This window comes from Yersinia nurmii, assembly GCF_001112925.1.
GTDB classification, from domain to species: Bacteria; Pseudomonadota; Gammaproteobacteria; order Enterobacterales; family Enterobacteriaceae; genus Yersinia; species Yersinia nurmii.
The window spans coordinates 61,169-118,839 of record NZ_CPYD01000011.1; the positions used below are offsets into that span (position 1 = coordinate 61,169).

Below are 57,671 nucleotides of genomic sequence, written 5' to 3' on the forward strand. Positions count from 1 at the left end.
CCCGCTTTTATTGCTGCTGATAATAGCGTTCTCTACTGAAAAACTGATATTGGTTTTATGACCAGAATGTAGATTAGTGACTCATGCGTCAGAACTGATATTTTACGCCTAAAACGACGGCGGTATCGCTATATCCCTGTCCACCAATCTGCTGGCCAACATTTCCCCACAGGCCAAGCCTTTCACTTATGTGACCTTCAACGCCCAGTTTCAGCTCGCCAATATTGGTTGTTCCACTTTGTTGTACTGTCATGCTATCCAATGTCGTACCGAAGGTTTTGGTATTGTGGAGCCAGGTGGCTTCGATAAACGGTTGGAAAATCCGGTTGTTACCTCTATCCAGATCGCTGTAGCCGTTCATAAAGGCTTTTACTCCGAGACGGGTTTGTATGTTCCCCTGACCGACACCGGAAATATTGCTGCCGTTTTCCTCTTTGTGTTCATCGGCTTTGACGCCCATCCAGGTCATTTGTGCTTTGGGCTGAATAAAGTACGCGGCATTTTTAGTCATGTTTTCCGCGAGTTTAAAGGTATAGCCGCTTTCCACGGATGCGGTCAGACCTTTGGATTTGTACCTTTCAGTTGCCAGTTCCTGCCCGCTTATGCTGTTGTTAAACCAGCTATACTGGACCCAGCTGTCTATATACAAACCGCTTTTTTCTTCGTTGTTGGCATACCAGGTGCTGTATAAACCGGTGCTATAGCCGTCGATGGAGGAACGGGCGCTATAACCGGAGAGCCGAGATTCGGTTTTACTTTTGCTGTTACCGTAACCCGCCATCATTCCCAATCGGAAATGCCCCCAGACATTGTCACTCCATTGGGCAATATCGCCGCCCAGTTGCACAACATAGCGATTAATCAGGCTGCTCAGTTGCCCCTGCGATTCGCGGGTGCGTTGGTGTCCGCCTTCATTACGCAGCCACATGCTGGTGACTCTTCGTTCTCCCGTATGTACGTCTGTGTAGTGTGTTTCGCCCAAACGATCATTCAGACTCGTTATAAACAGATTATTCGCTGCGGACAGATTGGCGCTGTAGGCTCCGGCTTCCGGACGTAAGGTCATTACATTCGTATCCACATCAGAATCTGCACCAGGCAAGGCGGTAATGCTGTTTATTTCAGGCTTGGTGGTAGGTAATGGGCCAACATTATTTATTGACGGCTCAATGACGAGCGGAGTATTACCGCTATTTATTTCAGGGACATTGGTTTCAGGTACGACAACGTGTGGGGTGCCCGAGTTGTTTGTTTCTGGCACTACGTCTGTTAGGACATCGGTATCGATGGGAATGGGGGCCAGCGGGGTATCAAGGCCACTCTCTTCAGATGCGAGGCCGCTGATTGCCATTGTGCTGATTGCCATTGTATTGTCATCAGTCAGATTGCTACTGAGATACCAATTCGACTGGTTATCATCCGAACCTCTGTGTAGGTCATATTCATAACTGCCCGCCACGATCCGGCTGTTTTTAACAAATACACCGTCAGACCGACCTGCTACAGTAATTAATTCAATGCCATTAAGCGTTTTTGCTCCGCTGCCGCCCAGATTATTCACCAACACTCGAGTTTTGCCATGGGTATTACCGCCGATAATCAATTTATTGGCCGCGGAGCTGTCGTCGCTCAGTCTGGCATTCATACGAAGTAAGCTGTCGTCGCCGATGTAATCTCCGGTGATAGTTAACTGATTATTGATACTGTTGCCGAAGTTCACTGTGCCGACATTATAAAGTAGTCGAATGGTTTGGTTGGCACCGCCTAGATGTAAAGTGCCCATTTGCTCAATGACGTGAGCAGAGTCGGGACTAAATCGGTTTTCGCGGTCTGCGCGGATAATGTTGTTATTGGCATCTTGTACGAAACCGCCGGCTATCAGCGTTCCGCGTTGAACTCTGGTCAATCCTTGGTAGGAATTTGCGGTGGTTAAGCTCAGGTTATTTCCTGGACTATTTAGCGTTAGACCGCCTCTTCCTCCTACACTGAAATCCAGAGTGCTAAGTTGGTCGAGTTCAAACAGTAATTCGCCGTTATTTTGTAATGCATCCTGCGAATTTGAGGGGGCGAACGTTATTTGTCCTTGTTCTTTGATTTGTGTCCGACCCGTTAAAACTCCTCCTGAAGCGATATGCAAATAACCTCGGCCAAGAATCCCTGCGTTATTCGCCACACCGCCAGCGAGTACCTTTAGTTCGCCACCGGCAGGTGTAATTATGGTGTTGTTGGCGATACCACCGTTTTCGATACTTTGCGTGCCGCCCTGTATCAGGGTGTTATTGGAGACGCCATCTTTTTGTATCCATTGTCGGCCACCGGATTGCACGCTATTGAAATACGTTATTCCGCCCCCAGAAACCCGTTGCGTATTACCGCTAAGAATGTCTTCGCCTATTACGCTTTGCGTAACCAACGGGGTAAAGGGTGCGTATGCCGGAACCGGTTTATCTATGGGTGCCTGAGGTGCACTTGGGGTAAAAACAACAACCGGAGGAGGAGGCGGCGGCGGTAAATCAGGTTCGGGCAGAGAACGAGGAAGATAGGTATGACGGCTGTTTAAATACCAATTTCTCTGGTTATCACCCGCGCCTCTTTGTAGCTGATAATCATAAGAACCGGCCACGATACGGCCACGTTGAGAAAAAATGCCTGCGGATTTTCCTGCAACCTTAATCAATTCGATACCGTTAAGAGTTTTCGCACCGCTGCCGCCCAGATTGTTCACCTGTACGTACGTATGGCCTGAAGTATTACCTTCTACGATAAGCTTATCGGCAGGGGAGTTATCGTCTCCCAACGTCGCGTTCATCTGCAGTAGACCAAAGTGACTACCGTAGTCACCGGTGACAATTAATGTCGTACCACTTTTATCTGAATTGCCGAAATTGACAGTCCCGTTATTATTAAGGGCGATAAGCTTTTGATCAAAAGCGCCTAAGTCCAGAGTCGCCTTAGGATAGGTTGCAAACGGAGAGTTTGGGCTAAGTACATGTTTTTCTGCGGCCTTAACGGTCCCTTGCTCGATTCTTGTTTCCGAGTGGTAATGGCTCGGTTTGGTTAGGGTTAATGTTTTGCCGGGACTATTTTGTACCACAGCGCCGAGGCTGCTCCCGCCTAGTCCGAAGTCTAGAGTGTAATCATCGCGTTGAAATATCAGTTGCCCGTCACTCCGTAAAACATCCTCTGGGCTTTCGGCGTTAAAGTTTAACTTTCCCTGCTCAAGGATGAGCGTCTTACCCGTAAGCTGGCCACCGGCGTTTACGTTCAGGCTGCCACTGCCTTTTACCGTACTGTGAGCGGCTGTACCGCCTTTTGCTACATGCAAATTCCCGCTTTCAATGGTCGTACCGTAGGCTAACCCTTCATTTTGGATAGACTGAGTCCCATTTTGCGCGATCACCGTATGTGTGGCATTTCCTGCAGCATGGATTGTTTGTGCGCCGCCGTTTATTTTGGTGTTTTTAGCCAGACCTTGGAGTTGAATTTCTTGTTCTCCACCGGGATTGATTGTGGTGAAGTTGGCGGTGCCATTGGCATACAGGCGCTGGAGCCCATCCTTATTTATAGTGGTGCTATATGTAGTACCGTTTTTGCGAACAATTTGTACACCCCGTTGATTTATTGTTGCGTCTCGACTTTCACCGCCATTTTCCACTGTTTGCCGATTGCCTGAATGAATAACCTCTCCTGTTCTAACAACGTTAGCACCGCTTACCATGTCTGTGTATTCGGCCTGAACGGAAGTGCTGCCAGAAACGCCGCAGGTAAGAATAATAAACGCCGATATTTTAGCTAAAGGGTAGTGGGTTATTGCTGCTGTCTCATTGCATGAGAAAACCTGAGTTTTAATATGTTTTTTTTCCATAGAATTAAATGATCCATTAAATAGATTAACTGTGTCATGTCAGGGAAATAGAACTCACCCAGTAACAGTGAATTCTACTGATTAATGTTTCGTCAAGAAGTCTAGTTAAACTGAGGTAATAGTCTCTTTATTATTCTCAGCACTAATTGATCATTGTTTTAGTATTTCCAGTATGATTTCAATAGATGTATTCAGTCATTGGTTATTACTGCTTGCTGGAATGTATCCTATTTATATATACACACCTCGTGAAGAAACGTTTATGCCCACGGGAGTGCCAGCCCTTAGCTTGTGGCGCAGGTGTGCTGCCGATGTGACCGGCTTACGCTCACTCTGCTGCGCTTTATTGGAACTGTTTTAGTTGATATCAAAAACACTATCTGTGTGATGGCTTGTATTAAATTACATGAATAACATCCTGTTATTATAATTAATGATATCCTATCAAAATTATCACGCGATTATTTTTTTGTCTAGAGGTGATCTTTGTTTGTGGCGTTGTGGTTGGTGACTTTTTAATTATTTTTTCTTTGTGGTTATTATTTCTTTTGCTCTGATTTATGTGTTCTGAGTCAATATTTTCTTTGTTGTTTCATCTGTGTGTTACCTTTATTTTAAATCGAAATCTAATAGCTTGAATTAAATGTTTTCAATAACGGATGTAAGATTGGAGTAAACAAATTAAAATTCTTTATGGATACTTAGTGTAATAGAGATAATCTATTGAGTAATCGGAACAAGTCATAGCAAACCACAAAAAGTGGGTAAAGCTTGGTTTAAATTGATTAAAGCGATGAGCGTTTGATATTGAATAAATCAATGCAAAACTGCCTCTTTCAAAGAGGCAGTTGACGGTGATCCGAGGGATGGTATCGGGGAGGGAGGCGTTGTACTCAGGACTCGGCAGCGATAGGCAGCGGCCAGCCGCCTAAGCGTTTCCAGCGGTTAACCAATTCGCAGAAGAGCTCTGCGGTCTGTTCTGTGTCATACAGTGCGGAATGAGCCTGTGAGCTGTCAAAGGGGATTCCCGCTGTCAGACAGGCTTTAGCCAACACCGTTTGCCCTAATACTAAACCGCTGAGGGCGGCGGTATCAAAGGTGGCAAAAGGGTGGAAAGGGTTACGTTTCAGTTTGGCACGCTCGGCGGCTTCCATCACAAAACTATGATCAAAATTGGCATTATGAGCCACAATGATAGCGCGATTACAGCCATGATCTTTCAGCCCTTTGCGCACGGCTTTAAAAATGGCGTGTAATGCATCATATTCCCGAACGGCGCCGCGCAGCGGATTGGTTGGGTCGATGCCGTTAAACGCCAGCGCTTCAGGCTGCAGATTAGCGCCTTCAAAAGGTTCAACGTGGAAATGCAGGGTTTCATCCCGCTTTAGCCAACCGTCCTGATCCATTTGCAGGGTTACTGCAGCAATCTCTAACAATGCGTCTGTTTTGGCATTAAATCCGGCGGTTTCTACGTCGATCACTACTGGGTAATACCCACGAAAACGGCCACTGAGGGCGTTAACATCACTTTTTTCTGCCATTAGTTTCTTATCTTCATTCGAATATTGCGCGCATTATGTCAAACTTTTCCGCGCGATGCAGGAGGAATCATCAGGAGAGGGGGGGCGAAGACTGAGCGCGATAAAAACCTGCGATTAAATTAGGAAAGTTAAGGTGTAAGCTACGAGTATGAGCGTGTGAACGGGGGCTATCACCAAATTTACCGCCAGCGTCCCTCAGTTTCCTGTATTCGCGGCTATTGCACTTCAACGGCCCGAAATTGCTTTCGGGCATTTTTAGCGCGGGACAGTTCGATTAATTGCCTAAACCCTGACCGGCACTTTTATTTTCGATCAGCTCGATTTTATAGCCATCGGGATCCTCAACGAAAGCAATAACGGTGTTGCCGCCTTTTACCGGGCCTGCTTCGCGGGTCACTTTGCCTCCGGCCTGACGGATTTGCTCACAGGTGGCCGCTACATCGTCTACGCCCAGTGCTAGATGACCGAATGCGGTGCCCATTTCGTAGCTGTCTACGCCCCAGTTATAGGTCAGTTCAATGACTGAGCCTTCGCTTTCATCGCTGTAGCCAACGAAAGCCAACGAGTATTTATATTCAGTATTTTCACTGGTACGCAGTAAGCGCATCCCTAATACCTTGGTGTAGAAATCGATGGAACGTTGCAAATCACCGACGCGGATCATGGTATGAAGTAAGCGCATAGAAATACCTCTTTTTATCAATTAATTAATAATATAAGTCATCGTAAATCAAACTTATTCACCAATGATATAGCAATATCTTCCTGCTCACTACCTTGGTGGCTCAGCCGGTATCTCTTTTTGTAATAGGGTATCATCCGTATTTTAGCGTTCAGGCTATGTTGGCGTCTCGCAGGCGTGCGTTGACCGAGTTATGATGCCTGAAGGGGGCTAGGGTGAGGGAATACTCAGCATTTATAAGGATGACATCCGTGACCACTCCGTTAATACGCTTAATCATCGAAGCCTGCGATAAGGCGATTTCTCACCGAGATTTCAACGCGCAGATACAGCACGATGTGAAAGATCGGCGCGAGTGGTAAACCCGGCATGATGGCCAGAGCAATGGACAATATTCGTCGCGCTTTTTATTCCTATTTCCGTTTAATTTCGGGATCGGCGGGTGGTTGATTAGGGCGAAATACAGGTTATTGAAGGTGGCGGGATGCATTGGTGATTACGGACGTTGGCTATGTACTCTCGACAATCTTTATGGCAATGACCCCGCACTGCTTGACGTAGGTCGCGCTGTGTAAATTATCGGGCTCTACAGGCTTCGCAACCCGACGCGGATAAGGTATAGTCCGCCCTTTTCGGAAGAACTATGCTGACCAACTCATCCATTCGTCTTAACAAATACATTAGCGAGAGCGGCATCTGTTCTCGTCGCGACGCCGATCGTTACGTCGAACAGGGAAATGTTTTTATTAACGGCAAGAGAGCCACAGTTGGCGATCAGGTTTATGTCGGGGATGTGGTGAAAGTTAACGGTCAGCTGATTGAGCCGCGCAATGAAGATGATTTGGTACTGATCGCGCTCAACAAACCGGTTGGCATTATCTGTACTACGGAAGACGGCGAACACGACAATATCGTTGATTTTGTGAATCACAGCAAACGCGTTTTCCCTATCGGGCGGTTGGATAAAGATTCCCAAGGGCTGATTTTCCTGACGAATCACGGCGATTTGGTCAATAAAATCCTGCGGGCGGGGAACGATCACGAAAAAGAATATGTAGTGACCGTTAACAAACCGGTGACTGACGAATTTATTCTCGGTTTGGCTGCCGGCGTGCCGATGCTGGGAACGGTGACCAAAAAATGCAAAGTAAAAAAAGAAGCGCCTTTTGTGTTTCGTATTACGTTGGTGCAGGGGCTTAACCGCCAAATTCGCCGTATGTGTAAGCATTTTGGCTATGAAGTTACCAAACTTGAGCGTACTCGCATCATGAACGTCAATCTGAAAGGGTTGCCGCAGGGCGAGTGGCGAGATTTGACCGACGATGAGTTGATTGAATTATTCAAGCTGATTGAAAATTCTTCCTCCGACGAGAAACCGGCGAAAAAAGCGCAGGCCAAGCCAACTGTCGCGAAAAAACCGAGCGTTAACCGCCCGAAAAGTGTCGAAAAATCCACGGATAATACCGCTTCCCGCAAGCGTTTTTCCCAGCCTGGCCGCAAGAAGAAAGGGCGCTAAGCGCCTCATCAGGCTGCCAGTTTTCCCTTTTCCTATAATATTCCCGGCTGCTTATTCCACGCGTCGGGAAAGTCATAGGCATACCGTCAACGTGATTAAATCGACTTGGGAAGAGACGACAAAGATTAAAGTCGCTATTACCAATGCACCATTTACCCGCCTTACCCGGTGAAAACAGAGCGTCAGGCCGCATTTGACGCCGCCGCTCCACGGGTTCCTGTTGTCCAGGTTGTTTCGCACTGTCTAAGGTGCCGCTAACCGCTGCAGTTTTCTCGCACATCCATTTTGGAACTTGCCCGATAAGTGAGAATATATCGGTTTTTTTACGATCGGAATGTTGAGGCCGAGCGAGTTGAGGCCATTTGCTGAATATTGAGGAGCAGCGATCGCGGCGTATATCAATGCGCGTGCTGCTCAAGAGGCAATCGTAATTGACGGTTAAACACAGCAATGCCGGTAAGAGAAACGCTCACCGGCATTAAGATGTTTAGCTAAATCGCGGTATTACAGGGTCTGGTAATCGGTATAACCTTTAGCGCCGCCGCCATAGAAGGTGTCGCCGTCTGGCGTATTCAACGGCGCTTGCTGCTGCAAACGTTGCACCAGATCCGGGTTGGCAATATAACTGCGGCCAAAGGCAACGGCGTCAATAAAACCTTTCTCGATCAACGCTTCAGCTTTTTCAGCGGTGTAAGCGCCAGCGCCGACAATAACGCCATTGAAACGAGCGCGCACAGCGTCGCGGAAGGCCTCAGAATAAGGCTTACCCCCCGCCCAGTCTGGCTCGGAAATGTGCAGATAGGCGATTTTGCGTTTGTTCAGTTCATCGATCAGATACAGCGCCGCTTCTTCCTGATCTTCCCCGTTATCCAGACCATTGAACGGGCCGAGCGGCGAGATACGGATACCAATATGTTCCGCGCCCCATTCAGCGGCGGTTGCGTCTACCACTTCTAGCGTTAGGCGAGTGCGATTTTCAATGCTGCCGCCGTAGGCATCGGTACGTTGGTTGGAGGCCGGAGACATGAATTGATGCAACAAATAACCGTGAGCTGCGTGGATTTCGATGAAATCAAAGCCAGCCTCGCGAGCATTGGCAGTGGTTTTACGGAAATCATCCACAATACCTGGAATTTCTTCTAATGCTAGTGCACGTGGGGTTGAGCAAGGTACGCGCACCCAGGCACCGTTTTCATCCCGCACCGTGGTACGAGAATCCGCAGCGATAGCAGAAGGGGCGACCGGTGCCTGTTGATTCGGTTGCAGGCTGCTGTGTGAAATGCGGCCTACGTGCCACAGTTGTACCGCGATATGACCCTTTTTATCATGCACCGCCTGAGTAATCTCTTTCCACGCTTCCATTTGTTCCTGAGTATGCAGGCCCGGTGCGCCAGCATAACCTTTGGCCTGGAAAGATACCTGCGTTGCTTCGGTAATAATCAGACCAGCGCTGGCACGCTGAGCGTAGTATTCAGCCATTAACGGCGTAGGAATATCCCCCGGTTCCATGCTGCGTAAACGGGTTAGCGGTGCCATAAACACGCGGTTTGGCAGCGTCACAGCGCCAACTTTTAGCGGAGAGAACAATTTAGCTGTCTTCATGATAATTCCTGTGGTAATAGACCAGTCGTCTAGTGTTTATGTAAGCCACTCACCCCGCAGGCGAGATGAGTGGTTGTTAAATCAGGCAGTCGGCTGTAATAGCCATTCGATACTTTCTAACGCACAGGTCAGCGGGGTGACGGAGCGTTTCACTTTGGCACGCAGCGAAGCGCCTAGCCATAGGGCGTAGAGCGTTTCTGCCGTGGCAGAAGCGGATAAAACGACTCTCAGAGATTTCTCCTCAATGCCTTTTTCAATCGCGTCCTGTAAGCGACCGATGACCCGAGCGGTGCCGGTATCTAACGCGTGGCGCATAGGCTCGGATAAATCACTCACTTCAGCAGAAAGTTTGACCGCCAGACAGGCGTTGTGGCACTCACTGTTGCAAAAATTGCCAATCCCCTGTGCAAAATAGCTCAGAAGGTGCTGGCGCTGATCCCCCTGCGGATTGGAAAACAGATTATGCATTTGAGTATCGTAGCGATCAAAATAGCGTTGCAGCATGGCTTCGCCGAAAGCTTCTTTCGACTTAAAGTAATGATAGAACGAACCTTTAGGTACGCCTGCGGTAGTCAGCAGCAGGCTGAGTCCCATCCCGTTAAAGCCCAGACGTAAGCTCAGGTGCTCGCCGGTGGCTAACAGGTGTTCGCGGGTATCAGTTTGAGAAGGCAATATCTTGTTCATGGTTGTTAGCGTAATAGACTGATTGGTCTAGGTCAAGATAAAAAGTTTCACCGGGAGAGCTGTTCGAGGCTATTAATCGCGAGGTTTTCAAACATCGCCTTATTATTCATAGGATTGATGAAAGGTCTCTGCTCCGCGATTCAGATAAAACCGCTGATGGCGAACATCAGCGGTCATCACTTTAAGCGTTAACCTCTTTCCATCAGGCCGGTGAGCGGCAGGATTGCAGTATATCCAATGACGGCTGATATGCTTTGGTCTGAATATTCATCATCCCTAAAATTGTATGGAACAGATTATCCTGAGAAACCGCAGCTTGCTGTGCCATTTTGTTTAAACAGTTGCGATTGACGGCGAAATTCTTTTCATAATCCGTGGACATCCACAGCAGCATAGGCACGTGCGTTTGCTGGCTTGGGGCAAACAAGTAGGGCGTTCCGTGCAGATACATACCGTTTTCACCCAAAGATTCCCCGTGGTCGGACAGATAAACCATTGCTGTATTAAATGTATCACTGTGTTGCTGCAAAATTTTGATCGTTTTATCCAGCGTCGCGTCGGTATAAAGCAAGGAATTATCATAGGTATTCACCAGCTCTTGTGGACTGCAATCCTGAATCTGATTGCTATCGCAGGTTGGCGTGAATTTGCGAAATTCCGGTGTGGTACGGCGATAATAGGCCGGGCCGTGGCTCCCCATTTGATGTAACACAATCACAGTATCGCCTTTTAACCCATCGATATAATTGTCTAGATTATGCAACAGCGCGTTATCCAGACAAACATCACCTTCGCAGTACTGCGTCAGATTTAACTGAGTCACGTCCTGATGAGGAACGCGATCGCAGGCACCTTTACAGCCGCCGTCATTTTCCCTCCACAGCACATTAACTCCGGCGAGCGCCACAATATCCAGTAAACCTTCCTGATGGCTGGCGAGGGTCGCGTCGTATTCTTTACGCGGCATATTAGAAAACATACAGGGGACGGATACGGCGGTTTCGGTACCGCAGGACGCGGTGTTTTTAAAATAGATCACCTGATCCTGCTTCAGCCGTGGATTGGTTTCCCGTTCGTAACCGCCGAGGGAGAAGTTCTCTGCCCGGGCAGTTTCGCCGACTACCAGTATCATCAGCGTTTTTTTCTGTTGCGCTAAAATCTGCGGGCCTTTATGTGCGTCCTCACCGATACGAATGAGCGGCAGGTTACTGGTGAAATATTTGTGTTTGGCATACTCAATCACTCCGCTAACGTAGTTGGACGGCGTCAGCATTTTAACGATGCTTTTGTTATTGCGAATCAGCGAAGCGTAGTCCTTATAGAATAACGCGGCGATCAGCAGAATAATCATCATGGATAACAGAATATTGGCCGCCCGCAGCCCCAGCATATACCACCAAGGCTTGGTGACCTGAATCTGGATAAAACAAATGACGACGGCAGGTAATATACCCAGCCCCAGCAACCACCAGCCCATGCGCGGCGTGAGCAGGGCGGTTGCCTCTTGCGTATTGGTTTCAAAGGCGTTTTGCATCATATTGCCGTCGATCACCACGCCATAGCTAAACATAAAATAGTTAGCAGCCGCGCTACCCAGCAGCAGTGTGATAATGATTGGCTTACGCAGATATGGCACGAACAGCAGGCTGAAAATAATATTCAACGCGCAGAATACCACCAGCGGAATCGTGGCGGCGAACAGGTAACTATCCACGCTGCTGAAGGCGATCAGCGACCAGGCTTTGTGTATAAAAAGAGCATTGAGAAACAGCGTGAAAAATAGCGCGCAGCTTAAGATAAAGGTGATTGCGTTACACTGTAACTTGAATCGTCCATTCATTGCTAATCAGAACCAATTATTCATTAATGAATGGCACGATACAGTAGCAAACTTAAGATAACCTTAGCGTTTAGAAACAAAACGTGACAAAGCGGTAAGAAGAAAAGCCCCGTGCACAACACACCTATGAGGGTAGATTTGACGGCCATGCGCGAGGCTGATGTAGAACCGGTTCGTCGTTAGTACGCTGCGGTGAACTGCGCTTTAATAAACTGCGGATTTTCGATTTCGTCCAGAATAGCCACCGCTAAATCTTCCACGGAGATGCTGGCTGGCGCCGCGCCGTTCATCAGTAAAGAAGTGGTACCCAAACGGAACTGGCCGGTGCGTTTTCCCGGTTCCAGCAAGGCAGCCGGTGACAGGTAGGTCCAATCCAGTGTGTTTTCAGCGCGTAACTTGTTACGTAACGCACGGGCGCCCAAGGCTCCTTGTTTGTAGGCTTCTGGGAATGCTGGCGTGTCGACCAACTCCACGCCAGGAGCGACTTCTAGGCTGCCCGCGCCGCCGACCACCAACAGGCGTTTCACGCCGGCTTTTTGCTGTGCATCCAGAATTTTCTGGCTTCCCGCAGTGAATTTTTCAAACTGATTTTCTTCGGCCCAACCAGGGTTATAAGCGCTGATAACCGCATCCTGACCGCTTAATTGTTGAGCTAACCATTCAGTATCAGCAATGTCACCTAACGCGATGGTCAGGTTATCAGCTTTAGGTAAATCTTTAGGCTGACGGGCAATTGCCGTAACCTGATGACCGCGAGCCAGAGCTTCGTCGATGACTTTACGGCCTACAAAACCAGTTGCACCAATAATGGCCAGTTTCATTGTTTAATTCCTTAGTTGGGTTGACGGGGCTAACTCTAATACTTAACAAAGTTGCTGATAAGTGCCATATTTGTGCTTTCTTTTTTAAGTAAAACTTCATAATCATGGATAAACTCAACCGAATGGCGATTTTTGCCACCGTAGTGGCCGAAGGTTCGCTAACCGCAGCAGGGCGACGGTTGGGCATGACCGCATCCGCTATTAGTCAGCATATGCGCTCTTTAGAGAAAGCGCTCGGCGTCCCCTTGTTGCATCGTTCAACCCGCAGGTTGACGTTAACGGAAGCCGGGCAAGTTTTTTATCCCGGTTGTGAAGCCATGTTGCTGCAGGCGAAAGAGGCCGAGCAGCGGTTGGCGGAGTTACGAGATACGCTGGTGGGTGAAATTCGCATTGCCACCACTGTCGGTATCGGCGGTCGCCCGCTGGCGGAAGCGCTGTCTCCCTTGCTTAACGCTCATCCCAAATTAACCCTGCGGATTCTGGCCAATGACGAAGTGGTGGATTTGATCGAACAGCGGGTTGATATCGCTCTGCGAGTCAATCGACAGCTGGCGGACGCCAATATGATCGCCCATCCGTTGGCGGAATGGCCGATGGTGATTTGCGCTGCGCCGCGCTATCTCAGTCAGCACGGCGTGCCGGAAACGCCACAGGATTTATTGGCGCATCGATGGATGTCCTCGGTGAATAATCCCTCGGCTATTCATCTGGATTTGCACCACACATCGGGAGAAACGATGGTTTTGCGTCTGAATCACGGTCAGGTTATCAGCGGTAGCATGCCGGTTATCCGGGATTTTACTCGCGAAGGGATGGGGCTTTCCGTGCTGCCTTTGTATGAAATTGGTGATGAGCTGCAACGCGGAGAATTAATCACACTGCTGCCGGAGTGGCAATCAACGCCGCTGCGGTTACACGCGTTGACGCTGGAAAGGGTGATGCCGGAAAAAAATCGTCAGGTGATACGTTATCTGCGGGATTATTTTCAGCGACATCGCGAATCTGTACTTGCCAGCCGCCGTTAAGCCGTCTTCAATGAAAGGGTAATCCAAGGAGGTTGTGTGGCTCAGCAGCTTGAGTTTTTTGATATTCCCAGCCCTTGCCGCGGTATCTGTCAGGCAGATGACCGTGGTTTTTGCCGTGGCTGTTTCCGCAGCAGGGAAGAACGCTTTGGCTGGATGCAAATGACCGATATGCAAAAACACGATGTTCTGCGCCTGTGTCGTCAGCGTCTGTTGCGCCAGCTACGCGCCAACAAAAAACCGGAAGAGCCGCTACCGGAACAACCATCATTATTTTAAATTTCATCCTTTGATACCGATTAACCACCATTTCCTTGCGTCAGGATGATGATCCTTTCTGTCGCTTGTGTATGCTGAAGGTCATTCAATATATATAGGTGGTCAAAATGCATACACGTAGCCAATTATCTCCGCAAGGCCCTGAGTTTTCCCGCATGATTTGTGGTTACTGGCGTTTGATCGAATGGAACATGACGCCCGCCCAGCTACAGGGATTTATTCAGCAGCATCTGGATATGGGGATTACCACTGTGGATCACGCGGATATCTACGGTGGCTACCAGTGCGAGCAGGCTTTTGGACAAGCGATGCGTTTACAGCCATCACTGCGAGATAAGATGGAAATCGTCAGCAAATGTGGCATCGCGACGACGGCTAAGCCAGAGCACGCCTTGGGTCATTACAATACCGATGGCGATCATATTATCCGCAGCGCCGAGCAGTCACTGTCTCATTTACACACTGATTATTTGGATCTGCTGCTGATTCACCGTCCAGACCCATTGATGGAGGCTGACGAAGTTGCCGAGGCTTTCACTCAGTTGCACAAAAGCGGCAAAGTGAAGCATTTTGGCGTATCTAACTTCACACCGGCTCAGTTCAGTCTGCTGCAATCTCGTTTGCCTTTCTCGCTGGTGACCAATCAGGTGGAAATATCACCGTTGCATCAGCCTACTATTCTGGACGGCACGCTGGATATGTGTCAGCAACTGCGTATTAAACCGATGGCTTGGTCATGTTTAGGTGGTGGGCGCTTGTTTAACGATGGTGAGTTCCAGCCACTACGTGACGAATTACAGGCCGTGGCGGAAGAAATCGGTGCGGATAATATCGAGCAAGTGGTCTATGCCTGGGTGATGCGTTTGCCCTCTGCGCCGCTGCCGATTATTGGTTCCGGTAAGATTGAGCGCGTTACCGCCGCATGGAAATCGGTATCCCTGACGCTCAGCCGTCAGCAGTGGTTCCGCATTCGCCGTGCTGCTTTGGGTTATGACGTTCCTTGATGATTTATCTTCCCGGACTCATCCTTAGGCAGGGGAAGAAATAGCCGGCGGGGTGAAGGCGAGTTGCAGCTGAGTCAGCGAGCAGTACAGACGCCAAACCAGCCCCGCCAGTTCTTGCCCCGACGGGTCAGGATGATGAGCCAGAGTCTCGCTGATGCGCAGTAGCTCGTGCAGCGTTGCCGCTAACGACTCTGGCTGAACGCCTTTTTCCGTCACGCTGCCTTTCAGGCAATGAATACACAAATCCCGCACCGCAGACAGCGGCGGTGCGGGGGGTTGCCAGTCCCGCAACTGCCATACCACATGACTGCAATTCAGATACACCATACCCCAACGTAACAGCCAGATTCGCGCTTCTTGATCTTGACTCAGATTTAATTGGCTGATGCGATGATAAATCAACGATTCAAACTGCGGCTGACTTTGTTGCGGGTAAGGGCTGATCTGGTCGATAAAGTCTCGCCGCAGGGCGCGGATAATTCGCTGGCCTTTTCGTTTATCCGAGCTGGGGCGTAAAATTTGGAAAGCCACGCCCGCCAGCATCACCCCCACCAACTTGCCGAGGTTGTCATTAAGGAAGCCCTGATAGTCGTAGCTGGGTGGATTGGTCACACTGAGGAATGAACCCATAAAAACGATAAGCTGCCCCCACAGCGCCGCGTAGGGCGGATTTTGCTGCTTAAACATCTGCATAGTAATCAGGATCGGTAAGAGTACGGTGGCAAACTGCCAAAAGTCATCGATTTGAATCATGACGCCGAATTTTAAAATAAAGCAGCCGATGGATAACAACACGATGGCTTTCAGCAACGTCATAATGCTGTCCGTCGGGGAGGGGCTGGCGGAATACAGTACGCAACTGACAGCGGCCAAAGCCAGCGCGGAACTGCCTGCACTCCATTGGGTGTTTATCCAAAATGCGCAGCCAATAACGATACAGATAAAAGTACGTAATCCGTTGTAAGCCGCTTCGTAGGTATCGGTGTGGCGTGCCAGCGTGGCGACCTTGGGTGGCGGCAATTGAGCTCGGTCACTGTGTTGTTCCAGTTGGCGTAACCAACGGCCAGATTCCAGATACAACCAACAAAAATGACGTAAACGCAGCCAGAACGCGCGGTGGCGGTAATCCTTGTTATCTCGCGGGATAATCTGTTGCAAAATCTTGGCGGCTCGATATTTATCGCAATCCGGCTGCTGAAGCTCGGTAATCAGCGTTTGCAAAACCTTTTTCAGATTACCTGGTGGACTGGGCCAGTTGAGCAACATACGCCGCAGACTGGCGATGACGCTGGTGGTGCGTAATTGATTATGCAGCATAAAATTGAGCACATTGTTTTGTCGCCGGAAGCGGTAGTGGCTCCAGAAAGCCTGAATACGCAACAGATTGAGCGTCAGAATCTGCCCGATGACGCCCTCGTGTGAGGTACGAATCTGTGGATCATCTTCGGTCTGCCACAACAGCGCAGCGTGTTCCAATAGGCGGGAGTGCATACGTCGCAGCGAGGTCAGCAGCGTTTCGCCGTCTGAGGTGCTGGGCAGCAGCATCATCATCAGTCCACCGCACAAAATACCGGTAATCACTTCGCAGACTCGTGCTTGGGCGATATCGAAGATTTGTTGAGTATCCGTAGTGTTGACCGTTGAAAAAGCGATGATTGCTGCGGTATAACCGGCCAGAGCAAAAGCGTAGGAAACGTTATTTTGATAATGGTTGGATACGAAAGTACACCAGCCGATCCAAGCGGCAATGGCGAAGGTAAACAACCAGGGATCATTCAGGCAGTGACCGGCAATGATAACTGAGGCAGCGGCACCCATTAGGCTGCCAATCACCCGGCCAAGACTTTTGCTGATCACACCGCCGACGGTGGGGAAACTCACAACCGCCGCGGAAGTCATCGCCCAATATGGCTCATCCAGATTGAGAGTAAAAGCAATCCACAGTGACAAACACATCGCCAGCGAATTACGCAGGGCATAGCGCCACTGCGCCCCGCTGGCCTTCCCCCAAGGCGTGCGCCTCCACTGCCGCAGTAGCCAGTGCATTTGTATCAGCCAGCCAGAGAAATGGTGCAGGTGGTGCCGGCAACTAAGGTTACATCCGACGGAACATCGATCAGTTTGATACGAACCGGTACGCGCTGCGCCAGACGGACCCAAGGGACATTCGGCTTAACATTGACGAGTAAATCGCTATTTGTATCGACGCTTTGATCGTAAATGGCGCGACCGATACTTTCCACTACACCCTGAAGCGGTCTATTTCCATTATATAAAACAATATTTGCCCGGTTGCCTTCTTTGATATGTCGTAATTTGGTTTCTTCGAAATAACCTATTACGTAAAAGGAATGAATATCAACCAAAGCGACTAATGGAGTACCCGCGGTAGCATAATTTCCGATGCGCGTTTGTAAATTGGTTATATATCCATCAGTCGGTGTATAAATACGGGTTTTACTCAGGTTCCATTTAGCCTGTTCCAGATTAGCCAGCGCGCCCTGATATGCCGCTTTCATTGCCTGAGCTGTTAAATTGGCAATATCCAAGTCTTCGCTTGATATGAGGTTTTTAGGCAAATGTTGACGTCGGGCCAATTCATGATTGGCCTTATCCATATCTGACTGCGCTTTATCCAATACGGCCTGCGCGTTATCCAGCGCCAGTTGGAACGGCATCGGGTCTAGCTCGAATAACAGGCTGCCGGATTTTACTAATTGGTTGTCGTGTATCGCAATTTGAATAAGTCTGCCGGACACTTCTGGTGTGATGTTGACTAATTCTGCGCGGACTTTTCCATCTCGCGTCCAAGGGGACTGCATATAATAATTCCACATCCACCAACCAGCGAACATAGCGATAGCAAAAACGATCACGCTGGAAAAATATTTTATCGATTGATATTTCATCTCAATTTACCAACTGGCTAAAATCCACAAAGAAATGCTGACGGCAATGACAAAAATAGACAAATCCATTAACATTGGATGCCAGATCTCGCCAGAGTAGATCCAATTCCGTAGTAAATGATGGATCAATAGCCAAAATATCAAACCTAGCATAACCGCCTTGAAGAGAGGCGGGAAATAGATCGAGGCACCCAGTACCCAGTCCGTTAAGGGTGATGCTGTTGGCACAGAAGTTACTTGCATTGGGTTAATCCTTAGGGGTTAAATTTAAAGAAATCTTCACCTTTTCTAAAGGATTTCTCGTATTTATTGCTATTAACACTGCATCGGCGGTATATATACATTTGTATTTTTAATGTTAATTACCCAAAATAGACTGGACTCTGGGAGTTATGCTAGCACGCTAATTAAAAGGAGGGGCAATTGGAATCGACATTAGGATCTGATTTAGCACGATTAGTTCGCGTTTGGCGCGCTTTAATCGATCATCGATTAAAACCGTTGGAACTGACCCAGACACATTGGGTTACGCTCCATAACATTAGTCGTTTACCACCGGAGCAATCGCAGATTCAACTGGCAAAAGCGATTGGTATCGAGCAGCCATCGTTGGTTCGGACTTTGGACCAACTGGAGGATAAGGGATTAATCACACGGCATACTTGTGCTAACGACCGCCGCGCCAAGCGGATTAAATTAACGGAAGAGTCGTGTCCGATTATCAAAGAAGTCGACGACGTCATTAAAGCAACCCGAAAGGAAATCTTGGGGGGTATCTCAGAGGAGGAGGTTATTTTGTTATCAGGTTTGATAGTGAAACTTGAACAAAATATTATTCAATTACAAAGTAAGTAAAAATAATAAAGTTCTAATAATCTATTCACAGCAAAAGAAAACAACCGGGGATCAATGCGATCCCCGGTTTTTTATGTCCGCGCCAAAATTAACGTGGGCTAACGGTCACGGTGCTACCGCTGCTTGCCAGCATCACACGCTGGCCAACGCTGAAGCGAGTTGGGCCTTGTTTCTGAACCACCAGAATAGTGGTGCCGTCGTCTTTACGGACTTCCAGCTGAACGCCATCGGTACGGTTCATCGCGCCCTGTACGCCCTGACCAGCAACACCACCAGCTACAGCACCCGCTGCGGTTGCCAGACTACGACCGGTACCACCGCCAACGGTGTTACCCAGGAAACCACCCAGCACTGCACCACCAATAGCGCCAATTACGTTGTCGCCGTCACCGCCTTGAATGGTTACCGGACGAACAGAAACCAATGTACCGTAAGTCACGGTTTGCACTTGCTTGGCCTGTGACGCGCTGAATACATCACCAGACAGCGTGCTGTTGTTCGCACAACCGGTCAGAGTAACCGCTGCGATAGCAATGACGAGTAAAGGCTTAATCATAAAAACTCCTAGTTTAAAGTGCATAACCGATATCCGGTTCACTATGTCCTGTCTACCCATACACGAAACCAATTAATTTCGGGTATAGATAAATTATGGCTGACCCCAACAGTTATTGCATCACATTGTAGTTATCGCACCACACTGTATCGAAGCACATTGTTGGTTAGTTGGTTGGTAGCCTAACGTGCATTCCCTTAATCAATATTAAACGGTGGTTTAAATTTCTAAAAGTAGGAAATGAAAAAGAAAAAAATCCTCCATTTTCTGTGAGCTGTCTGGCAAAACCAGCCTTGCATTATATAGGGGAAGACCGCGCGGGATACACTCTAAAAACTACATCTTTTCATGGTGTTAATTTTATTATTCTGGTTTAGTAACCTCATGGGGTGTTTGTTGTTTTTTTTGTCATTGTACTCCCGCAGCGGGAGATAAGGTCATTGCTATGAAATCAGGCCGCTTTATTGGGGTGATGTCGGGTACCAGCCTGGATGGAATCGATGTGGTTCTGGCTGCGATCAATGAGCGAATGGTGGCGCAGCAGGCCACTTATAGCCACCCGATACCGCTTCAGTTGAAAAAAGATATTCTGGCGATGTGTCAGGGTCAGGAAACCACTTTATCGGCGGTGGGCAGGCTGGATGCGCAGTTGGGCACGCTGTTTGCCGAAGCGGTGCTGGCGCTGATGAAAAAAACCGGCGTGTCGTCGCAGGATATCACTGCAATTGGTTGTCACGGACAAACTGTTTGGCATGAACCGGTGGGAGAGCCGGGTTTTACTATGCAGTTAGGGGATAATAATCGCATTGCGGCGATGACGCAGATTACTACCGTCGGGGATTTTCGGCGACGGGATATGGCCTATGGCGGCCAGGGGGCACCGCTGGTACCCGCTTTCCACCACGCATTGCTGGCGCATAATGCCGAGCGGAGAATGGTGCTGAATATTGGCGGTATCGCTAATTTATCCATGCTGATCCCTGACTCTCCAGTCAGAGGTTTCGATACCGGCCCCGGAAATATGTTGATGGACGCTTGGATTTGGCGTCATCGCTCGCTGCCTTACGACCGTGATGCCGAATGGGCGTTGAGCGGTAAAGTCAATCAGCCGCTATTGCAGCAAATGTTGTCCGATCCTTACTTTGCCAAACCTGCGCCGAAAAGTACTGGGCGGGAGTATTTCAACGCCGCCTGGCTGGAGCAGCAGCTGCAGATGATGCCGCGAATTGCTCCTGAAGACGTGCAGGCGACGCTGGCAGAGCTGACGGCGGTGACCATTGCTGAACAGGTTCAACTGGCGGGAGGGTGTGAACGTTTGCTGGTGTGTGGCGGCGGTGCGCGGAATCCGCTGTTGATGGCGCGAATGTCGGCGATGTTGCCGGGAACTGAAGTCTCTACCACCGACAGCTTTGGCGTCAGCGGCGACGATATGGAAGCCTTGGCTTTTGCCTGGTTAGCATTTCGTACGCTTTCAGGTTTGCCGGGCAATTTGCCGTCGGTTACTGGAGCCCGCTGTGAAACCGTTTTGGGCGCGATTTACCCAGTTATACAGCCAGGGCGATAAGGCGAGGCTTTTAGGATATTAGGTGATTCAATATATTCTGTAATTCAATATATTCGGTAAGTCCAGCCTACGGGTGGTAGGCTGCGGGAAACGCTTATGAAAGGAGATAAGGCGATGAAATCCGTTTTAACGGCGCTTGCCGTACTGACTTTGGCAGGATGTAGCCAGTTTTTACAAAAAAGTGAAACTTTGCACTATCAATGCGGTGGTACCCAGTTGACGGTAGCCCTGGATAATAAGCAGGATAAAGTTAGTTTTGTGATGGATGGCAAGCAGCTGAATCTGCCGCAGGTGGTTGCCGCTTCTGGCACCCGATACAGCGACGGTTATTATACGTTCTGGTCGAAAGGTGACAGCGCCTTTATCGAGCGGGGCGATAAAATCGTGATTAATGATTGCGTGCTAGTGCCCTCGAAGTGATTAACCCGTAGATACAGCTGCGACGTCAGGGCGATTGAGATCCTGGCGTCACAAAGGCACAATAATAATCCACTGAGTTTCAGCGCGTTACAGAGTGTATATGACTGAAAATAATGAGTTTGATGTTGCAGACCTACGACGTGAATATACCCGTGGCGGTCTGCGCCGCAAGGACCTGACTGCTAACCCGCTGGATTTATTTGAGCGCTGGCTGAAACAAGCCTGTGAAGCGCGTCTCGCAGACCCGACGGCGATGTGCGTGGCGACCGTTGATGCCAATGGTCAACCTTTTCAACGGATTGTATTACTGAAGCATTTCGATGATGAAGGCATGGTGTTTTACACTAACCTTGGCAGCCGTAAGGCTCAGCAATTGGCTGAAAACCCCCATATAAGCCTGTTATTCCCTTGGCATACGCTGGATCGTCAGGTGATTTTCCTCGGTAAAGCCGAACGTTTGTCGACCTTCGAAGTCCTTAAATATTTCAATAGCCGTCCTAAAGATAGCCAGATAGGTGCTTGGGTTTCTCAGCAATCCTCGCGAATTTCCGCGCGTGGCGTGTTGGAAAGCAAATTTCTGGAGCTGAAACAAAAATTCCAGCAGGGAGAGGTACCGGTGCCTAGTTTCTGGGGCGGATTCCGCGTTCGTTTCGACTCGGTTGAGTTCTGGCAGGGAGGCGAACATCGCCTACATGACCGTTTTCTCTACCAACGAGACGCCGATACGTGGAAAATTGACCGTTTAGCCCCCTGATAACGATGAAATATTGAGGTTAAACCTAGCGCTCGCGGGGCGAGCGCTTTATTCTATACCCTTCCTTGAACGCATCCCGTTGGGGTGCCATCTGGCACGCAGGCATTACGCCGATAAACGACAACATTTCCCGATGGCAAGTGTTCCCGTTAAACGTTAACCAGATAAATATATTGCATAAGACAATGGAGTCGTTAATGACTAGCAGCAACCTGATTAAACAATTGCAAGAGCGGGGCCTCGTTGCCCAGGTTACGGATGAAGACGCGTTAGCAGAGAGACTGGCGCAAGGGCCAATTTCACTGTATTGCGGTTTCGATCCTACCGCAGACAGCTTGCATTTGGGTCATTTGGTTCCGTTGTTGTGCCTGAAGCGTTTTCAGTTACAGGGTCACCGCCCGGTAGCGTTGGTGGGCGGGGCGACCGGCCTGATCGGCGATCCTAGTTTCAAAGCCACTGAACGTAAGCTGAACACCGCGGATACCGTTAATGAATGGGTAGAGAAAATCCGTCATCAGGTTTCTCCGTTCTTGGATTTCAACTGCGGGGAGAACAGTGCTATTACCGCCAACAATTACGATTGGTTCGGTGGCATGAATGTGCTGACTTTCCTGCGTGATATCGGAAAACACTTCTCTGTTAACCAAATGATTAACAAAGAAGCGGTAAAACAACGTTTAAATCGCGATGATAGTGGCATTTCCTTCACTGAATTCTCTTACAATCTGTTGCAAGGCTATGATTTCGCCTGCCTGAATAAAGAGCATAATGTGGTACTGCAAATCGGCGGTTCCGATCAGTGGGGCAATATCACCTCCGGTATCGATTTAACGCGTCGTCTGCATCAGCAGCAAGTGTACGGCCTGACCGTGCCATTGATTACCAAAGCCGACGGCACCAAATTCGGTAAAACCGAAGGCGGCGCGGTATGGTTAGACCCGAAAAAAACCAGCCCGTACAAGTTCTACCAGTTCTGGATTAACACCGCGGATGCAGATGTGTATCGCTTCCTGAAATTCTTCACCTTTATGAGTCTGGAAGAGATTAATGCGCTGGAAGAAGAAGATAAAAACAGCGGAAAAGCGCCGCGCGCTCAGTATGTACTGGCTGAAGAAGTGACCGGCATGGTTCACGGTGCTGAAGGTCTGGCTGCGGCAAAACGTATTACTGCCAGTCTGTTCTCCGGCAACCTGAACGACATGACCGAGGCCGACTTTGCCCAACTGGCGCAGGACGGGATGCCGGCGATTGAGTTAACCCGCGATGCCGATCTGCAACAGGCGCTGGTGAATGCGGAATTGGCTCCTTCTCGCGGTCAGGCACGTACCCTGATTGGTTCCAACGCTGTGACCATTAACGGCGAGAAACAGGCGAACCCGGAATACACGTTTAGCGATGCGGATCGTCTGTTTGGCCGCTTTACCTTACTGCGCCGGGGCAAAAAGCATTACTGTCTGGTGAGCTGGATCTAAATCGGTGTGAGAACAAGGGGCCTGGTGTCCCTTGTTTTTTATGGTCAACGATTAACTGCGGGCAAACACGCAGTGATGATGGTGTTACTGAAAGGGCCGAGCAGCCCCTAACTTTAGGCCGTACCGATGAAAAATATACTTTCCATTCAATCCCACGTTGTTTTTGGTCATGCAGGCAATAGCGCTGCAGAATTTCCTATGCGCCGTATGGGCGTTAATGTCTGGCCGCTAAATACCGTTCAATTCTCCAATCACACTCAGTATGGTCATTGGACCGGCTGCGTGATGCCAGCCAGCCATTTGACTGAAATTGTGCAAGGCATTGCCGATGTTGACCGTTTGAAAGACTGTGATGCGGTGCTGAGCGGCTATATTGGCTCACCGGAGCAGGGCGGTCATATTTTGGCTACGGTTAAACGTGTGAAGGAAGCCAACCCGCAGGCGTGGTATTTCTGCGATCCGGTGATGGGCCATCCGGAAAAAGGCTGCATCGTCGCACCGGGCGTGGCGGAATTCTTCTGTAAACAGGCATTGCCGGCCAGCGATATTATCGCGCCTAACTTGCTTGAGTTAGAAGAGTTGAGCGGAACGCGAGTGGAAAACGTCGAGCAAGCCGTGACTGCGGCTCGCGGCCTGTGTGCTAAAGGGCCAAAAGTGGTGCTGGTTAAGCATCTTAGCCGCGCGGGTTATGACCTGAATAGTTTTGAAATGTTACTGGTCACGGCGGAAGATGCCTGGCATATCAGTCGTCCGTTGGTGGATTTTGGCAGCCGTCAGCCGGTGGGCGTCGGTGATCTAACCAGCGGTCTACTGTTGGTTAATCTGCTGAAAGGCGAAGCGTTAGATAAAGCGCTGGAGCACGTTACCGCCGCAGTTTATGAAGTGATGCTGACGACCCAGCAAATGGGCGAGTACGAATTACAAATCGTGGCTGCACAGGATCTTATCGTCAATCCGGTTCATCAGTTTACGGCAGTAAAACTCTAATCATTTTCCCCCGGCTAAAAGCGCAAGTCTGCCATTGCCGGGGGATATCATTCATTCTTTACGTTGCTTACTTCAGACCTTCCGCAACCAGAGCGCCGTCTACCGCTGGGCGTGCCGCAACCCGCGCGATATAGGCCGTCAGATTTTTATACTGCGGCAGATCGAACTGCATGGCTTTTGCCCAACCCAGAATAGTGAACAAGTAGGCATCGGCTACGCTGAATTTATCACCCAGCAGGAAATGATGCTTCGCCAGCACGCTATCTACATAAGCAAATTGTTTGTCTAAGCGCTCACGGGCGATGGTTTTGTACTCGTCCGGCGTTTTCGGGTTGAACAGTGGGCTGAATCCTTTGTGCAATTCGGTGGCAATATAGTTTAACCATTCAATAGCATGATAGCGAGCAAGGGTGCCTGCGGGGGCGATCAGGTTGCGCGATGGCACCTGGTCGGCCAGATACTGCACAATGGCTACGCCTTCGGTTAATAGGCTGCCATCATCCAACACCAGCGCCGGAACCTGTCCTTTGGGGTTGATGGTTAAGAAGTCTTTGCCGCTTTCAGTTTTCTTGGTTGCCAAATCAACGCGTTCAACGCTGAAATCTAGCCCAGTCTCACGCAGGACGATATGTGGTGAGAGGGAACAAGCGCCAGGTTTATAAAACAGTTTCATCAACAAACTCCTTAATAGTGCACGGGGCGGACTAACGGAATACAGCATTAGCCATACTAGGACAGTCGTGAGGGAAAATCAGCTATTGAATTAACATATTTAACGGTAGGAATCATAACAATCCGATAGTGGCGGAGGATGAGCTCCGCTACCAGAAATTGGGTGCCCAGTCAGGCAAAAACCTGACGGGGGAAAAACTCAACGTGGTGGACGGCTGCTGATGGAAGAGGACCAGCTAAAGGTGGTGGTGCTCGGTGCGGTTTTTTTGGTTTTTTTCTCAGGACGGTTGGCTTTGGCGACCAGTGCTCGGGCTTGCATGATTTTTTCGATGGCTTCGTCTTTCACTTTGTTTTGTTCTGAATTGGTGAGTGCGCGTCCCATGTTGATCCTGGCTCTATCAAGTTGGGTTTTCACGTCGCGTTGTTCGCTTGCGGTCATTTCTTTTACAGTCAGCTTTTTCATTTTCGTCGCCTTATTTTTATTTTTCCCAATTAGTGTACAACCTTATTTGTCGGGGCGATGTAAGAGATTGCGATCTCACCGATATTAATATGATTCAAAGGCTGTTAATGACCCAAAAGCAGAGAATTTGCTATCCAGTGTTAGAAAATCAGAGATAAAAAGATTTATTGTTGTCAGCTATTGCTGGGAACGACCCGGTAATGAATTAGATCGCGGCGGGGAAATTTCAGGGCAATTAAGCGGTAATCCATTCAGCCCCTGTTGGTCATGGGTAAAACTAATCTGGTTAGCCCCCTCACTTCGCACGATTTTCAGAACATAAATACTGTCAAAATCAGTATTTTCCCATTCGGGTATTTGTGCCAACTCGCCGTTATACTCGGTCATTAATGCCTTAGTGATAGCCATGATTTCATGATGTGCCCAGGAAATAAGCACCTTGGCGCTTGAATATTTTGATTTTTGTAATTGGTTGATAAGCCAGCCAGTTTCTGACTGACCGACACGGATATTTATCGGCATATTGAAGTAAATAGCCGTTGGTTCAATGGTCGCCAACGGGCGGAGATAATAAAAGAAGTAGCCGAAATCCGCTTTTTTTCGCGTTGGGTCTGGGGCGAATATAAAGTCAGGTTTGCCATACTTATTTTTTATCACTTTAGGTAATGCCAAGGAACGATTCAAACCCTGACAATTAATCTGCCCCAAACCGGCCTCAGGTTTCTCTGCATGACGAACGAAAATCAGAGTCTGCTCAACAATCCCATCCTGTATAGGAATGGCGCTCATAGCGGGGATGGAATTGCAGATAAGGGGGGTAGAAATAAGCGCAATAACGAATGTTCGATGTATATTCATAAGGTTAAGCTCTCTATTATCAGTCACATGGAAGATAAAATAGAGATACACCCTGCGACGTAGAAGATCTATGGCGCAGGGTGTCGGTATAAGAATTGGTCAGATTAGCCTGACGCCATAACCCCATAACAGAACGGTAAAACCGAGTAATAGCTCCAGAACCAGTACACCGATGGCCAGCGTTGAGCTGGAGAAGATAAAACCTTCACTGCGGTCGATATTCAGGAAGGTTGGAATGCCGATGTACATCAAATAACCGGCGTAGCACAGCCCGACAATCCCAGCGAATAAGCACAGCCAGAGCAACGGATAAACCGCTACAATTCCACTCAGGAACATCGGTGTGGCGGCATAACCGGCGAACAAGGTGCAGCTTTGCCAGCTTGGGCGGCTTTCATAGCGGCGCGCCATCCAGTAAATCACTCGCCCCATTAAAGCCACGGCGGCAAGAATCATCACATAGAAAATCACGGCGGCGTAGAAAGCGGTAAGCGGGGAGATTTTAATCACCTGACCTTCACCAAAATTCCACCCCACTCTGGTGGTGCCAATAAATGCGCAGATTACGGGAATTGCAGCCATCAACAGGACGTGGTGAGTGTAAAAGTGGGGAATACTTTCCGACTCACTTTTGATTTGTTTCATTTCCTGGCTGGGATGCACCAGAAGTCCCCAAACATGATTGACCATGAGATACCTCCTTGCCCGTTACCGACTCTCTCACGGGCTGATTTAACCTCTATGCCATACTTCTTCTGCCAAGGCTGAAAATCATGTCATGTCTGAAACTACTGACGTATTTTGCAGCCGTGATCACAGTATAGTTTATTCTTAGTACAGGTTTGTTTCTGCTGCGGTGCGATAGGCGGATTTTACTTATTTCTTATCGCGCTTCTGATTTTGGCTGCGATATGGGCGACATTTTTAAGCATATTGCGGATATTACGCATAGGATTAATGGTATTGTTTTCCAACTAAACCGGCTGACTCGGCGGGCGTCTATTTTCAAAATACGAGGGTGTATTTTTCTACGGAGGTATTATGGCTGCATCAGAAAAGAAGGGGCGAATTGATAATATTGAATTTATCGTGGGAGATATCACTCGCTCAAAAAATTTCTACGGTAATCTGTTTGGCTGGCACTTCACCGATTATGGCCCAACCTATTGCGAATTCACCGATGGTCGCCTGACCGGCGGTTTCACTACAGATGGGGTCGTGACAGCAGCCGGTGGGCCGTTGGTAATTTTATATACTGATAATCTGGAAGAAACCGAAAGGCGAGTCGTTGAAGCTGGCGGCGTGATGGTTAAACCGATATTTTCCTTCCCCGGTGGTCGTCGCTTTCAATTTCTCGACCCGGATGGTTACCAGTTAGCGGTATGGTCGGCGGAGTGAAAAACGACAAGGTAGAAATAAAGTTTCCCATGGCGGATTGCAAAATATTAAAACCCACCCGATTAGCATTATTGCTAATGTGTGAAGATAACAGGGATGCGCCGACTAAACGCCCATAAGTGGGAAACATAAATAAGCTGAAGATACATAGGGATTATTGGTCGGGAAGAATAATAAGATCAGAATAACGGTGAAAACTTCTGAACTGATGCTACTGTCATCAGCGATGAATCAATAGTGGCGCGAATTCACCGTCGAGCAGTGAAGCTGTTGCCGCCGCATAAAAATAGTGCGGGAGCCTGCTGTATGTTCAGGTGCAATACCTGAGTTAATATAGGTACTAGAATCGGAATAATGAGAAACGGACTAAAGTTGGCAATGCCGGTGGCAAGGTTAAATACCAGCAGCGGTTTATGTAATACCAACGAATGACTATCTGGTTTTGTAGGCTGTGGAACTTCGGCTATACCAAACCTCACGGCACAGGTAGCCATGGCGCAAATCAGTGCCACGCTCCAGAAGGTATAGTGCCAGCCCAGATGATTTGCAGTATAAATAACACTGGGCATCCCCACGATACTGACGCAAGAAAATGTACGAATAACCATAGGAATCACTTGAGCTCGCGCTTCGGTGGCGGTCACATTTACTAGTCACCCGAGCGCCACTCCCAATGTCATCCTATCAAACAATCCGGCTGAAATTCTTAACGCCAGCGAAGCGGCAGCGGCATTACAGAGCATTGGCCTAGCAATACTGGCCGAGTTTACCTGTCGCAACAATATTGCCGCTGGGCGTTTAGTGGCAGTTAAGCTCGAAAATCCCCTGCGCCGCTGAATCTATGAGCCGTATATTTAAACCGCGAGTTTATGTCCGTCAGAATTCGATCTTGACTTGATTTGCTACCGCAGCGTTTGAGTCAGTCATTTTATCCCGTTATCAATTTTCAGGTCATCCCACAGAGTGACTCATTTCGCTGATAGCGTGAGAATATTGTTTTTCCCCAAATCAGACGATGAAGGGCGTAGTTTTATTGAGCCCGGTCTTTATTTGAACTTTATACAAAGAAACGATTTTGAATACTTCAGATATCAGCAATAGCGTTAGGCTAACGGCAAGAATTCTAATGTTGAATTCTTTCAGAACCGGCGTAATCATCGAGAGAGAGGGAATAACTAACAACAGGCGGAAAGGCTCCTGAATAAATGCTGCTTTAATGGCATATTGACTGCGAGTCAGAAACAGAACGGTGGTAATTATCAGCGATATTTTGAAAATGATCGATAGGGTAATCATTGCGTAAATCAGCGGGTACTTATCAAAACCGATTTCTAACAGGTACTGCACTTCAGCTACCAAAGGAATTCTTTCCTGTAGGAAATACTGTACACCAATATATAACACAGCGTAGAGATCCATCACCCCCCAAAAAAGAAATGTCCGGTTTCTTAAATTCATGGTTTATCCGTTGCTTAAATTGTGATTGTACCGCTTATTATGGCGCTCACTTTACCACGTAATTCATTTAATAACATAAGGTTGAAAGGGGGATTGACCGGACTTCCTTCAGCTTTAATCGGTGTTTCCCCCTGTCAGTGACGCTATTTTTATGCATTAACAGACATCCGCAGAGCGCTTAATTCGGAGGAATAAGGACTGTTTCCTCGCAAAATGCCTTGAGTGAGACCCGTAAACCTAGGTCAGCGCTATAGTTTACAGGTGGGTTGGGCGCGTGGGAGTACGGATAGAAATATGCATAAATTTGTTTTATAAACGTGAGATGGGGATATCTTATATCTATGGCACATTAAACTTAAGGATATTGCCGTATGGAATTCAAAGATTACTATGTGGTTATGGGCGTGGAGCCAACGGCCTCGCAGAAAGAGATCAAAACGGCTTATCGCAGGTTAGCGCGTAAATATCACCCGGATGTTAGCACTGAGCCAGATGCGGAAAGTAAGTTTAAGGAAATCGCCGAGGCTTACGAAGTGTTAAAAGATGCGGAACGGCGAGCTGAATATGACGAACTGAGGCTACATCGCAACGATCCTCATTTTGGCCAGCAGGCCGGTTATCATACCGGTGGGCAACAGTGGCAAGGTAGAGCCGGTGGCGGTGATACCCATGATTTTTCTGACTTCTTCGAATCTTTCTTCGGCAATCGCGGCGCCTCTGCTCATTATTCCTCCCATCAATCCTCTCAGAGTATGCGCGGGCAGGACATTGAAATGGAGCTGCCAATCTTCTTGGAGGAAACGCTGTCCGAACAGACGCGCGCCATTCAAATCCCAACGTATGATGCCCTTGGCAGAACCGATTCAACTAAAACGCTGAAGGTGAAAATTCCCGCTGGCGTCGGGGATGGCGAGCGTATTCGTTTGAAAGGGCAAGGCGTTCCGGGATTAGGTGGCGGTGCCAATGGCGATCTCTATCTGGTCATTCGTATCGCTCCGCATCCGTTGTTTGATATTGATGGGCAGAATTTACAAATAGTGTTGCCGCTCGCACCTTGGGAAGCGGCGCTGGGAGCCAGCGTTGAAGTTCCCACTCTCACAGGGAAAATCAATCTGACTATTCCATCCGGTAGTCAGAGCGGTCAACGGTTACGAGTGAAGGGGAAGGGGCTGGCGAGCAAAAAAGGCACTGGCGATTTGTATGCGGTTCTCAAGGTGGTTATGCCGCCAAAACCGGACGAGAAAACGCGGGCACTGTGGCAACAACTGTCTGAACAGGCTGCATTTAATCCTCGGACTGGATGGGAGTAACAGATTATGGCCGAAATACAGATGACTTATACGTTGACTGAATTATGTCAGACCACCGGAATTCTGCGGGACGAATTGATAGAAGTGGTGGCGCTGGGAGTGATTGTTCCGTTGGATCCCGGTGACTCGCTCTGGGTATTTGACGCAGAAGCGTTAATTTATCTCCAGCGCGCCCGTCGATTGCAAAATGAATTAGATCTGGATTGGCACGGTGTGGCGATGACCTTGACGCTACTGGAGCAAGTTGAGCAGCTCAAGAAAGAAAATGCACAATTGCGTCGGCAACTGGATCGTTTCGTCCTGTTATCTTAACCAGCGCTGAATAGGCGGGTTGGTCAAAAAGGCGTACCAGCCTGCCTATTCGGGGAATTAATAAATTTTACTTTTAAAACAATAGATTAAATTGATTTAAGCCCCAATAAGTTGAACGTAACGTCATCAGTCCGCTTATCAACAGGTGGTCATTCGGAAAACTTGCAGCGTGGATATCTCGCCAGTAGGTCGAAAATGAGGATAACGATGACAATCGCGGTAAGTTAATACGAAATGAAATGCGCGCGGTGCTACCCATCCAGTATCCGTCGGTGAGGGATGTCAGGGGCTGGTGGCATTGACCTAAATGATTACTGCAATGGCATACGTCTGACTTTCAGCAATATATGGCACTTTAAATAGTCAGAAGACAATAGCAGAATCAGGTTGAGGGCCAGAGTCTGTGAACCCGTGATAGACAGGATTGTCGCGATGAATGATAGGGATGGGATAGCTAAGAGAAGTCGGAAGGGTTCTTAAATCAAAGCCACGAGAATGATATGTCGGCTTTTTCGCAAGAATAGATATGCCGTAACTCGCGTTGATAGTGATAACCCAATCGATAGCGCAATGCATAACGGATATTCGCATTGCCTCACGCGTCAATATTCTTGATATCACTATCAATGGCGATTCGTCGCTCGGACAAATTAACTGATATAAATCTGACTAGGTAGTCAACGTCTAAGAGTCCCCAAAATATAAACACTTAATTCTTGAAGCTTATCTTAATTATCCTTGCAGGAGCCGATTTTCGACGCCGTCATATCCATGGTTTATCATTCCCACCGTAAGACGTAAAACAGTAGGTGTTCGCCGTTGTCTGATTGCCACCTTACGAGTATCGACTTGATGTGTGCTCAATAGGGTTTTGCATTAAACCTAAAGCAAAAAACGCCTCATAAGGAGGCGTTTTTACTAACGACACTAACGGGTTGCTTATGCAGCAGTGACCGGAGTTACGTCTTTATCTTTCTTTTGCAGGTCTAATGTCATGCGATGCAGTTTTGGCGCGGTCAGCATCATCAGAATGGCGATGATGGCGGTGACAATACCGATTTGCATAAATACATGGCTGTAGATAGCGAGGGAAGCATGAGCATCAGGCACATCGCTTGGCACCGCTGTCAGGGCGGCAACTTTACCGGCGATCAGTGCCGCAGCGGCGGTGGTCAGGAACCATGACCCCATGATGAAACCCATCAGACGTTGCGGAACCAATTGTGCAACCATCGCCAGACCCAGACCTGAAATCATCAGCTCACCGATACTTTGCAGGGCGTAGCTCAGAATCAGCCAGTTAACTGACACAATGCCGTGTTCGTTGGCAAAACTGGCGCCCCAAGGCAGAACCAGGAAGGCCGCGGAGCACAGGATCATACCGAAGGCGAATTTGTGCGGCATCGGTAATTTATCGCCCATTTTGTTATAGATCGCCGCTAGAACAGGGCTGGCAACCATAATCCAGAATGGGTTCAGCGCCTGATATTGTTCAGGTTCAAACGCCAGACCAAAGATTGAATGCTCAACGTTATGAATCGCGAAGAAGTTCAGGGAAGTTGGCATCTGGCTGTACAGCACGAAGAACACCACGGCTTCCAGCATCAGCAAGAAAGCAACGATCATCTTACGACGAGCGGTACCGTGCAGAGAGAAGGTTTCTTTGGCGAAGATAATGATGATACCTAGGGAAACCAGCGCCAGCGCCCAGCGAGCCACGGTTTGGTTGTGCAGCAACCAAGTAGACAGCGTCACCAGCGCAACTACGCCAATCAGCACCATAAGCAGTTTTCTGAAATGCAGTGGCGCGAAGTCTGGTTTAGAACCTTGGTTTTTCACCCACTTACGGCAGAACCAGAAGTTCACCAAGGTGATTAGCATACCGACCACACTCAGAGAGAATGCCACGCTCCAACCGTATTTTGCCGCCAACCACGGAGTGGCCAGCATGGAGAAGAACGAACCGATGTTGACGGACATATAGTACATGGTAAATGCACCGTCCAAACGCGGGTCGTCTTTGTTATAGCAGGTTGAAAGCAGGGAGGACGGGTTGGCTTTAAACAGGCCATTACCTACGGCGATGGTCGCCATGCCGATATACACCCAAGTGATATCGTGTCCAGAATAGGCCACCATGGTGTAACCCACGGCCAGTGTCAGCGCGCCTAAGACGATCACGCGTTTTGCGCCAAGCACTTTATCACCCAGCCAACCGCCGATGGCAACGAAGCCATAGACCAGTGCGCTAAATGATGAGAACAGGGTGATAGAATCGGCTTCGCTCATCCCGAGCATTTTCACCAGATAGACGGCCATGATCCCTTGCAGGCCGTAGTACCCGAAACGTTCCCAAAGTTCGATGGAGAATATGAGGTAAAAAGCTTTCGGCTGTTTGAAAGCATTCATACTGATGTTTTCAGGTTCGTTGCTGTTGTTGTTTGCAGTTGTCACAGGGACCTCTAATTTTTACTACCGGCCATAAAATGACAGGAATTTGCAAATGTGATGCGCGGAACGGCATCCTTTTGCGTTGTTATAAGATGAATGGCGGCGGTTAATGTTCACTATCTTTGTCAATGAGACAAGCGCTTTGTAATACTCTGTTACATATAAGCAGGGTAGAGGAATAAACCCATGTTACAAATGTTATGCAGTATTAACGTTTATGTTTTCGCTGTTTGCCGATTTTTTATTTTGATTAAAAGCTGAGCGGATTTTATTTAGTGATATATTCTGCTATTTGACTCATCAATAGTTCATCACATTGTGCATGGTTAAATGATCCGCTAAATGTTGTGCATATACAGGATTTTCCATAATTATCCAAAACTGAGTGAATTGTTATGCAACGGAATGCGGTTGACCTGATAACGAAATGTGATCTAGTTATCAAATTTAAGTAAAATTTTGTCTTGCAAACTCCCCGTTGCTGACTCACAGCCTGAAACCCATCTTTTTGACAGGGTTAATCGCGATGAACTTCACGAATCGGCTAAAAATTGCAGAAAGTCTTATTTGCCTGCTAAATGGTTTTTCAACTTTGCTTGAGGGCTGCTTGATTGGATTTAGCTAAATGTAGATAAGTGTCGCTGAATGCGGATAGCGCAGTTTAGGTATGCTACGCCGTAAAACCGCCTGAGGCCGCTGAGATAGAGTCGCAAAATGATATACTGGAATAAATAACGCGATATTGAGCGCAGTAATGGATATCAAACAACTGATCTATTTGTGCAATCTGGAACAGGCTCGTCATTTTGGGCGGGCAGCCGAGGCCAGTTTTGTCAGTCAGCCGACTTTGTCGATGCGTCTGAAAAATCTGGAGCGAGAACTGGGCGTTTCGCTGATCAATCGGGGCAATAATTTCGAAGGTTTTACGCCAGAAGGGGAACGCGTGCTGGCTTGGGCGCGGGAGATTGTTTCGGTTTATCAAGGGTTGAAGCTGGAAGTCGAGTCACTTAAACACGGTTTGAACGGGACTCTGCGGATTGGCGTAGTGCCGCAGTGCAGCATTTCACTGTCCGGCTTGCTAAAACGGATCAGCGAGCGCTATCCACAGTTGGACTATCGGGTTTCGGTACTGAGTGCCGATCAGCTATTGGAAGCGTTAACGGGTCACTCAGTGGATGTGGGAATAGGTTTTTTCGAGCTGACCACGCTGAATGAGCTTCATTTTCAGTCTCAGCCTTTGGAAGACAGCGGCGTAGATTTGATTTTTCATCCTCAGCACTTCCCTGATTTGGTGGATGAAATTCCGTTGTCACTGGCTCAGGTCGCGGAATTACCGCTGTGTCTAGCGGAGCCGACTCGTTATTTCCGTCGTTATCTGGATAACAGCTTTCGCGACGCGGGTTTCGCTTTACATGCGCGTTTGGAAACGACCTCAATATTTCAATTATTACAGGGGATTTTCGTCGGTTTAGGCTGCGGATTGTTTCCACGTGGAAGTTTGTTGGAGGACATGTCACCGGCGCTGATGCGGCGGCCGGTGAATATTGTCAGTATGAGTCGCCGTGCGGCGGTGGTTGTTGCCGAGCCAAGTCGCGTGACGCCGCTGGCCCAGCATTTCTTTGACGCAGCCAGAGAGTGGCTGGCACCGATTTAATCGGTTCAGGCCTACTGCAATGTGCCGTGAGGCGACCCCAACGTTTGTACTAATCGATTGGTCCAGCCTGCTAGCGCTACGCTGAATAAGGTATCCAGCAGTTGCAAGGGTGAAAAACCGCGTTCTAGCAGCGGAGCCAGTATCGGCGGACCAAATCTTTCTGGCGCGCGGGTTAATTCCGCCGCCAGTCGAATTACCGAACTTTCCAGTGATTCCGTCGAGCTTTGGCTCAGGTTTTGGCTAATGCCTGACTGCAATTTATTGATGAGAGTAATGTCTGGTTTTATTTGCAAGTAGCGTTGACGATGGTGAACCAGGCAACAGGCGCTGCCGTTGATTCGTGCACTGACCAGCGCCGCCAGTTCCAGTAACGCTGGTTGTGGGTGATTGTCGGGAGCCCGTAACCGCAAAAGAAGATCAGCGTAAACCTGCTGGCTATGAGGATGCTGATTTAACACATCGGTTAAGGTCAAGTTTTGTGCCTGTTCCAGCGATTCCGCCTCACAAAACCGATTCGGCAGCCAGGCCTGCCAGCCCTTCACTTCATCACTAAAATTCGCGCTTTCCGCATCTTCCATTCGAGGGAAACCGGGCAATATCACCGTGGGATAACCCGCTAGGGCAGAAATTGCCGCGACGGCTCGCGCCTGATAGCCGACAAAGCCGACAATTTGCGAGAAGATAATAATATCCAATGATGTCAGCCCAACATCGCTAAGCTGCTGTAATGCGCGGCGGTTTATCAGCGTCGGTTGACTGGCTAACTGGCGGGCGTATTGGGTGAGTAGCGTCAGGCGAATATTGCTTTCTCGCGAAGCGTCATCGCTGGATAACGGCATCAGACGCTCGGCATAGTGATTACACAAACGTTGAACACCGGTAACCTGAGCCACGATCAGGGCGCTGCTTAAACGGTCGTATAGAGACAGAGTCAGATCGGCAGAGAGGGAAATCTGGGCTGGGAACAGCGTTTGATACATGCGGTGCGAAGCCCGCAGCGTTTCATCGCGCTGCTGCAACAAATCCTGTAAGTCCGGATTGACCTGCGCATCCAATCCTAATAAGAAAGGGCTTTTATCAGAAAAAGCATTAGCCAGATTATCACTATTGCTTAAAGCCGAAAAATCATCGTGTCCGTAATGGCCGCCGGCACAAACCCCCTCCCGTAAAGCGTCATCCGTCATGCTACGCTGAGTCTCGTGATACCAGTGGGCATTATCCTGACGTCGAAACTGCACCATGAAGATCTCCTTGTTTTACTGATAAAAACGGCAGCGACAGCTGCAGGGGCTGTAGCCGAATCAATTGAGCAAACACAGAAGAACAACAAATGAACGTTGCCAGATAAGCAGTTGCCGGATATATAGCAGAAGACCGGAATTGGCATCGACATCGGTAAGATATCCTGTGGTTCGATGAGGTAAACGCAGTGGATATCATTGCCGATCGGATTAGCGAGATAAAATAATGTTAAACCATATTCCATAACCAAAAGTAATAACATCTGGATTGATAGAACAAAAATGGCCATAACTTTGCCAAAAAACGATTAAATGATGGAATTAATCGGAGCAAAGAACAAATCGAAGCCAAAAAAAATCCGCTGCAGTGAGGCAGCGGATTCGGATAACCTTGAGCGAATAAATCAGCTACGGATTATTTCAATTCCAGTTCGTTCATCGCAGCGATGCTGAAACCGCCGTCAACGTGCAGGATTTCACCGGAAACGCCAGCCGCCAGATCGGAACACAGGAAAGCGGCGGAGTTACCCACGTCTTCTGTGGTCACGGTGCGACGAATTGGGGTGACAGCTTCGCAGTGAGCCAGCATTTTACGGAAATCTTTGATACCCGATGCCGCCAGAGTACGGATTGGACCAGCAGAGATACCGTTAACGCGAACGCCTTCAGGACCCATAGCGTTAGCCATGTAGCGCACGTTAGCTTCCAGAGAGGCTTTCGCCAGACCCATAACGTTGTAGTTAGGGATCGCACGCTCAGCACCCAGATAAGACAGGGTCAACAGCGCGGAATTCGGGTTCAGCATAGAACGGCAAGCCTTGGCCATCGCCACGAAGCTGTAAGAGCTGATGTCATGAGCAATACCGAAACCTTCACGGGTTACGGCGTTAACATAGTCGCCATCTAACTGGTCTGCCGGAGCAAAACCGATAGAGTGAACGAAACCATCAAACTTAGGCCAGGTTTTTCCCAGTTCAGCAAACATGGCGTCGATGCTGGCATCTTCAGCTACATCACAAGGCAGGATCAGGGTAGAACCCAGCTCTGCCGCAAAGCCTTCAACGCGGGATTTAAGTTTTTCGTTCTGATAGGTGAAAGCCAGTTCAGCGCCTTCACGGTGCATTGCTTGTGCAATACCGTAGGCAATAGACAGTTTGCTGGCTACGCCAGTAATCAGAATGCGTTTGCCGGTTAGAAAACCCATAGCAGTAATCCTTGTGGTCATTGTTGCGTGCTGACGCGAGTGGTGACGAATATTAAAACAATTTGTTGAAACATCGACTTAACCAGCGCGTTTTGCGTTAATAAACCGAGCGATTCTATCACGCCCGGACTGAATATGGTGCTTTTCCACTGCTCCGAGCAGTGGATACGGCTAAAAGCGCCCGCCGTCACGTCGCCAAGCATCGGCGGTGAGCGCCTCGCCAAAGTGGCTGGCAATCAGGCGTTTGGTCAAATCGTGTAGCGGGGCGGCTAGCACTTCGGCGGTGCTGCCACGTTCAACAATTTCGCCTTCGTGCATCACAATCACCTGATCGCTGATGTGCTTCATCATGCCCAGATGCTGCGTCACGTAGATATACGCTATGCCATGTTTGTCCTGCAATTCCAGCATCAGATTGATAATTTGTGAGCGCATGGACATATCCAGCGACGCCAAGGCTTCGTCCGCCACTATCACTTTTGGCTGCAAAATCAGGGCGCGAGCTAGAGCGATACGCTGTTTCTGCCCAGAGGCCAACATATGCGGATAATAGTTAGCGTGATCTGGCAACAAACCAACCTGCCGCAACGTTTGATAAATGCGCTGTTCGCGGGCGTTGGCGTCCAGATCGGTATTCAGTTTAAGCGGTGCGTCCAGCAACTGGCCGATCCGTTGACGGGGATTCAGCGAGGTGCTTGGGTCCTGAAAAATCATGCGAATTCGTTGGCTACGATAAGCGTAATCGCCGTAGCTTAATCGATGGTCGTCGATGAGCAGCTCGCCTTCGGTCGGTTCAATCATGCCGGACAGCATTTTCGCCAGCGTTGATTTACCGGAGCCGTTCTCACCGATGACCGCTAGGGTCTGGCCTTCCCGCAGGGTAAAACTGACGGATTTCACCGCTTCAACGTGTTGACGACGAAACAGGCCGGTGCGATAGCGGAAGGTTTTGCTCAGATTGCGCACTTCAAGCAAGGTTTCGGTCATCACGGTTCCTCCAGATTCAGCGGGAAGTGGCAGGCATAGGCGTGAGTTTTTGCCATCCGCAGGCGCGGGGTTTCAATACAGGTTTTTTGCGCGTAAGGGCAGCGTGGCCCCAAACGGCAGCCGATAGGCAGATGTTCCAGCGACGGAATCGCGCCGGGCAAGGTGTTCAACCGACTTTTATGGGGCAATGAGCGGCCAAAATCTGGCATGGCGCGGATCAGCGCCTGGGTATAAGGATGGTGCGGGGCGGCCAGTAACTCTTCGCATACCGCGCTTTCCACCGTTTGCCCGCAGTAGAGGACATTGACCCGGTTTGCCCATTTACTCATCATTTGCAAATCATGACTGATCAGCAAAATGGTCGTGTTGTTATTCTGATTCAATCGTGCCAGCAATCGGAAAATCTGCGCCTGCGTGGTGGGTTCCATGGCGTTGGTCGGCTCATCGGCAATCAATAAGCGCGGCTGATTGGCCAGCGCAATGGAAATCATCACTTTTTGGCATTCCCCTTCGGTTAGTTCGTAGGGATAACTGCGCATAATGTCTTTGTGATCTTTAATTCCGACGCGGTGCAACAGCTCGATAGCCCGGCGTTTACGCCAATGAAATCGTTGCCACCAGCGGCCTTTATAGGTCCAGCCGGGAATGGCCTGAATGAGTTGCTTACCGATATTTTCCGACGGGTCGAGGCAGGACTGTGGCTCTTGAAATATCATCGAAATATTATGGCCGATCACCTTACGCCGTTGGCGTGGGCTGAGCTGGAGCAAATCGATATCATCGAAGCGGAAGCGGTCGGCGGTGATGCGCCAATTATCTTTGCTCACGCCGCAAATTGCTTTGGCAATTAAGCTTTTTCCCGATCCTGATTCACCGACCAAACCGCGAACTTCGCCTTCGGTCAAGGTCATGCTGACGCGATCGACGGCTTTAACCGGTCCTTCAGCGGTCATAAATTCAATAGTGAGATTGCGGATATCCAGTAACGGCATTATTCCACTCCCTCGATAATCGCCCGACGCATACCGTCGCCTAATAGGTTGACCAATAGCACGCTAACCAAAATCGCCGCGCCCGGTAACATCACGGTCCAGGGTGCCACGTAGACCAAATCCAGCGAATCCCCCAGCATAGCGCCCCATTCCGGTGACGGTAACTGTGCGCCGAGATCCAAAAAGCCCAGCGCGGCAATATCCAGAATTGCCATCGAGAGGGCGCGGGTGAACTCGGTCACTAGCACGGCGGCAATATTGGGGAAAATGGCATACAGCAGAATATAAGGCGTTGAAGCGCCATCCAACCGCGCCGCAATCACGTATTCTTTATCCAGCTCATCATGAACTGCGCTGTAAATCGTTCTAACCATTCTCGGCAGCAATGCTAACCAGACCGCAAACATGGCGTGTTGCAGGCTTGGGCCAACGAAGGCCACCACAATGATCGCCAGCAGCAGAGATGGAATAGAAAGCAGAGTATCTAATATATGATTCAAAATCGCAGAGCGAAAACCGTGAGTGACGCCAGCCAACACGCCTAACACCACGCCGCATAGAGCGGCGGCAACGGTCACCAGCAGCGCTGAACCGTAGGTAGACGCTGCGCCAGTCAATAATCGGCTAAGAATATCGCGGCCGAGATCGTCGGTGCCGAGGAAGAAGGAAACATTCCCGTAGCGAGACCAGGACGGCGGTAGCAATTGATAGCCAAGAAATTGCTGATCCAAAGCATAGGGTGCGAGCATATTGCCAAACAGACACAGCAAAATCAGAGCAATAACCCCATAAAATCCGATCATTGCCAAAGTGTCGGCGTAGAAAATGCGCCAGGTATACAGCAACGGGCTAGGCATTTTCTTTTCGCGGTAGACATTATCGAAGGGCATACCATTCCTTATGCTTTAACGGGCTCATTATCGCCCCCAAAATATCCGACAACACGTTAATCACGATCACCAGCGTCCCCACCACCATTACGCCGGCAGAAATCGCAGCATAATCTTGCTGACGGATGGCGTTAATCAACCAGCGGCCCAGCCCCGGCCAGCTGAATACCACCTCGGTAATCATAGCCAGCGTTAACATGGTAGAGAACTGCAAGCCCAATTTGGGAATAATCGGCGGCAGGGCGTTGTGAAGCACATGACGACGAATGATAGTCAGCCGCGACAGTCCGCGGGTCGCGGCAGCTTTAATATAATTTTGTCCGATGACATCATCAGTACTGATGCGCATTAAACGAATGACTTCCGTGGTTGGCGCCACGGCCAGTGCGGTTATCGGCAGGATCATATGCTGCAAGGCGCTATATATCATTTCCTTGCGATAAGGGGAATGGGATAGCCAGGCATCGACCAGCGCCAGTCCGGTCACGGGTTTTACCTGATATAACAGATCGAAACGTCCGGATACCGGTAGCCAGCCCAGATGCAGAGAGAAAAATAGCATCAGCAGCAGTGCCAGCCAGAATACGGGGATGGAAAAACCGATCAGTGCGAGAGAACTGATGGCGACATCCGGCCACTTCCCTCGCATTACACCGGCAATAATACCCAAAGGAATACCGATGAATAACGCGAGGCTGAATGCTAATACGCAAAGTTCCATCGTGGCGGGGAAAGCTTCCCGCAGCTGTTCACTGATCGGCTGGCCGTTGATGCTGGAAACGCCAAAATCCCATTGCATCAGGCTATGCAAATAAAAACGGTAGGCATCGAACAGGGAGGCGCCGCTCAACGGGCCGTGGGGCGTAAAATAGCTCAGGCTAAAACTTACTAGCGACAGCATAATTAGCGTGATAACTAATAGCAGCAGGCGACGTAAGGTAAAGATAATCATGGTTTTTTACCCTCGTCACTTTCGCGGAACACCCCGGCAAAGGACGCATTACCAAAGGGACTGAGCACCAGACCTTTGATGTCGTAACGATACGCCTGTAGCCGCAAGGAGGAAGCCAGAGGCAGCAGAGGCAACTGTTGCTCAAGAATTCGCTGCGCCTGTTGGTAATAGTCAATGCGTTCCGATATCTGCTGCGATCGCAGGGCTTTTTGCAGTAATTCATCGAAAGCCGGGTCACACCAGTGAGCATAGTTGGTTTGTGAGCGTATTGCTGCGCAGCTTAATAATGGGCGGAAGAAACTGTCTGGGTCATTACTGTCCGTTGACCAACCGGTGAGCGTGAGGTCATGGTTCATTTCCATCAACCGTGCCTCCTGAAAACGTCCCTCAACCGGCACGATATTCACAGTAATACCGACCTGCGCCAAATCCGCCTGAATCAGTTCGGCGGTTTTTAACGGACTAGGATTATAAGACTGTGAAGCCGTGGGTACCCACAGATTCAGCTGTAACGGGTTGATTCCCAACTCTTTCAGTATTTCTCTAGCTTTGCTGGGATTGTATTCAGTCACCTGCGCGTGGTTATCGTAAGCCCAGGAGGCGCGTGGCAGAATCGACGCGGCGGTTTCTGCGGTGCCGTAATAAATCGACTGCATCAGCCGTTGATTATTAATAGACAAGGCGACGGCCTGACGAACGCGCTCATCGTTCAACGGCGGTTTACGGGTATTAAATGCCAGATAGGCGATATTCATGCCCGGTCGCAGTGTTAGGCGTAAACGCGGATCATCTCGCAAAATGGACAACTGACTGGCCGCTGGGTAGGCGAGTACGTCACATTCGCCGGTCAGTAATTTAGACAAGCGACCGGTACCGCCAGCGCCCAGATCGATAATGACCTGCGGCATACGCGGCAAGCCCTTCCAATAATTACTGTTGCGAGAAAGTCGAATATATTGACCAGAGCGATACTCATTGAGCATGAATGGTCCGGTGCCAATGGGTTCGCGGTCAATCTGCTCCTTTTTGCCTTTCGCAGTCAGTACATCGCCGTATTCAGCGGAAAGCACCGGCGCGTAATGGGTGGCCAAATGCCACAGGAAAGAGGCATCTGGCGCTTTGAGGCGGAATTCTACTGTGTAATCATCCAGTTTTTTCACGCTCTGTACGGCGTCGGCAAATTGCAGGCTATCAAAGTAGGGGTAGTCGCCGCCGTTCACGTTGTGATACGGATGATTTTGGTCAAATACCCGTTGGAAGCTAAAGATAACATCGTCGGCATTCATCATGCGCGTCGGCTTAAACCACTCGGTGGTTTGGAAAGGCACATCTTTACGCAAATGGAAACGGTAAGTGGCACCGTTGTCCAGTACTTGCCAGCTATCGGCAAGTTCCGGCACCAAACGATAGGTATAAGGGTCAACGTCTAGCAGGCGATCGTAAAGCTGTGCTGCTAACGTATCTATGGTTAAACCACCGCTGGCCATCTGCGGATTGAAAGTATTCAACACGCCACTGACGCAATAGACGAAACCCCGCTGGCGGATATCCGGCGGCGGTTGAATCGCTTGGGGTGCAGGCTGAGTTTGTGCCAGCGCCGGTGTCGCCAGACAGCCAAGCGACAGCAGCCAAATTAGTAAACCACGCATAAAACGCTTCAACTGTAAGTAAGCAATAGACTTAGTGTACCGTAAACTGGTTATCCCCCCAATCCATTGAGCAAAACAACTCTCTGATCTCAGGGATATTGCTGTAATTATGCGCAAAAGCGCCGAGGGAGAGCAAAAAAACGCAACTCCAATATGTTATATTATAACAATTACATGTTACCTTTATTTGATATTAATAAGGTACTAATAGAGGACGACATGAAAATAGCTGCGAATCAATCCCTAACGGCGTTGCCAGATGTACAATCTTTATCCATCGATGTTAGCAATATGGGGATGGATTGGGTCGGCATGGAAGGCATTGCGTTGCCGTTGGACATCGCTGGGAAGCCACTGTCTGCAAAAGTGAATGCCGGGATTCGTGTCAAAGCCAAAAGTCAGAGCAAGGGAATCCATATGTCCCGCTTATACTTGGCATTAGATGAGTTGACTCAAGGAGAATTAACGCCCCAGCGCATTCACACGACATTGGCCGCATTTTTAGCTTCTCAGCCCGATTTAGCTGCGAGTGCTAGCCTGCATATTGCCAGCGAAATTTTTATCTCGCGACCGGCGATGTTATCCCCACAGAGAGGCTGGAAGGCCTATCCACTGACGATTGACGCCCAGCTCGAACAGCAGCTTCAGCTTCGGCTATCCCTGTCCGTACCTTATTCCTCCACTTGTCCCAGCTCGGCAGCGCTGAGTCTTCAGTCTGCTTGGCAGCAGTTTCAATTGGATTTTGATCAGCAGGAAAATCTGACCCAACAACAGGTGCTGGATTGGCTTGGAACGCAGGGAATGCCAGCAACGCCGCACAGTCAGCGCAGTTGGGCTATAGTGACGGTGTCACTTAAGTCCACTGAAATGAATTTTCCGGTACTGGAATTGATTAACCAAATTGAAAATGCGCTGGGAACGCCGGTACAAACCGTGGTGAAACGTCAGGATGAGCAGGCGTTTGCATTAGCTAATGGACAAAATCTGATGTTTTGTGAGGACGCGGCGCGTCGTTTGTACGTCATGCTGAGCAAGCAATGCCGCTATACGGCATTTTCAGTTAGGGTGGAACATCAGGAAAGCCTGCATGCCCACAATGCCGTCGCCGTTATCAGCCGCGAGGGCACTAAACATACGGCTTAAAAATCCTTCCGGCCATTTATCTCAGGTCCCGGTTAGTGCTTGTCTCGGTCAACGCTTATCGCTACCCAACGGCAATTTTGTGCGGGCGGGTGATTGTCGATGACGATGTCTACGTGGTGCCTTATGCGGTGATGCGTGCTGATGAGATGGGTGAAAATGGCGCCGATTCGGATCGGTACGCTTTCTAACATTCAGGCTAGTTGGTGATTCATTCCAAACGTGGGGTTGCAGTGACCACTGGCAGCGACAGCGCGATCACATATCCTGTCATCGTTCATGGCCATTGTGCTATGGAGCCGGGTGTTTATTGGCTTCAGTAGCGTATCGTTTAATTGCCACATTGATTCTGCCGCTATCACGCGGTGGAGAACAGTGTGACGCTGCCGCAAAACCGCTATATTCCTTCTACCGAGCGGGGTTGATAGCCGCAGTGGCTTCAGGGTTTACCGACAGGACGAACGCGATGCATTGCTGTTTTCCGAAGGGGTTCTCGTAACCAATATCGAGTTGGTACGTGGATATCAGGGCTGCGTAACGAGTTTTAGCGAGGGACATCGATTAGGGTGAGATAATAGTAATTATAACTCCACTAATAATTGTGTAATTCTAGCTTTACGTCGTGCGATAATTGAGCAATTGCTGCTTTCACCTACCTTTCCTATAGTTTTTGGTGCTCACAATACTAGTGATCACTCTCATCGTATCAAGATGAATAATTCTGAACGCATCACTATAGGAATTAATGATGAATCAGCAAGCCGCCCCATCCTGGATGGCGAAATGGTTGGACACGCATTTCGCTCACTCTCCGCTTACACCTCCCGCTCACCCTATGGTTGATGCCGTGATTGATGGTATTGACGGACGCAAGATAGTGATTGGCGAACATGAACTTATTGATTTTGCCTCCTGTAATTATCTGGGGTTGGATCTAAATTCACAGGTTCAGGCGTCAATATTACCTCTGGTGCGTCAATGGGGTACTCATCCTAGCTGGTCGAGAATGCTGGGTACGCCCACGCCTTATCGGGATATAGAGCGCGAGTTAACCGCCTTGACCCAAGCGCCGGATATATTGGCCTTTCCGACTATCACGCATATCCATCTTTCAGTCATTCCTTTCCTCAGCGGCACGGGCGCAATTTATCTGGATAGCCGGGCACATAAAACTATTTATGAAGGTTGTAAAGCGGCACAGGGGCAAGGAGCTACGCTGATTCGCTTTAAACATAACGACGCCGATGAATTAGAACGATTATTAGCCAGTAGCTCCGTGCCGCCGCGCTTAATTTGCATGGATGGGGTGAATAGCATGACCGGCAATCTGCCAGATTTAGTGCGCTTTGCCGAGATAGCCCGGCGCTGGAACCTTATCCTTTATGTGGATGATGCCCATGGTTTTGGTTTGATAGGTGAAAATCCCGATGGAGAAATGCCGTGGGGGTACAAAGGGAACGGTATCGTTCGCCACTATGGTTTGAGCTACGACAATATCCTGCTGGTGGCGGGTTTATCCAAATCCTATTCATCATTGCTGGCGTTTATGGCGTTGCCAACGGTATTGAAGGAAATGATTAAAGTTGCCGCGTCGCCTTATCTGTATTCGGGTCCATCCCCGGTCGCTTCTCTGGCCACGACGTTGAGCGGTTTAGCGGTTAACGCCCAACGCGGGGAGGAATTGCGTCGCGATTTGCATCAAATGTGTCGACAATTGTTAAAAGGGTTAGCCGATCTTGATATCTTCACGTTGAATAACTCCGAATTACCCATCATGGAAATACCGCTGAAAGATCCAAGGCAAATTATGGAGTTAGGCAGTTATCTGTTTGAGCGCGGAGTTTATGTCACGCTAGCGTTGTATCCGTTGGTGCCAAAAAAAGAAGTCGGCTTCCGCGTGCAGCTCACTGCGGCCAATAATCCGGATCAGGTACGGCATTTACTGGCAGTGTTGGCAGAATCCACCACTCGCTTCGAATTTTATTCCTGCACGGACAATGTGAATCAGGGGGCCGGTTAAATATGAACTCACTCAATAAATTGCGGCAGAAGTATGCGGGAAAAGACGCATTTATCATTCACGATGAAAGTTATCGTCAGGTGGCGGAAACCTTCTTCCCTGATGCTAAGGCGCAGGCTACATGGGCGTTTGACCATCTGGCTACTTTTCTCGATTTACCTTTCCGTGCACCGGAGCAATGGCTGGGAGCCGACGTGGGCATTTTGGGCGTTCCCATGGATCTCGGCGTGACTCATCGCGCGGGGGCGCGTTTTGGCCCTAAAGCGGTGCGCGCTGCGGAACGTATCGGGCCTTATGATCATGTGCTGAATCTTGCGCCTGCTCAGTTACTTTGTGCCGCCGACTTGGGCGACGTGGTGTTTAACAATCGTTTTGACCTCACGCAAACCCATTTGGATATACAAAATACGATATCTCGCCTGAAAGCATCCGGCATTTTGCCTCTGTCAGTAGGCGGCGATCATTCCATGACGCTGCCAATCTTGCGGGCTTTAGGGGCTGAGCGACCGGTTGGCGTGATTCATTTTGACGCTCATTGTGATACCGCCGGTCTTTTTTACGGTAATCAGCATCACGGTTCGCCGTTTCGTCAGGCGGTATTAGACGGAGTGATAGATCCTTGCCGTACGGTGCAAATTGGAATTCGTGGCCCGGATGAATATTTTTGGGAGTTCTCTCGTGATTCCGGTATGACGGTGATCCATGCGGAAGCCGTTTTTGAGCGTGGCGCTCAATCAATCATTCAGCAGGTAAAAACCATCGTGGGGACTGGGCCTGTGTATATCAGTGTAGATATTGATTCTCTCGATCCTACTTTTGCTCCGGGCACCGGAACGCCGGAGGTCAATGGATTATTACCGCGAGAATTGTTCGGTATGTTGAGAGGGTTGGCCGGTGTCAACATGGTTGGTGGCGATATCGTTGAGGTCGCGCCGCAGTATGATCCTACCAGTAATACGGCGAATCTTGGGGCGCAGATTCTATTCACGTTACTGTGTCTGGCTACGCTTAGGAATAATAACGATCGCTAAATTAGAGGGTTAGCCAATTTTGGCTGTGGCCCTGAAGCTGAAAGGATTCCAAACAGAGAATGAGGCCATCGGATTAGGTTGAAACATAACGTGAAATGAATCATTGAAGAGCCACAATATCGTTGTGGAAATGAGAAAAATTCTCAACAAAAGTGTTTACAAGTGCTACTGATAACCATTATCATTGCTTTGCACTTCAGGAAGAGGCCGCCAGTAGGGAGCTTCTGATAGAAAGGCACGACATTGCTCACATTGCTTCCAGTGTTTTTTAAGCCAGCTCGGGTGCTGGCTTTTTTTTTTACCTGCGATTAGCTTTTCAGCTTATTAGCATCTTTTACCTTCTTTTCTGCCTCGTATTTTCACTTCACTCGCCCTGTTTCATATCATTCTGCCGGATAAAAATAAGCGAAAATTATGGTGGCTAGCTAATCATTTGCAGACTCTTCGTTATTCTCATCTGTGGCGGCTTGAAGTATCGAGTGTTTTTTCAGCATTCCCCGTAACTGGTGATAGGTCAGCCCTAATAAATCCGCCGCTTTCCTCTGATTGAAACGAGCCTGCTCCAGCGCTTGCATAATTAACAGTTTCTCGCTGTGTTGTAGCCAGCCTTTGAGGTCAACGGGGAGGGCGGGCAGGGAAGCCGTTTCCGTTGGAGGGGGCGTTTGGCTATTTTGATGGGCAGCAAAAGGGTTGATAATTATCGTGTCTAGCGGAGCCGGGCTATCGCCGTGGCGATAAACCGAACGCTCCACCACATTTTTCAGCTCTCGCACGTTTCCCGGCCAATGATAACCCAGCAACTGGCTTTTGGCCTGTAGAGTAAAACCGGGGAATAATTGTAGCCCAAGTTCACGGCACATTTGGATGGCGAAATGCTCCGCCAGCAGCATGATATCTTGCTGTCTCTGACGTAGCGGCGGCAGCTGCACCACGTCGAAAGCCAGACGATCCAATAAATCCGCACGGAACTTTCCTGCGGCGGCCAGGGCGGGTAAATTATCATTGGTGGCGCAAACTAAACGCACGTCAACCTGCAACGGCTGGCTGCCGCCAACTCTCTCCAGATGACCATATTCAATTACTCGCAGCAGTTTTTCCTGCACCAGCATTGGGGCGGTAGCGAGTTCATCGAGAAACAGCGTTCCTCCATCGGCGCGTTCAAATCGACCTAAATGGCGCTTTTGCGCGCCGGTAAAGGCGCCGGCTTCATGACCAAATAGCTCGGAATCCAGCAGGTTTTCATTCAGCGCCGCACAGTTGAGTGAGATAAACGGACCCTGCCAGCGATTCGAGAGGTAATGCAAACGGTGAGCAATCAATTCCTTACCCGTTCCGCGTTCGCCAATCACTAGCACGGGTTTATTCAATTTGGCCAGTCCCGAGACTTGCTCAAGCACCTCAACAAAAGAATTGGCTTCACCTAGCAGGTTTTCAAGTTGTTCGCTCATAGTGAGATTCACTAATAGTTGGTTAAAGTAATCACTGTACCTTTTATGTCGAAATTAGCAATAAAGTCTTTTTCCCTTTTAATTCATTATGATATTGGTTTTTATAAAGTTGGCACGCCTTTTGATTACCCTATAGCCAGAGCTGTATCTGTACCGGTGAGATTTGCTCACTGAACAACAGGCGCATAGAGTCGCCCACATGATTAAAGAGGATGTGAATAATGGGTATTTTTTCTCGTTTTGCCGATATCGTGAATGCCAACATCAACACCTTGCTGGATAAAGCCGAAGATCCGCAAAAACTGGTTCGCCTGATGATTCAGGAAATGGAAGATACGCTGGTAGAAATTCGGTCTACCTCTGCTCGCGCGTTGGCGGAAAAGAAACAGTTAATGCGCCGGATTGATTTGGGTGAAAGTCAGCTGGTGGAATGGCAGGAGAAGGCCGAGTTGGCGCTGCGTAAAGATAAAGAAGACTTGGCTCGCGCTGCTTTGATTGAAAAACAGAAAGTGGCTTCCCTGATCGAGACCCTACAGCGTGAAGTGGCGACCGTAGACGAAACGCTGGATCGCATGAAACATGAGATTGGCGAGCTGGAAAGCAAACTGACCGAAACCCGTGCCAGACAGCAAGCGCTGACTTTGCGTCATCAGGCAGCCGCTTCTTCTCGCGATGTTCGTCGCCAGTTAGATAGCGGTAAGCTGGATGAGGCGATGGCTCGTTTTGAGCAATTCGAACGCCGGATTGACCATATGGAAGCCGAAGCGGAAAGCGTCAGTATCGGTAAAAAGAAGTCACTGGAACAAGAGTTTGCAGAACTGAAAGCCGATGATGAAATCAGCAGTCAGTTGGCGGCGTTAAAAGCAAAAATGAATGCTCCAGAATAAGCTCCAGAATAATAAAGAGTTATAAACACGGGCCGTTATCCCAACAGGTGGCGGCCATATTATTACTCGAATCTTGCGGCTATGATGATTGCATTGCCGATGATAAGAATAAATAAGGGAAAAGAATGAGTATTCTGTTTTTAGCTATTCCGCTAACCATATTTGTGCTGTTTGTCGCACCGATCTGGCTGTGGCTACATTATAGCAATCGCCAACAAAGCGGCACCCAGCTTAGCCATCAGGAAATGCAGCGTTTAGCGCAGTTAGCCGATGATGCGCGCCGTATGCGTGAACGTATTCAGGCGTTGGAAGAGATTCTGGATGCAGAACATCCGAACTGGAGACAATCATAATGACCGGTTTGTTTAGTGAAAAAAAACTCTACCGCGTGCCGGAAGAAGGCATGGTGAAAGGGGTGTGCGCCGGTTTAGCGCATTATCTGGATATTCCTGTCAAACTGGTACGTATTATTGCTGTGTTATCGATGTTCTTCGGTCTGTTTGTTTTCACCATCGTAGCCTACGTGGTGCTGACTTATATGCTGGACCCAGCACCGGCCAGCACTTTTATGGATGAGGATTATCAAACCCCACGCCAACTGCTGGATAAGCTGGATTACGAATTAAGCAGCGGAGAGCAACGTTTGCGGCAAGTAGAACGTTACGTTACTTCGGAAACGTTCGGTGTTCGCAGCAGATTCCGTCAGTTATAACGGATCCACAGCGCAATGAATCGGTAATTCATGTGACCCGTGGGCTGGTTTATGACTTTTACCAATCTGAGATTCACAAAAAATGACCTGCCGGAGGGCATAAATGATGAAGAATAACGTCGCCACTCAGCGGTCAGGTGTAGTATTGAAAACGCTGGTTAAAGTGATTATTACTGCAGCATTAAGTTACGGCCCGGCTGGAGCCACGGCTTGGATTTTACGCAGTGTGAGCCGTAAACCGCTGCGTTGGGCGCTGGCAGTGTTGCTGGAACCGTTATTAAGACGCGGTTTAGGCGCGGTATTTGGCCGATTTGCAAAGGAAAAGCATGAAACGACTGCAAAATGAGATCAGCTCTTTAGTTAACCGCGGGATGGACCGCCATTTGCGACTGGCGGTGACCGGCCTGAGTCGGAGTGGTAAAACCGCGTTTATCACCGCGTTAGTTAATCAATTATTACATGTACACAGTGGGGCGCGTTTACCGCTGTTTTCTGCCGTGCGCGAAGATCGCTTACTCGGCGTCAAGCGGGTGCCTCAGCGGGATTTGGGTATCCAACGTTTTAGATATGATGAAGGTCTGGCCTCATTGTACGGCACGCCGCCAAGCTGGCCGACGCCGACTCGTGGCGTGAGTGAAATTCGTCTGGCCCTGAGATTTAGGTCGAATGACTCGGTTTTACGTCATTTCAAAGAGACATCGACCTTGTATTTGGAAATAGTTGATTATCCAGGTGAATGGCTGCTGGATTTGCCGATGTTGGAGCAGGATTACCTCGAGTGGTCGCGGCAAATGAGCGGTTTGTTACAGGGTAACCGTGCCGAATGGGCTAAACCGTGGTTAGATTTGTGTAAACAGTGCGATCCTTTGGCTCCAGCGGACGAAAATTTACTTGCCGCGATTGCTCAGGCCTATACCGAGTATCTGATTCGCTGTAAGCAAGAAGGGCTGCACTTTATTCAGCCGGGACGCTTTGTGCTACCCGGTGATATGGCCGGCGCGCCGGCCTTGCAGTTCTTCCCTTGGCCAGATATCACCGCGATTGATGAGTCTCGTTTGACTCAGGCAGACAAACACAGCAATTTGGGGATGTTGCGCGCGCGGTTTAATTACTACTGTCAATCAATCGTAAAAGGTTTCTATAAAGAACACTTTGTCCGGTTTGATCGACAAATCGTACTGGTGGATTGCCTACAACCTTTGAACAGCGGGCCGCAAGCCTTTAACGACATGCGTTTGGCATTAACCCAGCTTATGCAAAGCTTCCATTATGGGAAACGCACGCTATTTCGTCGTTTATTCTCACCGTGTATTGATAAATTGATGTTTGCTGCCACTAAAGCCGATCATGTCACCGCGGACCAACATGCCAATCTGGTGTCATTGCTGCAGCAATTAGTGCAGGAGGCCTGGCAAAATGCGGCGTTCGAAGGTATCAGCATGGATTGTGTCGGACTGGCGTCGGTGCAGGCCACGGAAAGTGGTATGGTCGATCATAACGGCCAGCGAATTCCAGCATTAAAGGGCCATCGTCTGGAAGACGGTGCTCCGCTGACGGTGTTCCCCGGCGACGTTCCGGCGCGTTTGCCCGGCCCGGCATTTTGGCAGCAACAGGGCTTCCATTTTGATCAGTTCCGTCCACAACAGGTCCACGTGGATAGCCCATTGCCGCATATCCGACTGGATGCGGTGATGGAGTTTTTATTGGGAGATAAACTGCGATGAATGAACCATTGAAACCACGGATAGATTTTCAACAGCCATTGCAGCCGATCGAAGAGCCAAAGTTAAAAGCGGGGCAGACCTTTAGCGGCTCAGCGGCCGAGAATTTTTTGCCGGTTGATCCGGTTCTGGACGCGGACGAAGCGGAAGGGCGCGCGGAGGGTCTGGTGAGTGCGGCGCTTAAACCAAAACGCAGTCTATGGCGAAAAATGGTGACAGCAGGTCTGATGCTGTTTGGCGTTAGCGTCGTGGCGCAGGCGGTGCAGTGGGTTAATCAGGCGTGGCAGCAGCAGGATTGGATAGCTTTGGGCACCACGGTTGCCGGTGGTTTGATCGTTTTTGCCGGGATTGGTTCGGTTGTTACCGAATGGCGGCGGTTATATCGGCTGCGCCAGCGTGCGGAAGAGCGTGACGTGGCGCGGACGTTACTGGTCAGCCACGGTTTGGGACAAGGGCGACAATTCTGCGAGAAACTGGCGCGTCAGGCGGGTTTGGATCAAGGACATCCGGCGTTACAGCGCTGGCAAGCCTCGCTGCATGAAACGCATAACGATCGGGAAGTCGTTGAACTTTATGCTAAATTAGTACAACCGACGTTGGATAATCAGGCTCGAGCTGAAATAAGCCGCTATGCGGCAGAATCGGCGCTGATGATTGCCGTCAGCCCTCTGGCGCTGGTGGATATGGCTTTTATCGCTTGGCGAAACATTCGACTAATCAATCGTATTGCCGCGTTGTATGGAATTGAGCTTGGCTATTTCAGTCGTTTACGCCTGTTCCGTTTGGTTTTACTGAATATTGCCTTTGCCGGTGCATCGGAGTTAGTGCGGGAAGTCGGTATGGACTGGCTATCGCAGGATCTGGCCGCGCGTCTATCCGCTCGGGCGGCGCAGGGAATCGGTGCTGGTTTACTCACCGCGCGTTTGGGGATCAAAGCGATGGAATTATGTCGTCCATTGCCTTGGATGGATGATGATAAGCCCAAACTGGGGGATTTCCGTCGTCAACTGATTACGCAACTGAAGAATACGTTGCCTAAGAAGGACAAACAGAGATAAAGCCACTAATTTGGGTTATTTGAGGCGTGGATCGAAACTGAAGTCGAGTGAGGTGACGCTGGTGAGGCAAGGGGTAAAATCACGATGTTTGGGATTAACCAGCATATTTCTCTCCAGCGGCACCAACGTTGATGGAACCAGTAACCCAACGGAAGAAACCGAACTTAACCATTCAGTGCCGATATCCATAGTTGCCACCGGAGCCGGATCGTCTCGCCATCCCCTAGGCCAATCTTCCTGTTGCAAGGCCATAATAGCGTTATCCGGAATCGCGATTTGAAACAGATTGAAATCGTTCAGAGTGGCGCTATCTTCAACATGAACCAGTGTTTCCAACATCGCTAGAGAAATACTGCTAGCCAGATAAATTGCGCTGTGGCCTTTATGATTCCAGCGACCACCGTAGGTTTCCGCTCCATATCCCGACCAGGCCGTTGCGGCAAAACGATTATGGACAATCCGGTATAGCATCAAAACTGTTGCTCCATTACGCAAAGACGCCATGTTCCAATCGACCAATCAGGTCACATATTTCCAACGCTCCGGTTTCGGTTTCCAAGAGGGAATCAGGGGTGCGATTGCCCAAACCTCTCACAGGCGTGGACATCCACGCTGTGGCTTTAGCGCGGTCACCGCCGAACAAATCTACCGCCGCGTCCATAACGCGGACAAAACGAGCGATACGTTCACTTTCTTCTGGAGTAAATCGCCCATCATTAGTGCGACGGCGTGTCAGGCTGCGGCTGGGAATACCGGTGGCACGTAAAATTTCGGCCTTTGGCATCGCGGCCCACAGATGGATCGTATCAATAACGTCGACGGAAAAACCGAGCTTAATACTGTCTACCAATGCGGTGCCGCGGCTGGCGGGCAGCCCGATTTCACGCCATAACGCGCTGACTCTAGTGGTCGGGCTTGGGTGGTAACTTCTCATGCAACCTCCTCGGTCAACTGGCTACCTTTACTATAGCCAGTTGGCGTATTGATTGCAAAGTGTCACCTGTGCTTGACGGGATGACCGCTTCTACGAATATATTATATTCATCTGCATAATTGGCTTTGAAGATAATATCGCCCTGCTATTCTTTCACAAAGACGGGGATAATACCTTCATGTCGCTGTAAAAAAGACCAAATGAAGACAAATGAAACGAAAAAGACGATTCCTGTCAACTTTTGCTGACAGATCTCTTCATCAGGGCGAAGGGACAGGGTATTATCAAACTTAGTCATCCCGTACCGCAAAGATAAGGTCAATACTGATGCGCTTGGAAGTGTTTTGCGAAGACCGGATAGGTCTCACCAGAGAGTTACTCGATCTCTTGGTTTTACGCAGCATTGATTTACGGGGGATCGAAATTGATCCTGTCGGCCGTATTTATCTGAATTTCTCCAAACTCGATTTTGCCGTGTTTCAGGCGCTGATGGCGGAAATTCGGCGTATCGACGGGGTTACCGACGTGCGCACCGTTCCTTTCATGCCTTCTGAGCGTGAGCACCGCGCGCTGCGCGCCTTGCTGGAGTCCATGCCGGAGCCTGTTTTTTCCATCGATCTTAAAGGCAACGTTGAACTGGCTAACCCGGCGGCTCGCGAGCTGTTTTCTTTTAACGAAGATAAAATCCGTCATAAGACAATTGGTACGCTGCTGGGGGGATTTAATTTTGCCCACTGGTTTGAGCGCGAAGAAACCACGCCTCATACCGAACGAATACTGATTCACAGTCAGGATTACCTGATGGAAGTGACACCTATTCATTTGGTGGATGAAAATCAGCATAACCAAACGGTGGGTGCGGTGGTGATGTTGAAATCAACCGCGCGTATGGGGCAGCAATTGCAAACTCTGTCGGTTAACGATGACAGCGAATTCAAACAAATTGTCGCCGTGAGCAGCAAAATGCGTCAGGTTTTAGAGCAGGCGCGCAAATTGGCGATGTTGGATGCGCCGCTGTTGCTGATTGGTGATACCGGTACCGGTAAAGATCTGCTAGCCAGAGCTTGCCACTTGCGCAGTCCGCGCGGCAAAAAGCCTTTCCTTGGTCTCAATTGTGCGTCGATGCCAGACGACGTGGTAGAAAGTGAGCTATTTGGCTATGCGCCGGGCGCGTATCCTAATGCGGTGGAAGGCAAAAAAGGTTTCTTTGAACAGGCTAACGGCGGCTCGGTGCTATTGGATGAAATCGGTGAAATGTCGCCGCGAATGCAGATCAAACTACTGCGTTTCCTCAACGATGGCACTTTCCGCCGGGTAGGTGAAGAGCATGAAGTCCACGTGGATGTTCGGGTTATCTGCGCGACGCAGAAGAATTTGGTGGAATTGGTTCAGCGTGGTGAATTCCGCGAAGATCTTTATTATCGCCTAAACGTGCTGACCATTACTTTACCTCCGTTACGCGAGCGGCCAACGGATATTATGCCGCTGGTGGAACTATTTGTAGCCCGATTCTCTGATGAGCAAGGCGTACCTCGGCCGAAGCTGTCACCGGAGCTTAACGGATTCCTCACGCGCTATGGCTGGCCGGGTAACGTTCGTCAGCTTAAGAATGCCATTTATCGGGCTTTAACTCAGCTAGAGGGCACAGAGCTGCGTCCACAGGACATTATTCTGCCGGAATTTGAAGTGGAGATGTCATTGGGTGATGAGGTGCTGGACGGTTCGCTAGACGATATTAGTAAGCGTTTCGAACGTTCGGTATTAACCCGTCTTTATCGTAATTATCCTAGTACACGTAAATTGGCGAAACGCTTAGGCGTTTCCCATACGGCGATTGCCAATAAGCTGCGAGAATATGGATTAAGCGGCAGTCGTCGCCCGACCACGGATGAAAACGAAGAGAGCCAAGAATAGAAGGGTATTTCAGGAATGCCTGCTATTTATCGTTAAATAACGTTTATCGACAAAAAAAGAACGGCTGACAGGATGTCAGCCGTTTTGCTAGTTGGGTTGAGCTATTATTTCAGCGCGGCTAATGCGGCATCGTAATCAGGCTCGGTAGTGATTTCATTCACCAATTCGCTGTAAATCACGTTGTCATTGGCATCCAACACCACAACGGCACGGGCGGTCAGTTCGGCTAATGGACCTTCGGCAATTTCAACGCCATAGGCTTGTTTAAATTCAGCGCCACGTAGGGTGGACAGCGTCACTACGTTGCTCAGGCCTTCAGCACCGCAGAAGCGCGATTGGGCAAATGGAAGGTCAGCGGAGATACAAAGAACAACGGTATTCTCAAGCTCGCCAGCCAATTGATTGAATTTACGCACGGAAGCGGCGCAAACACCGGTATCAATGCTTGGGAAGATGTTCAGGACTTTGCGTTTACCGGCAAAATCGCTCAGAGAAACGGCAGAAAGATCTTTAGCGACCAAAGTGAAGTCTTTGGCTTTCTCACCGGCTTGCGGAAGTTTACCCGCTACGGCAACAGGATTGCCTTGAAAATGTACGGTCTGTGTCATTTAAGATTCCTTTACAGATATGTAACACGGATTCCAGTTTAAGGTAACAATAAGCAATTGCATATAAGAAATTCTCTAAACAATTGTATATATTAATGAGTTAGCCTGTTATTCCTTAGGTTCAGCGATCACATAGCTTGGGAGCCATTATGAGAACGATGCGTTTTTACCCAGAATCCTGGCCGTTACACACCGCGTTCGTTATTTCGCGAGGAAGCCGTACTGAAGCCAAGGTTGTGGTGGTCGAAATAGAGCGAAATGGCATTCGAGGCGTAGGTGAATGTACTCCCTATCCACGTTATGGGGAAAGTGAATCTTCCGTGATGGCGCAGCTGGCATTGGTTGTCGATGCGATCCAATACGGCATTTCCCGCGATGCGTTACAGCAATTATTGCCTGCGGGTGCGGCGCGTAACGCAGTTGACTCAGCTTTATGGCAACTGGAATGCGGGCTTACTCGAAAAAACTTGTGGCAATTGAGCCACACCCAAGTTCCCGATGCTATTTCAATGGCGCAAACCGTCAGTATCGGTACGCCGGAGTCCATGGCTTATAACGCGCGTTTGCTATCACAGCAGGGCGCAAAACTGTTAAAAATCAAACTGGACGATCATCTGATTGCGGAACGATTAGTGGCCATTCGTGCCGCGGTGCCGGAGGCTATATTGATTGTTGATGCTAATGAATCCTGGCAACCAGAAGGCTTAGCCGCGCGTTGCCAATTATTGGCAGACCTCGGCGTTGCCATGCTGGAGCAGCCATTACCTGCGGATAAAGATGAGACTTTGCAGCATTTCATTCATCCACTGCCTATTTGTGCCGATGAAAGCTGCCATACGCGTGAAGATTTGCAGGGATTGGTGGGACGCTACGAAATGGTCAATATCAAACTGGATAAAAGCGGTGGTTTAACCGAGGCTTTATTGCTGGCCGAGCAGGCGAAAGCCCTGGGATTTCAAATTATGCTGGGCTGCATGCTCTGCACCTCGCGGGCTATTCGCGCCGCGTTGCCTTTGGTGCCCGTAGCGCGGTTTGTTGATTTAGATGGCCCAACTTGGTTGGCCAGCGACGTCGCGGAAGGACTGAATTTCTCCTGTGGCGCGATTAATCAGTTGGCCGGTTAATCCCAAGGCTAGGGTCTGGTCAGAAGGGCCGTCATGGCTGCCAGATAGCTCTCGCTGGCTGCGTCGGCTGAAATCGGTGGAAATTCAGCGGTGATACAAGGTAGGGAAATATCCGCGCACCAACTGCCGAATGACCCCGGCGTGGCATAACCCACGTTGGTTAAGAGTGGCAGATCAAATTGTTCTGACAACCAATGGCCTAGCGGTGAG

General features: G+C 49.3%; 56 protein-coding genes and 1 pseudogene (1 of these 57 cut by a window edge). 27 read left to right on the forward strand and 30 right to left on the reverse strand.

Annotated elements, in window-relative coordinates; genetic code table 11:
- Nucleotides 1-88: 88 nt before the first annotated feature.
- From AD970_RS20450 to gloA, 3 genes are all read right to left on the reverse strand, one after another.
- Entirely contained in the window at nt 89-3,865 is a 3,777-nt protein-coding gene (locus AD970_RS20450) for an autotransporter outer membrane beta-barrel domain-containing protein (RefSeq protein ID WP_053215276.1), read from the reverse strand.
- Nucleotides 3,866-4,758: 893 nt separating this feature from the next.
- Complete coding sequence (rnt, locus tag AD970_RS13830) at nt 4,759-5,406, reverse strand: ribonuclease T (protein ID WP_049600147.1); 648 nt, start codon at nt 5,404-5,406, stop codon at nt 4,759-4,761.
- 274 nt (nt 5,407-5,680) lie between these two features.
- Nucleotides 5,681-6,088: a lactoylglutathione lyase gene (gloA, locus tag AD970_RS13835; RefSeq protein WP_049600148.1), complete on the reverse strand. Its 408-nt coding sequence runs from the start codon at nt 6,086-6,088 to the stop codon at nt 5,681-5,683.
- 643 nt (nt 6,089-6,731) lie between these two features.
- Between gloA and rluF the strand changes: the two genes are divergently transcribed.
- Complete coding sequence (rluF, locus tag AD970_RS13840; protein ID WP_049600149.1) at nt 6,732-7,604, forward strand: 23S rRNA pseudouridine(2604) synthase RluF; 873 nt, start codon at nt 6,732-6,734, stop codon at nt 7,602-7,604.
- A 504-nt stretch (nt 7,605-8,108) separates the two neighbouring features.
- On the opposite strand, the gene nemA is transcribed toward rluF, so the two are convergent.
- From nemA to AD970_RS13860, 4 genes are all read right to left on the reverse strand, one after another.
- A complete protein-coding gene (nemA, locus tag AD970_RS13845) occupies nt 8,109-9,206 on the reverse strand; it encodes an alkene reductase (RefSeq protein ID WP_049600152.1) in 1,098 nt (365 codons plus the stop codon).
- 81 nt (nt 9,207-9,287) lie between these two features.
- Nucleotides 9,288-9,890 carry a TetR/AcrR family transcriptional regulator gene (locus AD970_RS13850; RefSeq protein ID WP_049600156.1) on the reverse strand — a complete coding sequence of 201 codons (603 nt, stop codon included), beginning with the start codon at nt 9,888-9,890 and terminating at the stop codon, nt 9,288-9,290.
- 202 nt (nt 9,891-10,092) lie between these two features.
- Nucleotides 10,093-11,730, reverse strand: coding sequence for a phosphoethanolamine transferase EptA (eptA, locus tag AD970_RS13855; protein ID WP_049600159.1), 1,638 nt, complete (start codon nt 11,728-11,730; stop codon nt 10,093-10,095).
- 179 nt (nt 11,731-11,909) lie between these two features.
- Nucleotides 11,910-12,551 (reverse strand): NAD(P)-dependent oxidoreductase, encoded by a 642-nt coding sequence (locus AD970_RS13860; protein WP_049600160.1) that lies wholly within the window; start codon nt 12,549-12,551, stop codon nt 11,910-11,912.
- A gap of 104 nt (nt 12,552-12,655) precedes the next feature.
- Between AD970_RS13860 and AD970_RS13865 the strand changes: the two genes are divergently transcribed.
- The 3 genes from AD970_RS13865 (at nt 12,656) to AD970_RS13875 (ending at nt 14,856) form a co-directional block, all read left to right on the forward strand.
- Nucleotides 12,656-13,576: a LysR substrate-binding domain-containing protein gene (locus AD970_RS13865; protein ID WP_049600163.1), complete on the forward strand. Its 921-nt coding sequence runs from the start codon at nt 12,656-12,658 to the stop codon at nt 13,574-13,576.
- A 36-nt stretch (nt 13,577-13,612) separates the two neighbouring features.
- Nucleotides 13,613-13,852, forward strand: coding sequence for a DUF1289 domain-containing protein (locus AD970_RS13870; protein ID WP_049600166.1), 240 nt, complete (start codon nt 13,613-13,615; stop codon nt 13,850-13,852).
- A gap of 107 nt (nt 13,853-13,959) precedes the next feature.
- Nucleotides 13,960-14,856 carry an aldo/keto reductase gene (locus tag AD970_RS13875; protein WP_049600169.1) on the forward strand — a complete coding sequence of 299 codons (897 nt, stop codon included), beginning with the start codon at nt 13,960-13,962 and terminating at the stop codon, nt 14,854-14,856.
- A gap of 24 nt (nt 14,857-14,880) precedes the next feature.
- On the opposite strand, the gene AD970_RS13880 is transcribed toward AD970_RS13875, so the two are convergent.
- From AD970_RS13880 to AD970_RS13890, 3 genes are read right to left on the reverse strand one after another with little or no spacing between them, the layout of a single operon-like run.
- Nucleotides 14,881-16,902, reverse strand: coding sequence for an FUSC family protein (locus tag AD970_RS13880; protein ID WP_049600172.1), 2,022 nt, complete (start codon nt 16,900-16,902; stop codon nt 14,881-14,883).
- A 5-nt stretch (nt 16,903-16,907) separates the two neighbouring features.
- The gene (locus tag AD970_RS13885; protein ID WP_049600175.1) at nt 16,908-17,765 is read right to left on the reverse strand and encodes an efflux RND transporter periplasmic adaptor subunit; all 858 of its coding nucleotides are present in this window, start codon (nt 17,763-17,765) and stop codon (nt 16,908-16,910) included.
- A 6-nt stretch (nt 17,766-17,771) separates the two neighbouring features.
- Entirely contained in the window at nt 17,772-18,008 is a 237-nt protein-coding gene (locus AD970_RS13890) for a DUF1656 domain-containing protein (protein ID WP_049600178.1), read from the reverse strand.
- Between the two features lie 180 nt (nt 18,009-18,188).
- Between AD970_RS13890 and slyA the strand changes: the two genes are divergently transcribed.
- Complete coding sequence (gene slyA / locus AD970_RS13895; RefSeq protein WP_049600181.1) at nt 18,189-18,620, forward strand: transcriptional regulator SlyA; 432 nt, start codon at nt 18,189-18,191, stop codon at nt 18,618-18,620.
- A gap of 88 nt (nt 18,621-18,708) precedes the next feature.
- Here slyA and AD970_RS13900 read toward each other — a convergent pair whose 3' ends face one another.
- On the reverse strand, nt 18,709-19,176 hold the full coding sequence (locus AD970_RS13900) for an outer membrane lipoprotein (protein WP_049600184.1): 468 nt from the start codon (nt 19,174-19,176) through the stop codon (nt 18,709-18,711).
- Between the two features lie 445 nt (nt 19,177-19,621).
- On the opposite strand from AD970_RS13900, the gene anmK reads away from it, so the two are divergent.
- From anmK to pdxY, 5 genes are all read left to right on the forward strand, one after another.
- Nucleotides 19,622-20,740: an anhydro-N-acetylmuramic acid kinase gene (anmK, locus tag AD970_RS13905; protein ID WP_049600187.1), complete on the forward strand. Its 1,119-nt coding sequence runs from the start codon at nt 19,622-19,624 to the stop codon at nt 20,738-20,740.
- A 114-nt stretch (nt 20,741-20,854) separates the two neighbouring features.
- Nucleotides 20,855-21,160, forward strand: coding sequence for an MliC family protein (locus AD970_RS13910; RefSeq protein ID WP_084728161.1), 306 nt, complete (start codon nt 20,855-20,857; stop codon nt 21,158-21,160).
- A 100-nt stretch (nt 21,161-21,260) separates the two neighbouring features.
- Nucleotides 21,261-21,914, forward strand: a complete 654-nt coding sequence (gene pdxH, locus AD970_RS13915) for a pyridoxamine 5'-phosphate oxidase (RefSeq protein WP_049600193.1) — start codon at nt 21,261-21,263, stop codon at nt 21,912-21,914.
- Between the two features lie 197 nt (nt 21,915-22,111).
- On the forward strand, nt 22,112-23,386 hold the full coding sequence (tyrS, locus tag AD970_RS13920) for a tyrosine--tRNA ligase (protein ID WP_049600196.1): 1,275 nt from the start codon (nt 22,112-22,114) through the stop codon (nt 23,384-23,386).
- A gap of 126 nt (nt 23,387-23,512) precedes the next feature.
- The gene (pdxY, locus tag AD970_RS13925) at nt 23,513-24,373 is read left to right on the forward strand and encodes a pyridoxal kinase PdxY (protein WP_049600198.1); all 861 of its coding nucleotides are present in this window, start codon (nt 23,513-23,515) and stop codon (nt 24,371-24,373) included.
- A gap of 67 nt (nt 24,374-24,440) precedes the next feature.
- Here the strand turns inward: pdxY and gstA are convergent, their stop codons facing one another.
- From gstA to AD970_RS13945, 4 genes are all read right to left on the reverse strand, one after another.
- On the reverse strand, nt 24,441-25,046 hold the full coding sequence (gene gstA, locus AD970_RS13930) for a glutathione transferase GstA (protein WP_049600201.1): 606 nt from the start codon (nt 25,044-25,046) through the stop codon (nt 24,441-24,443).
- Between the two features lie 198 nt (nt 25,047-25,244).
- Nucleotides 25,245-25,508, reverse strand: coding sequence for a DUF3811 domain-containing protein (yjbD, locus tag AD970_RS13935; protein ID WP_049600203.1), 264 nt, complete (start codon nt 25,506-25,508; stop codon nt 25,245-25,247).
- A 177-nt stretch (nt 25,509-25,685) separates the two neighbouring features.
- The gene (locus AD970_RS13940) at nt 25,686-26,417 is read right to left on the reverse strand and encodes a hypothetical protein (RefSeq protein WP_235786934.1); all 732 of its coding nucleotides are present in this window, start codon (nt 26,415-26,417) and stop codon (nt 25,686-25,688) included.
- 48 nt (nt 26,418-26,465) lie between these two features.
- Nucleotides 26,466-27,056, reverse strand: coding sequence for a Yip1 family protein (locus AD970_RS13945; RefSeq protein ID WP_049600207.1), 591 nt, complete (start codon nt 27,054-27,056; stop codon nt 26,466-26,468).
- 351 nt (nt 27,057-27,407) lie between these two features.
- Between AD970_RS13945 and AD970_RS13950 the strand changes: the two genes are divergently transcribed.
- On the forward strand, nt 27,408-27,764 hold the full coding sequence (locus AD970_RS13950; protein WP_049600209.1) for a VOC family protein: 357 nt from the start codon (nt 27,408-27,410) through the stop codon (nt 27,762-27,764).
- A gap of 248 nt (nt 27,765-28,012) precedes the next feature.
- Here AD970_RS13950 and AD970_RS13955 read toward each other — a convergent pair whose 3' ends face one another.
- Nucleotides 28,013-28,408 carry an MFS transporter gene (locus AD970_RS13955; RefSeq protein WP_049600212.1) on the reverse strand — a complete coding sequence of 132 codons (396 nt, stop codon included), beginning with the start codon at nt 28,406-28,408 and terminating at the stop codon, nt 28,013-28,015.
- Between AD970_RS13955 and AD970_RS19690 the strand changes: the two genes are divergently transcribed.
- Nucleotides 28,398-28,601, forward strand: a complete 204-nt coding sequence (locus AD970_RS19690; RefSeq protein WP_157045530.1) for a hypothetical protein — start codon at nt 28,398-28,400, stop codon at nt 28,599-28,601. The two genes, AD970_RS13955 and AD970_RS19690, sit on opposite strands and share 11 nt — an antisense overlap.
- 171 nt (nt 28,602-28,772) lie before the next feature.
- On the opposite strand, the gene AD970_RS13960 is transcribed toward AD970_RS19690, so the two are convergent.
- Nucleotides 28,773-29,222 carry a hypothetical protein gene (locus AD970_RS13960; RefSeq protein WP_072080654.1) on the reverse strand — a complete coding sequence of 150 codons (450 nt, stop codon included), beginning with the start codon at nt 29,220-29,222 and terminating at the stop codon, nt 28,773-28,775.
- A 371-nt stretch (nt 29,223-29,593) separates the two neighbouring features.
- On the opposite strand from AD970_RS13960, the gene cbpA reads away from it, so the two are divergent.
- Entirely contained in the window at nt 29,594-30,532 is a 939-nt protein-coding gene (gene cbpA, locus AD970_RS13965) for a curved DNA-binding protein (protein WP_049600217.1), read from the forward strand.
- Nucleotides 30,533-30,538: 6 nt separating this feature from the next.
- Nucleotides 30,539-30,844, forward strand: coding sequence for a chaperone modulator CbpM (gene cbpM / locus AD970_RS13970; protein WP_049600220.1), 306 nt, complete (start codon nt 30,539-30,541; stop codon nt 30,842-30,844).
- 939 nt (nt 30,845-31,783) lie between these two features.
- Here the strand turns inward: cbpM and dtpA are convergent.
- Nucleotides 31,784-33,298, reverse strand: coding sequence for a dipeptide/tripeptide permease DtpA (dtpA, locus tag AD970_RS13975; RefSeq protein WP_049600222.1), 1,515 nt, complete (start codon nt 33,296-33,298; stop codon nt 31,784-31,786).
- Between the two features lie 751 nt (nt 33,299-34,049).
- Between dtpA and AD970_RS13980 the strand changes: the two genes are divergently transcribed.
- Nucleotides 34,050-34,949: a LysR family transcriptional regulator gene (locus tag AD970_RS13980; protein WP_049600225.1), complete on the forward strand. Its 900-nt coding sequence runs from the start codon at nt 34,050-34,052 to the stop codon at nt 34,947-34,949.
- An 11-nt stretch (nt 34,950-34,960) separates the two neighbouring features.
- On the opposite strand, the gene AD970_RS13985 is transcribed toward AD970_RS13980, so the two are convergent.
- The 7 genes from AD970_RS13985 to sapA form a co-directional block, all read right to left on the reverse strand.
- Complete coding sequence (locus AD970_RS13985; protein ID WP_049600226.1) at nt 34,961-36,190, reverse strand: CMD domain-containing protein; 1,230 nt, start codon at nt 36,188-36,190, stop codon at nt 34,961-34,963.
- 415 nt (nt 36,191-36,605) lie between these two features.
- A complete protein-coding gene (gene fabI / locus AD970_RS13990; RefSeq protein WP_049600227.1) occupies nt 36,606-37,394 on the reverse strand; it encodes an enoyl-ACP reductase FabI in 789 nt (262 codons plus the stop codon).
- Nucleotides 37,395-37,565: 171 nt separating this feature from the next.
- Nucleotides 37,566-38,381 (reverse strand): putrescine export ABC transporter ATP-binding protein SapF, encoded by an 816-nt coding sequence (gene sapF / locus AD970_RS14000; protein ID WP_049600232.1) that lies wholly within the window; start codon nt 38,379-38,381, stop codon nt 37,566-37,568.
- The gene (gene sapD / locus AD970_RS14005; RefSeq protein ID WP_049600234.1) at nt 38,381-39,373 is read right to left on the reverse strand and encodes a putrescine export ABC transporter ATP-binding protein SapD; all 993 of its coding nucleotides are present in this window, start codon (nt 39,371-39,373) and stop codon (nt 38,381-38,383) included. Before sapD ends, sapF begins: the two co-directional genes overlap by 1 nt.
- On the reverse strand, nt 39,373-40,263 hold the full coding sequence (sapC, locus tag AD970_RS14010) for a putrescine export ABC transporter permease SapC (RefSeq protein WP_049600236.1): 891 nt from the start codon (nt 40,261-40,263) through the stop codon (nt 39,373-39,375). The genes sapD and sapC overlap by 1 nt, the downstream gene beginning before the upstream one ends.
- On the reverse strand, nt 40,250-41,215 hold the full coding sequence (sapB, locus tag AD970_RS14015; protein WP_049600237.1) for a putrescine export ABC transporter permease SapB: 966 nt from the start codon (nt 41,213-41,215) through the stop codon (nt 40,250-40,252). Before sapB ends, sapC begins: the two co-directional genes overlap by 14 nt.
- On the reverse strand, nt 41,212-42,864 hold the full coding sequence (gene sapA, locus AD970_RS14020) for an ABC transporter substrate-binding protein SapA (RefSeq protein ID WP_049600240.1): 1,653 nt from the start codon (nt 42,862-42,864) through the stop codon (nt 41,212-41,214). The genes sapB and sapA overlap by 4 nt, the downstream gene beginning before the upstream one ends.
- A gap of 219 nt (nt 42,865-43,083) precedes the next feature.
- Here sapA and folE2 point away from each other — a divergent pair, with 219 nt between their 5' ends.
- The 4 genes and pseudogenes from folE2 (at nt 43,084) to speB (ending at nt 47,055) form a co-directional block, all read left to right on the forward strand.
- On the forward strand, nt 43,084-44,007 hold the full coding sequence (folE2, locus tag AD970_RS14025) for a GTP cyclohydrolase FolE2 (RefSeq protein WP_049600338.1): 924 nt from the start codon (nt 43,084-43,086) through the stop codon (nt 44,005-44,007).
- Nucleotides 43,997-44,552, forward strand: a pseudogene (locus AD970_RS20585) (carbonate dehydratase). Before folE2 ends, AD970_RS20585 begins: the two are co-directional and overlap by 11 nt.
- Nucleotides 44,553-44,749: 197 nt before the next feature.
- On the forward strand, nt 44,750-46,024 hold the full coding sequence (locus tag AD970_RS14035) for an aminotransferase class I/II-fold pyridoxal phosphate-dependent enzyme (RefSeq protein WP_157045531.1): 1,275 nt from the start codon (nt 44,750-44,752) through the stop codon (nt 46,022-46,024).
- Nucleotides 46,025-46,026: 2 nt separating this feature from the next.
- Nucleotides 46,027-47,055: an agmatinase gene (gene speB / locus AD970_RS14040; RefSeq protein ID WP_049600241.1), complete on the forward strand. Its 1,029-nt coding sequence runs from the start codon at nt 46,027-46,029 to the stop codon at nt 47,053-47,055.
- A gap of 425 nt (nt 47,056-47,480) precedes the next feature.
- Here the strand turns inward: speB and pspF are convergent, their stop codons facing one another.
- A complete protein-coding gene (gene pspF / locus AD970_RS14045; RefSeq protein WP_049600244.1) occupies nt 47,481-48,503 on the reverse strand; it encodes a phage shock protein operon transcriptional activator in 1,023 nt (340 codons plus the stop codon).
- A 221-nt stretch (nt 48,504-48,724) separates the two neighbouring features.
- Here pspF and pspA point away from each other — a divergent pair, with 221 nt between their 5' ends.
- The 6 genes from pspA (at nt 48,725) to AD970_RS14075 (ending at nt 52,881) form a co-directional block, all read left to right on the forward strand.
- On the forward strand, nt 48,725-49,390 hold the full coding sequence (gene pspA, locus AD970_RS14050) for a phage shock protein PspA (RefSeq protein WP_049600246.1): 666 nt from the start codon (nt 48,725-48,727) through the stop codon (nt 49,388-49,390).
- A 125-nt stretch (nt 49,391-49,515) separates the two neighbouring features.
- A complete protein-coding gene (gene pspB / locus AD970_RS14055; RefSeq protein ID WP_049600249.1) occupies nt 49,516-49,743 on the forward strand; it encodes an envelope stress response membrane protein PspB in 228 nt (75 codons plus the stop codon).
- On the forward strand, nt 49,743-50,102 hold the full coding sequence (gene pspC / locus AD970_RS14060) for an envelope stress response membrane protein PspC (RefSeq protein ID WP_049600252.1): 360 nt from the start codon (nt 49,743-49,745) through the stop codon (nt 50,100-50,102). Before pspB ends, pspC begins: the two co-directional genes overlap by 1 nt.
- A gap of 103 nt (nt 50,103-50,205) precedes the next feature.
- A complete protein-coding gene (gene pspD / locus AD970_RS14065; RefSeq protein WP_179207942.1) occupies nt 50,206-50,448 on the forward strand; it encodes a phage shock protein PspD in 243 nt (80 codons plus the stop codon).
- Nucleotides 50,429-51,826: a YcjX family GTP-binding protein gene (locus AD970_RS14070; RefSeq protein WP_049600254.1), complete on the forward strand. Its 1,398-nt coding sequence runs from the start codon at nt 50,429-50,431 to the stop codon at nt 51,824-51,826. The genes pspD and AD970_RS14070 overlap by 20 nt, the downstream gene beginning before the upstream one ends.
- Nucleotides 51,823-52,881, forward strand: coding sequence for a YcjF family protein (locus AD970_RS14075; protein WP_049600256.1), 1,059 nt, complete (start codon nt 51,823-51,825; stop codon nt 52,879-52,881). The genes AD970_RS14070 and AD970_RS14075 overlap by 4 nt, the downstream gene beginning before the upstream one ends.
- A 15-nt stretch (nt 52,882-52,896) precedes the next feature.
- Here the strand turns inward: AD970_RS14075 and AD970_RS14080 are convergent, their stop codons facing one another.
- Together AD970_RS14080 and AD970_RS14085 are read right to left on the reverse strand one after the other, a co-directional pair.
- Nucleotides 52,897-53,355 carry an RES family NAD+ phosphorylase gene (locus AD970_RS14080; protein ID WP_049600346.1) on the reverse strand — a complete coding sequence of 153 codons (459 nt, stop codon included), beginning with the start codon at nt 53,353-53,355 and terminating at the stop codon, nt 52,897-52,899.
- Nucleotides 53,356-53,368: 13 nt separating this feature from the next.
- Nucleotides 53,369-53,815 carry a DUF2384 domain-containing protein gene (locus AD970_RS14085; RefSeq protein ID WP_049600261.1) on the reverse strand — a complete coding sequence of 149 codons (447 nt, stop codon included), beginning with the start codon at nt 53,813-53,815 and terminating at the stop codon, nt 53,369-53,371.
- Nucleotides 53,816-54,142: 327 nt separating this feature from the next.
- Here AD970_RS14085 and tyrR point away from each other — a divergent pair, with 327 nt between their 5' ends.
- The gene (gene tyrR, locus AD970_RS14090; protein WP_049600263.1) at nt 54,143-55,729 is read left to right on the forward strand and encodes a transcriptional regulator TyrR; all 1,587 of its coding nucleotides are present in this window, start codon (nt 54,143-54,145) and stop codon (nt 55,727-55,729) included.
- A 104-nt stretch (nt 55,730-55,833) separates the two neighbouring features.
- Here the strand turns inward: tyrR and tpx are convergent, their stop codons facing one another.
- Nucleotides 55,834-56,337, reverse strand: coding sequence for a thiol peroxidase (tpx, locus tag AD970_RS14095; protein ID WP_049600265.1), 504 nt, complete (start codon nt 56,335-56,337; stop codon nt 55,834-55,836).
- 149 nt (nt 56,338-56,486) lie between these two features.
- Here tpx and ycjG point away from each other — a divergent pair, with 149 nt between their 5' ends.
- The gene (ycjG, locus tag AD970_RS14100) at nt 56,487-57,461 is read left to right on the forward strand and encodes an L-Ala-D/L-Glu epimerase (RefSeq protein WP_049600267.1); all 975 of its coding nucleotides are present in this window, start codon (nt 56,487-56,489) and stop codon (nt 57,459-57,461) included.
- A gap of 8 nt (nt 57,462-57,469) precedes the next feature.
- On the opposite strand, the gene mpaA is transcribed toward ycjG, so the two are convergent.
- Nucleotides 57,470-57,671, reverse strand: the 3' end of a protein-coding gene (mpaA, locus tag AD970_RS14105; RefSeq protein WP_049600270.1) for a murein tripeptide amidase MpaA. Its footprint extends 503 nt past the window's final position; the window shows 202 of its 705 coding nt (coding positions 504-705); its start codon lies off the right edge, out of view; it ends in the stop codon at nt 57,470-57,472.

Coding starts and splice junctions, on each gene's coding strand:
- AD970_RS20450 (WP_053215276.1), bottom strand. CDS start 3,865: ATGGAAAAAAAACATATTAAAACTCAGGTTTTCTCATGCAATGAGACA.
- rnt (WP_049600147.1), bottom strand. CDS start 5,406: ATGGCAGAAAAAAGTGATGTTAACGCCCTCAGTGGCCGTTTTCGTGGG.
- gloA (WP_049600148.1), bottom strand. CDS start 6,088: ATGCGCTTACTTCATACCATGATCCGCGTCGGTGATTTGCAACGTTCC.
- rluF (WP_049600149.1), top strand. CDS start 6,732: ATGCTGACCAACTCATCCATTCGTCTTAACAAATACATTAGCGAGAGC.
- nemA (WP_049600152.1), bottom strand. CDS start 9,206: ATGAAGACAGCTAAATTGTTCTCTCCGCTAAAAGTTGGCGCTGTGACG.
- AD970_RS13850 (WP_049600156.1), bottom strand. CDS start 9,890: ATGAACAAGATATTGCCTTCTCAAACTGATACCCGCGAACACCTGTTA.
- eptA (WP_049600159.1), bottom strand. CDS start 11,730: ATGAATGGACGATTCAAGTTACAGTGTAACGCAATCACCTTTATCTTA.
- AD970_RS13860 (WP_049600160.1), bottom strand. CDS start 12,551: ATGAAACTGGCCATTATTGGTGCAACTGGTTTTGTAGGCCGTAAAGTC.
- AD970_RS13865 (WP_049600163.1), top strand. CDS start 12,656: ATGGATAAACTCAACCGAATGGCGATTTTTGCCACCGTAGTGGCCGAA.
- AD970_RS13875 (WP_049600169.1), top strand. CDS start 13,960: ATGCATACACGTAGCCAATTATCTCCGCAAGGCCCTGAGTTTTCCCGC.
- AD970_RS13880 (WP_049600172.1), bottom strand. CDS start 16,902: ATGCACTGGCTACTGCGGCAGTGGAGGCGCACGCCTTGGGGGAAGGCC.
- AD970_RS13885 (WP_049600175.1), bottom strand. CDS start 17,765: ATGAAATATCAATCGATAAAATATTTTTCCAGCGTGATCGTTTTTGCT.
- AD970_RS13890 (WP_049600178.1), bottom strand. CDS start 18,008: ATGCAAGTAACTTCTGTGCCAACAGCATCACCCTTAACGGACTGGGTA.
- AD970_RS13900 (WP_049600184.1), bottom strand. CDS start 19,176: ATGATTAAGCCTTTACTCGTCATTGCTATCGCAGCGGTTACTCTGACC.
- anmK (WP_049600187.1), top strand. CDS start 19,622: ATGAAATCAGGCCGCTTTATTGGGGTGATGTCGGGTACCAGCCTGGAT.
- AD970_RS13910 (WP_084728161.1), top strand. CDS start 20,855: ATGAAATCCGTTTTAACGGCGCTTGCCGTACTGACTTTGGCAGGATGT.
- pdxH (WP_049600193.1), top strand. CDS start 21,261: ATGACTGAAAATAATGAGTTTGATGTTGCAGACCTACGACGTGAATAT.
- tyrS (WP_049600196.1), top strand. CDS start 22,112: ATGACTAGCAGCAACCTGATTAAACAATTGCAAGAGCGGGGCCTCGTT.
- pdxY (WP_049600198.1), top strand. CDS start 23,513: ATGAAAAATATACTTTCCATTCAATCCCACGTTGTTTTTGGTCATGCA.
- gstA (WP_049600201.1), bottom strand. CDS start 25,046: ATGAAACTGTTTTATAAACCTGGCGCTTGTTCCCTCTCACCACATATC.
- yjbD (WP_049600203.1), bottom strand. CDS start 25,508: ATGAAAAAGCTGACTGTAAAAGAAATGACCGCAAGCGAACAACGCGAC.
- AD970_RS13945 (WP_049600207.1), bottom strand. CDS start 27,056: ATGGTCAATCATGTTTGGGGACTTCTGGTGCATCCCAGCCAGGAAATG.
- AD970_RS13950 (WP_049600209.1), top strand. CDS start 27,408: ATGGCTGCATCAGAAAAGAAGGGGCGAATTGATAATATTGAATTTATC.
- AD970_RS13960 (WP_072080654.1), bottom strand. CDS start 29,222: ATGAATTTAAGAAACCGGACATTTCTTTTTTGGGGGGTGATGGATCTC.
- cbpA (WP_049600217.1), top strand. CDS start 29,594: ATGGAATTCAAAGATTACTATGTGGTTATGGGCGTGGAGCCAACGGCC.
- cbpM (WP_049600220.1), top strand. CDS start 30,539: ATGGCCGAAATACAGATGACTTATACGTTGACTGAATTATGTCAGACC.
- AD970_RS13980 (WP_049600225.1), top strand. CDS start 34,050: ATGGATATCAAACAACTGATCTATTTGTGCAATCTGGAACAGGCTCGT.
- AD970_RS13985 (WP_049600226.1), bottom strand. CDS start 36,190: ATGGTGCAGTTTCGACGTCAGGATAATGCCCACTGGTATCACGAGACT.
- fabI (WP_049600227.1), bottom strand. CDS start 37,394: ATGGGTTTTCTAACCGGCAAACGCATTCTGATTACTGGCGTAGCCAGC.
- sapF (WP_049600232.1), bottom strand. CDS start 38,381: ATGACCGAAACCTTGCTTGAAGTGCGCAATCTGAGCAAAACCTTCCGC.
- sapD (WP_049600234.1), bottom strand. CDS start 39,373: ATGCCGTTACTGGATATCCGCAATCTCACTATTGAATTTATGACCGCT.
- sapC (WP_049600236.1), bottom strand. CDS start 40,263: ATGCCCTTCGATAATGTCTACCGCGAAAAGAAAATGCCTAGCCCGTTG.
- sapB (WP_049600237.1), bottom strand. CDS start 41,215: ATGATTATCTTTACCTTACGTCGCCTGCTGCTATTAGTTATCACGCTA.
- sapA (WP_049600240.1), bottom strand. CDS start 42,864: ATGCGTGGTTTACTAATTTGGCTGCTGTCGCTTGGCTGTCTGGCGACA.
- folE2 (WP_049600338.1), top strand. CDS start 43,084: ATGAAAATAGCTGCGAATCAATCCCTAACGGCGTTGCCAGATGTACAA.
- AD970_RS14035 (WP_157045531.1), top strand. CDS start 44,750: ATGATGAATCAGCAAGCCGCCCCATCCTGGATGGCGAAATGGTTGGAC.
- speB (WP_049600241.1), top strand. CDS start 46,027: ATGAACTCACTCAATAAATTGCGGCAGAAGTATGCGGGAAAAGACGCA.
- pspF (WP_049600244.1), bottom strand. CDS start 48,503: ATGAGCGAACAACTTGAAAACCTGCTAGGTGAAGCCAATTCTTTTGTT.
- pspA (WP_049600246.1), top strand. CDS start 48,725: ATGGGTATTTTTTCTCGTTTTGCCGATATCGTGAATGCCAACATCAAC.
- pspB (WP_049600249.1), top strand. CDS start 49,516: ATGAGTATTCTGTTTTTAGCTATTCCGCTAACCATATTTGTGCTGTTT.
- pspC (WP_049600252.1), top strand. CDS start 49,743: ATGACCGGTTTGTTTAGTGAAAAAAAACTCTACCGCGTGCCGGAAGAA.
- pspD (WP_179207942.1), top strand. CDS start 50,206: ATGATGAAGAATAACGTCGCCACTCAGCGGTCAGGTGTAGTATTGAAA.
- AD970_RS14070 (WP_049600254.1), top strand. CDS start 50,429: ATGAAACGACTGCAAAATGAGATCAGCTCTTTAGTTAACCGCGGGATG.
- AD970_RS14075 (WP_049600256.1), top strand. CDS start 51,823: ATGAATGAACCATTGAAACCACGGATAGATTTTCAACAGCCATTGCAG.
- AD970_RS14085 (WP_049600261.1), bottom strand. CDS start 53,815: ATGAGAAGTTACCACCCAAGCCCGACCACTAGAGTCAGCGCGTTATGG.
- tyrR (WP_049600263.1), top strand. CDS start 54,143: ATGCGCTTGGAAGTGTTTTGCGAAGACCGGATAGGTCTCACCAGAGAG.
- tpx (WP_049600265.1), bottom strand. CDS start 56,337: ATGACACAGACCGTACATTTTCAAGGCAATCCTGTTGCCGTAGCGGGT.
- ycjG (WP_049600267.1), top strand. CDS start 56,487: ATGAGAACGATGCGTTTTTACCCAGAATCCTGGCCGTTACACACCGCG.